This window comes from Martinezella multihospitum, assembly GCF_900094585.1.
In the GTDB taxonomy this organism is placed as follows: Bacteria; Pseudomonadota; Alphaproteobacteria; order Rhizobiales; family Rhizobiaceae; genus Rhizobium; species Rhizobium multihospitium.
In genome coordinates this window covers 57,672-114,606 of the sequence record NZ_FMAG01000013.1, presented here as the reverse complement: position 1 = coordinate 114,606, position 56,935 = coordinate 57,672, and the positions used below count along the sequence as shown (strand labels likewise).

Genomic DNA, 56,935 nt, shown 5'->3' with positions numbered 1-56,935 from the left:
AGTGCTGGTGCGGGCACTCCGCCGGGAAGCGGCCGTTGAACGCTTCAATGAACGCGTTATCGGTCGGCTTGCCTGGTCGTGAGAAGTCCATCGCCCAGACGTCGGTAGGTCCGGTGGCCATTTGCCGATCTTCTCGAAGCTTGGCTTTTACCCTTCGCTTCGATGTCTTGTTCCTCAACTGCAGGCCCAAGTCTCTATAACATCCTGCAACATCTCACGGTCCAACGTCAGGTCCGCGACGATCTTCTTCAGTCGCGCGTTCTCGTCCTCGAGTTGCTTCAGCTTCTTCATCTCCGGCGGCAACATGTCGGCGTATTTTTTCTTCCAGTTGAAATAGGTCGCCTGGCTAATTCCCGCCTTCCGGCAGATCTCCGCCACCGGCACACCTTCATCACCCTGCTTCAAAATGAACGCCTTCTGTGCGTCCGAAAACTGCGATGCCTTCATCTTCTTCCGTTCCTTACCCAGCCAAGAAAATGTACCGGAAAACTCTAACCAAAAATGGTCCAGTTTGAAGGGTTCAGATCAGGGCAGTTCAGTCGCCGAGCTAAAAATTGGCACGTCGCTAATCAATACCGTTGATTTATTGCGTGACTCGTGATGTTTAAGCGCAAGTTGTATAGGTTCAAAAAATGGACCTGAGCAGATTGAGACTAAGCTGCGAATGGAAAATTTTGATGTTGTCTCAATCGGTGAAAAATAGATACCGCTGAAAATAGACGAACGTAAAAGTTGAATCATGACTAATTTTTTCTCAAAAATTCGCGATCATTTTGTTCCGGCAAAAAATCTTAGGCAGCGCGTTGAAGAGGAGTATCCTGAAGTTTACAGGGCAATTTCCGATGAATTTGATACCACATTTTACTTGCGCGTTTACGGAGATGTTCGGAACGCTGGTATAGACCCTATTTGTCATTACATTATATATGGTTGGAAAGAGGGCAGGGATCCAACACCCGATTTTTCGGTGTCGATGTATCTGAAGCAAAATAGGGACGTGGAGGCAGCGGGAGTTGAACCTTTTTGGCATTACATAGTTGCCGGAAGAAGTGAGGGCCGGCCGCCTCGTTTTTCCGATATAGACCACGTATATCTAACTATTTCTACGGAGTTAGCGAGAGATTTTTATCTGGCCACCAATCCAGATCTAAAGGATCTAGATATTGATCCCGTAGAACACTACATCAGAGCGGGTTGGAAAGAGGGGCGCGATCCTACTCCAACTTTTTCGTCGTCATATTACGTCGATAGTAATCCAGATGTTCGAGAGGCTGGTGTCAATCCGTTTTATCATTTTTTAGTGGCAGGCTCCAAAGAAGGGAGAATTCCGACAGGCACAAACTCCGCCAAATTGGGAGCACTCGAAAGAGTACGTCCGCTCAACGAAGTGGCTAATGACTGGCGTCGCGCTGAGGCGGATCCTAGTTTAGGAACAGTGAAAGACTTCGTTGATTTCTTGTCGCAAAACTGTGCGGCAACTGATAAATTGATTTTTTCGATTAGTCATGACGATTTTCGTCGACATTCGGGCGGGGTGCAACTCTGTATTCAGATAGAGCAAGAAACTTTTAATCGAGAAGGTGGTGCCTATCTGCATATCTATCCTTGGCAACCTTTGCCCACGCTAGCCGAGGACGCAGATCCGCCTGTCTGCGTAAATCTCAACGGTGATGACGTTGGTGTATATCGTACCAGCGCGGTACTCCAGGCTTTTTCTGAATATAAAGCATTGACTAATCAACCTATCTGGCGCGTTATACATTCTCTTCTTGGCCACTCTCCTGAGCAGCTCGGCAAAATTCCCGAAGGATTATTTGAGAATAGCTTTATATGGGCTCATGATTATCTCTTATTATGTGAAGGATATACTCTTCTTCGCAATAATATTAGTTACTGCCATGGTCCTAGTGTGGATTCCTCAGCCTGTTCCATATGCGTCTTTGGTGAATCGCGTAAAACTCATATAGCGCGCTTAGATATGCTTATATCCTCTTGCGCTTTTACGCTCCTTTCTCCTTCAGTTATTGCGCAAGACATTCTATTTGAGCGTAGCAGTTTTAAATTTGAAAAGAGTTATCTTGCCCCTCATTGCAGATTGGAGAAAAATTCTCCAATCAGCCGAGCATCCACACAAGCGCCAACACGTGTGGCCTTCTGCGGTTGGCCTGTCTATCAGAAAGGTTGGTTTAGTTTCGATAACTTGGCAAGGCAACATGCGGGCTCCAATCGTTATAAATTCTACTATTTCGGAGGAGGTCAAAATATACCTAAGTACATAGAATCAAGGGAAATTTTTGTAACTCAAAACTCCCGAGACGCAATGACAAAGGCCTTAATTGAAAATGAAATTGACGTTGTTGTGCTTTGGGCGAACTGGCCAGAGACGTTTTCTTTCGCACTGCATGAAGCCTTGGCGGCAGATTGTCAGATTGTAACAACGTCGTCTTCTGGGAATATTGCCAAGGTGTTGGGAGAGCTCGATGTTGGCATTGTTCTCAGGACTGATGAAGAGCTTTACGCAACTTTTGAGGGATCGAGGATCGAGGAGATGGTCGATAGGAAAAAACGTGAGCCGCGACAGATCTCATCAATAAACTATAGTCGGATGACGATCGATTTTCTCAATATGGAGACGGCGTCGTGAGCGTGCATTGTTTTACTAGCTTTTCTTTCAGTTATCTCAATCGCGCACGCGTTCTTGTCCACACTGTTAAGAAGTTTCATCCAGATTGGATCTTTTGGGCGGTTATTACTGATGAGGCCCCCGAGGGGTTTACATTTAATCTATCAAACGAGGGCTTCGATAACGTGCTTTGGGGTCAGGATCTGAAGCTAAAGGATTTTGAGGCTTGGATTTTTAAGCATGACGTAGTTGAGGCATGCACGGCTGTAAAAGGGTATGCATTGGAGCATATCTTGCGTGATGGTGCGGAGAAGATAGTTTATTTGGACCCTGATATTGCGGTCTTTAATCCACTGGATCTTGTAGTCAAAGCGCTGGAGGATTATTCTATCCTGCTAACTCCTCATCAAGTGCGCCCCGAGAAATTGGAGATGGCTATCCGTGATAATGAAATTACTTCGTCACGTTTAGGCACCTACAATTTAGGGTTTTTGGCCATACGTAATGATTCGTCTGGCCATGAAATGGCAGAATGGTGGGCTGCTCGCCTCTCCAAGATGTGTTACGACACGCCGGAGGATGGCATTTTTGTTGACCAAAAATGGTGCGATCTAGTTCCCGCACTTTTTGACAACGTGGGAATACTTAGAAATCCGGGTCTAAATGTTGCAAGCTGGAATTTGAGCCATCGGAATGTGCGCATTTCTGCTTCCGGCGAAATTTTGGCGAATGAGGCTTTACTCAGATTTTTCCATTTCACAAAATTGGGGCCTCTTGGTGATACGATGACCAAGCGATACGCTACTCCGGATTCGGATGTATATGAATTATGGCTTTGGTATAAAAATGCTGTTCGTCAATTTACGGATGATGGCCTCCCTTCTCGTTGGTGGCGTTACGCTACTTACGACGACGGGAAGTTCATAGACAAAGCAGATAGAGTTCTCTATCGGCATAGACAGGATCTTCAAGATGCGTTCGCAAATCCATTTGCAAGCGGTGTTGGCAGTTTTCAAGAATGGCTTAAGCTTAACAAAGACGAATCGAATAAGCCGACTACCTAATTTTTAGATTGTGATAGAGAGCAATGGTTGACGCCTATTATACCAACAGAGATTTGGCTGAATGGCGGGAGGGTGCGGACAGCTTTCGACAAGTGACGGAAGCCGCGTCATATACTCGAAAGATTCCTGAGTTAATTGGTTTTGCCCCCGGAATAAATGGTGAGCAACATTGTCGTTACCTACTTCAGGTGATGGGTGAAGAGCGATGTGAAGTGATTCCGACAGATCTCCTCACTTACAACAATGGCTACGCTGCAGATTTGGCGATTATGTTTGATAGTCGCCAACAAACTATAAAATATAGTCAGGTCGATCATGTTGCTCATCCGACGTTTGATAAAATTGCCGGATTTTCTGATCAGCCCATACCGCTTATCGACAAGCAGTGCGGCTTCATATTTAAAGCTGGAAAGGATAACTACGGACACCTTTTGGTCGAGATGTTACCTCGCCTTGAGATTTTGCTCAGTGGGCAACTTTCAAAGCCGCTTGCTTTGCTTGTTCCTACGCTACCTGTAGCGTTACGGAATCTGCTTTCGGAAACGATCTATAATTTATACTCGGATTGTTTTGAGCTTGTTGATATGCGGCACTCTTTAGTGCAGGTGCGTGATCTTGTTACAACCTCGCCTATTTCCAAGCATAATGCGCAGAAGAGTCACGTCCTGCAACTCTTTGTCAGCAAACTCTTGTATGCTGCAAAAAGACATTCAAACCCGTCGTTAATACCTGCCAAGAAAATATTCATTTCGAGAGCCAATGCACCTAAGAGGCAAATGGCAAGAGCAATTGAGTTGGAGAATATTGCTCGCGCAGCCGGTTATTATGTAGTTCGACCAGAGGAGTTCAGTATATGGGACCAAATTAATATATTTTCTAAAGCTGAAGTTGTGGCAGGTTTTATGGGTGCGGGCTTGACGAACATTATATTTTGTCCGCCGCATACTAAAGTTAAGATGTTTGATCCTGGGCTGGCAGACTACTTTTTTTGTGATCTTGCCTCACTGTTTAATTTAGATTTCCAGTGGATTTTTACTCAACTGATTGAAGAGCCATCTCCGGATCGTTTATTTGCCGAGTTAGAGATTGATCTCAGGCTGTTTCAGGTGCATTTAAAAAACTAGCCTAATGCGCAATGAAGCGTGAAATTAAGTGAAACCGTTCATTTTGATTTTTTGGAACGCATCTTCTTCGCGGTATTAGGAATTGCAACCTTCCCGCTGCCTCTGGCGCAAAGCCTTTATATGATAAGATGATAGGTATTTGTTTTGGTACAAGCGTTTTCGAATTACTCCTGATGGGCTTTAACTATAGGATAGCTGTATGACACTTGACGAAATTGGTTTGGAGTTTGGAACCGACAAAGCGTCCAATCACCATGATTTTTTACGTTTCTATGAGCGTCGCTTGAGCCAACTTAAGGAACGAGCTCAGCTGCTAATATTGGAGATCGGAGTTTACAGAGGCGGATCAGTTCGTACATGGTCAAAGTATTTTCCCCAGGCAATAGTCGTTGGTCTGGATGTTACGCCGGATTGCAGAAAATACGAGTCTGGTAACGTATATGTGCGTATCGGGGATGCCACCGATTCGAGCTTTCTTTTTGACGTCATATCGGAGTTTGGACGACCAGATTTGATCATTGATGATGGTTCGCACCGTTGGGACCATCAGATAACATCCTTGCAAATGCTATTCCCACTATTGAAGCAAGATGGGTTTTATATTGTTGAAGATTTGGATACCAGTTTTGAGAAGCACCTCGAAAATGCGCCCTTCAATGGCTTTTCCGCAATTAGCGCATTCGATTATTTGGTGAAACTTTCGCGCATCGTTACGGGTGACGCCGCCCTTGGTTCAGAACGTCCTTACGATCTTTTCGCCTCGGAACATGGCAAATTTATTAGCAGCATTGAATTTGGCCGGAGGACAGCGGTAATTGCCAAGAAGTCCGATCCTCTTCTGGGATCAAGTTGATGATCGCATCATCGCGCCTCGCATCCGGAAGCCGATTCAGCCTATCGATGTCTAGAGACAACGAGTTGGGTTACTTTCTTCAATTATCTTGTCGCCGCTCCTAATGACCAAATTGACGCAAACCTTCGGTCGGACGTCAGTATGCAGCTTTGACTGGAGGATATTGTGCTGCGATTTGTCGCAGTACGGGCATGCCTGACGCGCTGCCCGCACTATCTGCCCAATCTAGGAAGGCGTGGATGCGGCGGGCGACCTTTTCGGGGTGGTGCTGGCTGATGTCGGCGATGCGGTGGTCCAGAAAGGGATTGAGGAAGCGGTCGAGTGTCGTTGCGACATAGGCCTTCGCCTCGTCGCCCATACTGTTTGCGGCAAAGCCGGGCAGTACTTCGCTTTCGTAGAGAGTATCGAGTCTGGCCCTTATGTCTTTGTCGGCCAGTATGGCGCGCACGGTCTCGTCCGCCGGCCGATTTTCGCGCTGCCAGATTTCGGCAAGGAAGGTGTGGCCGAGATTGAGGATATGCAGTTTCAGGCGCTCGTAAGGGGTGAGATCGTCGGTCAGCACGATGCTTGGGTGGTGGCAAGGCGCGCGGATACCGGGCGCGCGCTTGATCGCCCATAGGGCATAGGGTTCCGCAACGGCGCCGATCGGCTCGATCGGCTCGGAAACGATGCGATCGACCAGGGTTTCGGCGAAGGCGGCGTGGCCGTCGAGCCAGGTATAAAATTCAGCCGGCACATCGTTGAGCCGGGCGCAATCGATGACCGTCTGTTTCAGAACGCTGCCGTTGCCCGTCATCAGTTCGCAAGGAAGGATGACCAAGGAGCGACCGGAGGCCTGCCAGCGTCTGACGAGGAGCGCGGCAAGCTTGGCAGGGAAAGATCGGGGAACCTGGCCTGTTGCGCCAAAGCGATCCTCCTCCGGCCACGTCTTGTAGCCGGTTTCGCCGGTGTTGGAGATGACGAATTCGGCATCCTCGGCAAAGAGCCTTGACAGCTCCTCCCAGTGTTCGACTGCAGAGAGACCGCGATCGACGCTGGCGACCTGTACGGTGCGATCGATGGGTTGCCCATCCGACATGCCACGGATGACGACAGGATAGCCTGCTGGATTGCTAAAGGCAGCGACGCGTCCGCTGCGGCTGCTGTCGCCTGAAACCTGAACAACGGTAATGGGACCGACATCCTGGCCGGATTGCCGTGCCTCGTGCACGAAGAATGCCGCATGCGCCTGCAAGAACCGGCTGGTGCCGAACTGGATGATCCGCGAGCTCACGCCACTTTCCTCAGCTATTTGATATTGATGTGTAGGAGCGCCTGGTTGAGGCTGCATGCAGCCTCCAAGCAGTCCGCCTAGTCCCTGTTTTTTATCTATAGAAAACAGCGAAACCTTGGCCAGTCAAATGTTTTATGGAAGTAAATGCACGTTGGGATGCACACAAGTTCGATGGAGGGCATGGACTCGATTGCTCATTCCATGAGCCATCATGCTTTGCTGTCGGCGTCAGCTGTGGAGTCGCGGTGCCGCCGGATGATTTTCTGCAGCTATTGCAACGTCTATCCTCGCGTTCGAGACCGATCTCTTTGTAAAAAATCGAAGAAAATCTCACAAAAACTGTGATTTTGTCATCTTGTAGTGTTATGGGTGCGCCTGGGGATGCCATGTTGCTTCGATGTCGCGCCTGCCAAATATCGACGGCGCACATTCCGCATAACAAGGTAAGGCAAACGGCATCATCCACGCGATCCTAGCCGCCCATCATGACCCAGGGGAGAGTTGAATGGCACGTATCACCTTAAGACAATTACTCGATCACGCCGCTGAACACGGCTACGGCGTTCCTGCTTTCAATATCAACAATATGGAGCAGGCGCTTTCCATCATGGAAGCGGCCGATGCGGTCAACGCGCCCGTGATCATGCAGGCGTCGAGGGGTGCCAGGGCCTATGCCAACGATATCATGCTGAAACACATGATGGACGCCGTCGTGGAAATCTATCCGCATATTCCCGTCTGCGTGCATCTGGACCATGGCAATGATCCTTCGAGCTGCATGACGGCGATCCAGGCTGGCTTCACCTCGGTCATGATGGATGGTTCGCTGAAGGCGGATGCCAAGACGCCGGCCGATTGGGAGTACAATGTCGGCGTGACCAAGACGGTGACAGATATGGCGCATCTTGGCGGTATTTCCGTCGAGGGCGAGCTTGGCGTGCTCGGCTCGCTGGAAACCGGCATGGGCGAGGCGGAAGATGGGCATGGCGCCGAAGGCAAGCTGTCGCATGACCAACTGCTCACCAATCCCGACGAGGCGGTGAAATTCGTGCGCGAGACCAAGGTCGATGCCCTGGCGATCGCCATGGGCACCTCGCATGGCGCTTATAAGTTCACCCGCAAACCGGATGGCTCGGTGCTGGCGATGAGCGTGATCGAGGAGATCCATCGCAAACTGCCGAATATGCATCTTGTCATGCACGGCTCCTCTTCGGTGCCTGAGGAATTGCAGGAGATCATCAACAAATATGGCGGCCAGATGAAGCCGACCTGGGGTGTGCCGGTCGAAGAAATTCAGCGCGGCATCAAGAATGGTGTGCGCAAGATCAATATCGATACCGATGGCCGCATGGCGATGACGGGCCAGATCCGCCGCGTGTTGCAGGAGGATCCGAGCGAGTTCGATCCCCGCAAATATATGAAGCCTGCCATGGCTGCACTGACGAAGCTCTGCAAGGAGCGTTTCGAGCAATTCGGCACGGCCGGCCACGCTTCGCGTATCCAGCCGCTTTCCGTTGCCGAAATGGCCAAGCGTTACAAGTCCGGCTCGCTCGATCCCGTTTTCTCCTGAGTCCGATGATCAGCGTGCGGCTGGGCCTGCCGCCCGGCGCACGCTTTCTCCGCTCAGCGTCTGGCCGTGGAATTTCGATAGCGATGCGACGACATCGTCGATTTCCTTAGCCAGTCGCTGTGTGTCCCACTGCAGGGCTGCTGCGGCGATTGCACCGATTTCGCGCAAGCCCTGGATCGTCAGCAGGCCCTCGATTGCCATGGTCGTACGCCGGAAGACGATATCGGAGAGATGCACGATCATCTCCTGCCGCGCGATCCAATCGATCTCGAGCGTGCTGTGGCGCGGTGCGCCGCTGATGCGCTGGCCGTCCTTATAGTCCGAAGCGTGTGTGAGAATTGCCGCCGCAGTCGTGCCGTATCGGCTGAGCAACTCATCCGCTCGGCTGGCTTCGATGCCGGCCTTTGCCGCGACTGACTTGATCCAGCTCGCACGCTCATTGACGTTCATGGGGAAATCTCGGCCGCCGCCGATCGCAAGCCGCTCCGTGGACGTCTTGCGGCCGATTTGAAGGCGTATCAGCACGGTATCGGCAACTTCCTCGGCAAAGCCACGGAATGTGGTCCATTTGCCGCCGACCAGCGAGATGATCGGGAAGGGGCGCCCAGCCTGCGGCTCGAAAACCGGTGCGGAGTGATCGCGGCTGATCAGGCCCGGCGACGAGGCGTCCGAGGCGGGCAGGGGGCGGATGCCGCTATAGCTGTAGGTCACCTGGTCGCGGTCGAAGCGGAGGCTCGGCAGAAGCGAGCGTACGCTGTCGAGGAAATAGTCGATCTCGGGTTCCTCGCAGCGAACATTGTCGGGATCGCCGCAAGGAATATCGGTCGAACCGACGAGTGCCTGGCCGAGATAGCCGTAGACAAGGCAGATGCGGCCGTCATCGGCTTCGAAATAGATCATGTGGCCGTTGAGGCTGCGCACCAGTTCGGGATGATCGAGCAGGATATGCGATCCCTTGGTGCCGCCGATCAGATGAGCCGGGGCGCCAAGAGCTGCGTTGACATGATCGATCCAAGGGCCGGCGGCATTGACCACGAGCTTCGGCTTGACCGAAAAGGCATGACCGTTCGCACGCTGGAAGGTCAGCACGCCATCGGTTGCGGAAACAAGCCGCGTCGAGTTTGCCGCCAATGAAGCCTTGTTCGCCTCCAGTCCGTCATTGACCAGTTCATAGACCAGCCGTTCGGGCCGGCTGATCTTGGCATCGTAATAGATACCGCCGGCGACGATCTCAGGCGTGACATGCGGCATTTCCTTGAGTGCGCGGCGCTTCAAAAGGAACCGATGGCGCGGCATGACGCGGTTGCGCGAACCAAAGAAGTCATAGAGCGCAAGCCCGATCTTGATCAGCAAGGCGCCACGGCTGCGCGGGGCGGTGGTCGAGCCCGTCAGCGTGCGAAGGGCTGCCCAGATGCCTCGCGTCCAGGAAAAGATCGGCACGAAGGTCGGCAGCGCTTCGACGCAATGTGGCGCGTTCTTGAGCAGAAGGTTTCGTTCCAGCGCCGACTGCGCGACCAGGCCGAATTCACCTGTTTCCAGATATTTCAGGCCACCGTGGATCAGCCTGGATGGCGCTGCACTCGTTCCCGAGCCGAAATCCGATTTATCGACGATCAGGCAGTTGACACCCTGCAGCGACAGATCGCGAAACAGCCCGGCGCCATTGACGCCTGCTCCGAGGATGACAACATCGACATCTCCATCTTGAAGTTGTGAGAAGCGTTGTTTCAGATCGGCAGCCATATCGGTCATAGCATCATTGTCCTGGTGAATTGCCGCGACAGACCCTGCCCGCACGGCGCAATTTTCGGTTTAGGCCTGGGAGTGCTGGGTTGCGAGATTGCCGATCCGCGGCCAGAGCGGCGTCATTGCTTCGGCAATGTCGCGAAAGAGATCGTAGCGAATTCGGTAATCGGCGCTGCGGGCGGAATCCGGATGATAGGTTCTGGCGATCTTGCCGACATCGCGCGGATCGCTTTCCGGGCTGGCATAGACGCCGATCCCGGCACCGGCGCAAAGCGCGGCCCCCCAGGCAGCGGCTTCGTCGGTTTCGGTGACGGTGACCGGCATGCCGAGCACGTCGGCAAACATCTGCACGACGGTCGGATTGCGCGAGACACCGCCTGCCAGCCTTGCCTGATTGAAGGAAAAACCGTCGCTTAGGGCATCGACGTGAATCTTGTGGTTGAAGGCGATGCCTTCGAGGACGGCCCGCAGCATGTCGCCGCGATCATGCCAGCCGCCAAGCCCGAAAAAGCTGGCGCTCGCCCCAGCGCCATAGGGCGAGCCGAAGAGATAGGGATGGAATAGTGCGCTCGATGGCCGGTTGAACGCCGCCTCGATCTCGGGGCTGAGCAAGGCGTGAATGGACTGGCCCGCAGCCTCGGCTCCCGCAATGTCACTGGCGCAGAGCTTGTCGAGAAACCATTCGTAGTTCGCCGAGGATGCCGGCGAGATCGACATGTTGTTCCATTGGCCCGGCGCAATGGCATTGCGGCAGAACCAGCGGCCGTCGACGCGCGGCTCCGACGACAGCGTCTCGTTGATCGAATAGGTGCCGGCGATAACGGCGACGACACCGGACGCATAGCCGCCGGCGCCAAGGGCCGAGGCGGTCACATCGTGCAGGCCGGCAACGACGGGCGTGTCTTCGGCAAGGCCGGTTCGCTTCGCGACGGCCTCGGTTATGTATCCCACGATTTCGTCGGATCGCGACGCCGGCGGCAAAGCGTCCGTCACCTCGGCAATGCCGAAAAGTTCCAGCGCCTCCGGGGAGTAATCCTGGGTCGAAACATCGGTGAAGGAGGTGCTTGCCTCGGTACGGTCGGTACCGGCGACGCCAGTCAGGCAGAAGCGCAGCCAGTCCTTGCAGCTCAGAATATGGCCGATCTCAGCAAAGCGTTCGGGCTCGTTGGCCTTGATCCAGGCTAGGAGCGCCGACGGGGCCGAGACATGCGGCAATTGGCCGCTCAGCTTCAAAGACGCGTCGGCAACAGCGGTCTTCAACCATTGTTCGACGATCGATCCGGCGCGGCTGTCGAGCGACAAAATGGCGCGTCCGAGCGGCTTCTTTGCCTTGTCGAGCAGATAGATGCCGTCGCCGTGCGCCGTTGCGGCAATCGCCTGGATGTCGCTTGCCGGGCGGTTGCTGAGCTTGATCGCCTCGGCGATGGCGTCGGCCGTCTGGCTCCAGAGTTCGTCCATGTCTCGCTCGACATGGCGTGCCTTCGGCATGAACTGGGTCACCCGACGGCGCGCAACGGCAAGCGGTGTTCCGTCGATGTCGAAGATGACGGCTTTGGTGACGGTCAAACCGCTGTCAATTCCGAGCAGACTCGGCATTCCCATGACTCCTGATCATGAACGACGAGAGGCGGCCGTTGCCGAGCTCAGCCTCAGAATCGCTCCTTGTCGCCCTTGGCGACGACCACGTTGATATTCTTGTTGCGCATGCGCTCCAGATGGGCGGCGGGTGTCTTTTCGTCGACGATGACGACATCGAATTCGCTCAGATGCGCGAAACTATGCAGCGCCCGCCGTTCGAATTTCGTATGATCCATCAGCAAGATGCGCTTGGCCGCGCTTTCGAACATCGCACGCTTGATATCGACGATCTCGGGCGACTGATGGAACACGACGTCATCGATGATGGCCGACATCGAGATGAAGGTCACATCGGCGCGCAAACGGTTGATTTCGTTGATTGTCATCCGCCCCATGAAGGCGTTGCACCAATTATAATATTGCCCGCCGAGCGCCAGAAGCGTCACGTCATGCATGTCTTTCAGCGCATTCATCAGCGTCAGCGAATTGGTGATCGCCGTCAGCGGCACCTTGGCCGGCAGCAGTGTTGCCATCTGCAGGACGGTGGTGGAATCGTCGAGGAAGATTGCCTGGCCAAGCTCGATGAACTGCATGGCAGCTGTGGCGATCATCTTCTTTTCGCTCGCCTGCCGATTGGCGCGATAAACGTCGCTCGATTCGATCAGGCTGGTCGCTGCGGCCGATACGATGCCGCGCGTCTTGCGGAACAAGCCGCGGCTGACCAGCTCATCGACATCGCGATGTGCCGTCATCAGGCTGATGCCGAAGCGCTCGGTCAGATCCTCGATGCGCATGGAGCCTTCTGCCATCACGGCTTCGGCGATCATCTGGCGCCTGGCAATCTGCCGCGAATGCCGGCTGTCGCTCGGCAACTCGTCTTGCAGGAAAGATACGGGGCTTGTCTTGTCTGTCACTTTGGCCTCTGACGCTGAGCCTTGCGGAGATTAACTTGCTGCAGCGAACGTCACGCTATAGAAAAAGATATAAAGAACAGTTCGCTATCACGATTTCTGCAAGTTCCGTCTGATGTGCAGCCAGGGTGCCGCCCATTGCGGTCAAGGGATGGGGGCGCCGAGTTCCGGCGCCCCCGATGTCATCATTCGGACAGAACGAAGGGTGCCGTGTACTTGTCGACATTATCCTTGGTGATCAGGATGCAATCGAAAAGCTGCTTTTCGCTCTTGGCACCGGTCTTGCCGGTCTTGATGAAGCTATCGGCCTGCTTGACGGCTTCCGCCGAGAAGGTGGCGACCGGCTGCAGCACGGTATACTGCAGCTCACCGGCCTTGATGGCGGCAACAGCATCCGGAGAGCCGTCGAAGCCGCCGACCTTGACGTTGGCAAGCTTGCCGGCTTCCTTGAGAGCGGCAATCGCGCCGAGCGCCATTTCGTCATTGCCGGAGATCACGCCGATAATGTCCGGGTGAGCCTGCAGGATCGACTGCATCTTGTTGTGGCCCTGGGTGCGGTCCCAGTTGGCAACTTCCTTGGCGACCTTCTTCAGGTCTGGATACTGCGTCAGGACCGTTTCATATCCGTTCGACCGGGTGGCTGCGTTGTTGTCGGAGGGCGAGCCGAAGAGTTCGGCATAATTGCCCTTGTCGCCGACAGCTTCGACCCATTGCTGCGCGCCGATGGCCGCACCTTGGGCGTTGTTCGAGACGAGCTGAGCCTTGGCAAGGCCTTCCTGGTTGATTTCAGCGTTGACGAGGAAAACCGGGATGCCGGCTGCAACGGCCTTCTTGACCGCCCCGACAGAGCCATCAGCATTGGCCGGATCAAGGATGATGGCGACCGACTTGTTGGTGATCGCCGTATCGATCAGGTTGCTTTCGGTGTTGGTATCGCCCTTGTGCGCACCGACCGTGGCGGTATAGCCGAGCTTCTCGGCGGTTGCCTTGGCGATGTTGCCTTCCGTCAGCCAATAGGGGTTGGACGGATCGTTGACGATGATCGTCATCTGGCCGGCGGCCCATGCAGCTCCTGTCAGAAGCGGTGCCACAGCAACTGCTGCCATGACGATGCGCAAACCTTTTTTGAACATTAGTCTCTCTCCCTTTTGATGAGCTCTGGTGATGCCGGCGAACCGGCGGTCCTTTCTCCGGTCGGCATCTCGCCGACCGGGGACAAGTCTTGATGCAGTGTCAGCCGGATTTGGTCCGACGTCCGTACTGGATGCTGTTCATGAGCACGGCTAGCACGATGACCGCGCCGGTAAAAACCGTCTGCCAATAGGCCGAGACACCGATGATGACGAGGCCGTCCGCCAGGAAGCCTATGACGAAGGCGCCAAGCATGGTGCCGCGCACCGTACCGCGGCCGCCCGTCAATGCGGCGCCGCCGATGACGACAGCAGCGATCGCCGTCAGCTCATAGCTGGTGCCGGCATTCGGACCCGCCGAGGTCAACTGCGAGGACAGGACGAGGCCGGCAATGGCCGCGCAAATCCCCGACAGGACATAGACAGCGATCTTGACCTGCTTGACCGGAACACCGGAAAGATCGGCGGCGCGCTCGTTGCCGCCGGATGCGTAGAGCCAGCGGCCAAAGGCGGTGCGGCTGAGAACGAGTCCGCAGATGATCGCGAGCACGGCAAGGACGATGACGCCGATCGGGACGCCGGCAAGGCGGTTGAAGCCCAGCCAGTTGAAGCCTGTATTGCCGAGTTCGGGGCGGCCTCCGAGATTGTTGTAGGTAAGCCCGTTCGTCATCAGCAAGGCGATACCGCGGGCAACATAGAGGACGCCCAGCGAAGCGACGAAGGCCGGAACACGCAGGTAGGCGACGAGCACGCCGTTGACCGCACCGACGATGCCACCGAGGACGCAGGTCAGCACCACGACGGCCCAGACAGGCGGATAGAGGATGACGCCGAAACTCGGCAGCGTGACGCCCTGCATCAGGAAACCGGCAATGCAGCCGGCAAGGCCGAGCGTCGAGCCGACCGAGAGGTCGATACCGCCATTCAAGATGACCAGCAGCATGCCGATGGCGAGGATGCCGAAGATAGCGACATGCGAGGCCATGGTCAGGAAGTTGCTGAGTGAGAAGTAATAGGGCGACAGGAAGGAGAAGACCGCGATGATGACGATCAGCGCGAAGAAGGCGCGTCCTTCCAGGATCAGCCGCACGAGACTGACATTCCGCCGCTGTCCGTTGGAAACTGGTTTCTTATCTGTGATGTTCGTGACTGACATAATCAGTGCTCCATGAATGCGGCTAGTGCGCGACCACTGCTTCGCCCGAGGCGGCCATGATCTTTTCTTTTGTGACGTCCGGACCGAATTCGGCAGAAATCTTGCCGCGGTGCATGACGATGATGCGATGGGCGATGCTCAGGCATTCGGCGACTTCGGAGGTCGAATAGATCACCGCTAGACCCTCCTTGGCGCGCTCGGCGAGCAGCTTGAAGACTTCCGCCTTCGCGCCGATGTCGATACCGCGGCTCGGCTCGTCGAGCAGGATGACGCGAGGATCGGTTGCCAGCATCTTGCCGATGACGACCTTCTGCTGGTTGCCGCCAGACAGTGAGCCGATTGCCGCGTCACCGCCGTCGGTCTTGATATGAACCTTGCGGATGGAGTCGCTGACCAGCGTCCGCTCGCGACCGCTCGAGGTGAAAAGACCCTTGGTAAAGGCGCCGATGCTGGCAAGCGACAGGTTCGAGCCCACGGTCATCGTCTGGACGAGACCGTCGCGCTGCCGATCCTCCGGCACCAGCACGAGGCCCTGCGCGATGCGGCCGGCGATGCTGAGGCCGCCGACATCGGTATTGCCGAGAAGCACGCGGCCGCCGCTCGACCGCAGCCGGCCGGCGACACATTCGAGCAGCTCGGTACGGCCGGCGCCCATCAAACCGTAGATGCAGACGATCTCGCCGGCGCGAACCGCAAGGGACATACGGTCGACGGCGTTATAGGCAGCGCCCGACGGGCCTGGAACCGTGAGGTTATCGATCGTCAGCGCCACGTCGCCCATTCTATGGCCGGTCGGTGGGCTGCCAAGGTCGAAATTGTCGCCGACCATGTTGCGCACGATCCATTCGAGATCGATGTCCTTGCGTTCGGCATAGGCGGTCATGTTGCCGTCGCGCAGAACGACGGCGTGGTGGGTGATCTGCAGCGCCTCTTCCAGATGATGTGAGATATAGACGATTGAGACGCCGCGGCTCGTCAGGTCGCGAATGACCTTGAACAGCACTTCGACCTCGCTGGCGCTGAGTGCCGAAGTCGGCTCGTCCATGATCAGGATGCGCGAATTGACGGAGAGGGCACGAGCGATCTCGACGATCTGCTGCTGGCCGAGACGCAGATCCTCGACGGGGGTGAGCGGATCGATATTTTCTTCGAGCTCCTCCATCAATGCACGGGTCTGGCGCTCTTCCTCGGCAAAATCGACCACGCCACCCTTCATGATCTCGCGACCCATGAAGATGTTGTCGCGGACGCTGAGGTTCGGCGCCAGGCTCAATTCCTGGTGGATGATGGAAATGCCGCAGGCGCGCGCATGCGTGGAGGAGGCGAAAGAAATGGGCGCGCCATCGAGAATGATCTCGCCCGATGTCGGCTGGATGACGCCGGAGAGGATCTTCATCAGCGTCGACTTGCCGGCGCCGTTTTCGCCGAAGAGCGTGGTGACTTCGCCGCGGCGAATATCGAAATTGACGCCCTTCAGCGCATGGACGCTGCCATAGGATTTGGCAACGTTGCGGGCGGCGAGAACGACTTCGCCTGTGGTGGCGCCATTATGCTGAACCTGGCTCATTTCACATCGACCTTTACCGGGGTGACGAGCCAGTTCTTGGGATTGATGAGCTTGAAAACGCCGACGACCGTCGCCGTCTTGCCGGTCAGTTTCTCCGGGTCCAGGCCGCCAAGTGTCGCCTTCTTCATCTCGTTGTTGATGGCGGAGCCTGCGTCCTGATATTCGATCTGGTTGGTGAACTGGCCGAATTCGATCTTGCCTGTGGCGTCGCGAAGATCGGTACCGTTGATCGCGGGACCCGTTTGGACGCGAACGGTGATGCCGTCAGGCATGCCGTCGACCTTGAATTCGTTGAGGTTGGCCTTGCGCTCGCCAAACGTGCCAGTCAAAGAGACGGGGAGGACGGGGCCGGTTGTGGTGGCTACGCCATATTTCTCGCCGGCCGCCTTCTTGTCGCCGAGAACGGCGGTGGCGAGCGTCACCGCATCGACGGCGCGCTTTTCGACATCCGTCTGCACCTTCGGGAATTCCTCGGCGCCGTAGGCTTCCGGCTGAAAGCCCTGCTCGCGCACGTCGTGCGCCGAGCCGATCTTGATCACCTTGGTATCGGCAGCGATGGCGCCGATGACGATCACCACTGCGGCGATGCCGGCGACGATCTTGAGCTTGGAGCCCGTCGGCTTGGCAGTTGCGTATTCAGCTTGCGTATTCATGTTCAAACGACCTTGGGCATGTCAGCCGGATTGCCTGATGGAGAAAGGGAGAAAAGTGCCGTGATACGGCTTAACGGAAGCCCGGCTTGCGCGTTCGCACGGTTGAGCGCTCCGCTTGGCTCCGGACTGCGCCGTCACCGGAAAGGAAATTCAACATCAGGAGCCTCCTCAGCGTGCGGACGGCTGTCTCCTCCAGTCGCCCATCTTGGATTCACAATTGCCGCATCTATGCGACATTCGTGATATAAGTATGTTAATTTCTGCATTTCATATGTTATAAATCTTTGAGCGTGTCAACCGTGATCTAACAGGTCCTGCATTTGATCGGTCTCCGCGGATCTCAGCGCTTTCCGCTTTTTCACATCTGAAGCTTTCGCTCCGTGGGCCTTATTCCGAGGCTCGCCGATCGGCGTCATTTTGACCGACCTGATATCAGGATATCTTGATAACCAATTGATATATTTGAAAATCACAAAGAAGCTATCTGTGGTTTTTCGACGGTCTCCCCGATTCGATCTGGAAGGTCCCGGTTGTTGACCCATGTTCTTCCAAAGCTTTGCCGCAGCCCTTTAGCGCCACGGTCTGCCAGTCAACCACATCCATTCTATATGAAAAAAATTACAATGCCAGAAAAATATTACTGCAACAACGGTATGATTATGTTATAAAGCCGCGAGCTGATTGATGGGGCGCGGCTTATGCATCGGATCCATTGCGTGGCTGGTGTCGGGTGCGCGCTGGCGCTTCGTTCGCGATCCTTCCTTTGGAGTGGAGAGTGCGATGGCGACGATAAATGCGACCTGGCGTAGATTATGCTCTTGGCCGCGTGGGGAGGAATGAAAATGTTTGTGATGGTCGCCGATGCCCCTGCCGCAGGGTGCTGCATGGTGGAGCTGGCGTGCAATGTCTAAGGGCGACGGGATCATCATCGGGATCGATGCGGGTACCTCGATTTTGAAGGCGGTTGCCTTCGAGCTGTCTGGAAGGCAGATCGCTTCCGCCTCGGCGCGCAATCGTTATGAGACGGGGGAAGATGGGTCGGTCACCCAATCGCTCGGTCAGACGTGGTTAGATTGTCTCAGTGCCTTGCGGGGTCTTGGGGAGAAGGTCGACAACCTTGCCGCCCGAACGGCAGCGATCGCCGTTACCGGCCAAGGCGACGGCACCTGGCTTGTCGGCTCCGGCAATGCTCCGGTCGGTGATGCCTGGCTGTGGCTTGACGCCCGCGCCGCGTCGACGGTGACACGACTCAGCGCCACGGCCGGCAATCGTGCCCGGTTCGAGGCGACGGGCACAGGGCTCAACACCTGCCAGCAGGGCGCGCAGCTCGCCCACATGGACCGCTTCATGCCCGAGCTTCTCGATCGGGCAGAGACAGCGCTGCATTGCAAGGACTGGCTCTATCTGAACCTCACCGGCGTAAGAGCGACCGATCCATCGGAGGCGAGCTTCACCTTCGGCAATTTCCGCAATCGCCAATATGATCCGGTTGTCATCGATGCGCTCGGCCTTGCCCGCCGGCGCTCGCTTCTTCCCGAGATCGTCGACGGAACCGAGATCAGCCATCCCTTGACGGATGCCGCGGCCAAGGCCGCCGGCCTGCGTGCGGGAACACCGGTCTGCCTGGGTTACGTCGATATGGTCATGACTGCGCTCGGCGCTGGCGTCCGCACCGGCGGCCAGAATGCCGCCTGCTCGACGATCGGATCGACGGGCGTGCATATGCGCGCCAAGGCCGTGCCCGATGTCCAGCTCAATGAAGAGGGGACGGGATATGTCATCGCCTTGCCGATCCCCGGCATCGTCACGCAGGTCCAGACCAATATGGGCGCAACCATCAATATCGATTGGATTCTCAAGATTGCTGCGGATCTGATGTCTGCTGGTGGGAGCGAGGTTTCCTATTCTGACCTTATTCCCCGCATCGATGCGTGGGTTGCCGAAGCGCGGCCGACGAACCTCCTCTATCACCCCTATATTTCCGAAGCCGGCGAGCGCGGTCCCTTCGTCAATGCGCATGCGCGTGCCGGCTTTACCGGACTTTCGACACGGCACGGCTTTGCCGACATGCTGAGGGCCGTGGTCGAAGGCCTCGGTATGGCAACGCGAGATTGCTACGCGGCCATGGGCGACATGCCTTCGGAACTGCGTATCACCGGAGGAGCCGCCCGTTCGCGCGCTCTGCGAGGTTCGCTATCTGCCGCAGTCAAGGCGCCGGTGCGGATTTCGGATCGCGAAGAGGCGGGGGCCGCCGGTGTTGCGATGATGGCGGCCGTCGCGATCGGCGCCTATCAAGACATGGACAGCTGCATCGCGGACTGGGTGACGCCATTGCTCGGTGACGCCGAGGCGCCCGATCCGGCAAATGTCGAGCGCTATGATCGCCTGTTCGATGCCTACAAGGACGTGCGTCAGGCGATCGCGCCGGCCTGGGACAAGCTGGCCCAGCATTAGCCGATACGGAGCCGGCGAGCGCCGCTGCGGAAATTTGAATTGATGATGTTATAGGCATCCCTAGGAGCATGACATGACGGAACCGGAAATCTTTGATCTTTTCGTGATCGGCGGAGGCATCAATGGTGCCGGTATCGCTCGCGATGCGGCTGGGCGTGGCCTTTCGGTTGTCATGTGCGAGAAGGGCGATCTGGCAGAGGGAACCTCTTCGCGCTCCGGCAAGCTCGTGCATGGCGGCCTGCGCTATCTTGAATATTACGAATTCCGTCTGGTGCGCGAAGCGCTGATCGAACGCGAGGTGCTGCTGAACTCGGCGAGCCATATCATCTGGCCGATGCGCTTCGTGCTGCCGCACAGCCCGACGGATCGTCCGGCCTGGCTCGTTCGCCTCGGCCTGTTCCTCTATGATCATCTCGGTGGCCGCAAGAAGCTGCCGGGCACGCGCTCGCTCGATCTCCATCGCGATCCGGAAGGGGCGCCGATCCTCGACCAATATGCGAAGGGCTTCGAATATTCCGACTGTTGGGTTGATGATGCCCGGCTCGTCGTTCTCAACGTTCTCGACGCTTCCGCCAAGGGCGCGCAGATCCTGACGCGCACGGCCTGCGTCAGCGCGCGCCGCGATCAGGGGAGCTGGGTCGTTCAGATGCGCAACGAGCGTTCCGGTGATGTGCGGACCGTCCGCGCCCGCGTGCTGGTGAATGCCGCCGGACCCTGGGTCAACGACATTATCGGCCGTGTTGTCGGCTCGAACAGTCAGCGCAGCGTCCGGCTCGTCAAGGGCAGTCATATCATCGTTCCGAAATTCTGGGCCGGTCAGCAGGCCTATCTCGTCCAGAACCACGACAAGCGCGTGATCTTCATCAACCCCTATGAAGGCGATAAGGCACTGATCGGCACGACCGACATTCCCTATGAAGGCAAGCCGGAAGAGGTGAAGGTCGATGAGAAGGAAATCGATTACCTGATCACGGCCGTAAACCGTTACTTCAAGGAGAAGCTGCGCCGGTCCGACGTGCTCGAGAGCTTCTCCGGCGTCCGGCCGCTGTTCGACGACGGCAAGGGCAATCCCTCGGCCGTCACGCGCGACTATGTCTTCGATCTCGAAGAGACCGGCGGTGCGCCGCTCCTGAGCGTCTTCGGTGGCAAGATCACCACCTTTCGCAAGCTTTCGGAGCATGCCATGCAACGGCTTGCCAAGTTCTTCCCGAAGATGGGCGGCGACTGGACGCGGGGTGCCGTTCTGCCGGGCGGTGAGATCCCGAATGCCGATTATGTTGCCTTTTCCGATACGCTGCGCGCCGCCTATCCCTGGATGCCGCGGGCGCTCGTCAATCACTACGGCCATCTCTACGGCGCCCGCACCAGGCAGATCGTCGGCAATGCGGCTTCGCTGGCCGAACTCGGCCGCCATTTCGGCGGCAATCTCTACGAGGCCGAAGTCCGCTATCTCGTGGCTTCCGAATGGGCGCAGGCGGCCGAAGACGTGCTGATGCGCCGAACCAAGGAGGGTCTGCGCATGACGGCTGAAGAGAAGGCGGATTTCACGGCCTGGTTCGAAGCCGAGCTGGCGCTTGCCGCCTGAACCAACAGACCTTGCCGGGAGACCTGAAATGCCCCTGACGCTTTCACTCAACACCAACCCGCTTGTCAATCGCTTTGCCGAGCCGGCCGACCTGATCGAAACGGTCGCACGTGACCTGCGCATCCGCGATCTGCAGTTGACGCACGAATTCATCAATCCGAGCTGGCAGGCACCGGTCATTCGCCGCCTGACGCGCGACATGCAGGCAGCCCTGAAACGCACCGGCGTCCGCGTGACCTCCGGCATGACTGGTCCCTACGGCCGCCTCAACCATTTCGGCCATCCGGACAAGGATGTCCGCCGCTACTATGTCGACTGGTTCAAGACCTTTGCCGATATCACCGCCGATCTCGGCGGTCATTCCGTCGGCACGCAGTTCGCGATCTTCACCTATAGGGATTATGACGATCCGGCCCGGCGCGAGGAGTTGATCCAGATCGCCATCGATTGCTGGGGCGAGGTGGCCGAGCATGCCCGCGCTGCCGGTCTTGCCTATCTGTTCTGGGAGCCGATGAGCATCGGCCGCGAATTCGGCGAGACGATCGAGGCCTGCCTTTCCCTGCAGAACAGATTGACGAAGGCGCCGTTCGCGATCCCCATGTGGATGATGGCCGATATCGATCATGGCGATGTCACCTCATCCAATGCCGATGATTATGATCCCTATGCCTGGGCGCGTGCCGTCCCGAAGGTGTCTCCGATCATTCACATCAAGCAGAGCCTGATGGATAAGGGGGGACACCGTCCCTTCACGGCAGAGTTCAATGCCAAGGGCCGCATCCAGCCCGAACCTTTGCTCAAGGCTTTTGCCGAGGGTGGTGCCAAGGACAATGAAATCTGCCTGGAACTGTCGTTCAAGGAGCGCGAGCCCAACGATCGTCAGGTCATCGCGCAGATTGCCGAAAGTGTCGCCTTCTGGGCGCCTCATATCGACACGGGCGCTGGTGACTTGCATATCTAGCCGGTGGAGCGGCCGAGTCCCGATTCATCAGGCACCAAATCCTTTCGAGGATGTAGCCGGGTCGGAACACTGTGGCCGGAGAGAACAGGCGAGGAACTATGCGTAGCGAAATGAAAAGGAATGGTCGATGACGGATGCGGATGCTTCGCTCGCCGTGCGGGCGGCTTGGTTGCATTATGCCGGCGGACTGACGCAGTCCGAAGTGGCAAAGCGCCTCGGCGTTCCCTCGGTAAAGGCACATCGTCTGATCGCGCGCGCCGTCGCCGAAGGCGTCGTCAAGGTGACGATCGATGGTGATATCGTCGAATGCGTCGAGCTCGAGACGCAGCTTTCGGCGCGCTTCGGCCTGCAATATTGCGAGGTCGCGCCCGATCTCGGCGAGGAAGGCTTCGAGTTTCGCGCACTCGGGCAGGCGGGCGCCGGCTTCCTGCGGCGTGAGATCGAGGGCGGCAACAACAAGGTGATCGGCCTCGGCCACGGGCGAACGCTATCGTCTGCGGTGCATCATATGGCGCGCGTCAGCGCCAAGGATTTGCGTTTCGTCTCGCTGCTCGGCGGGCTTACCAGAAACTATGCGGCCAACCCCTATGACGTCATGCATCGCATTGCTGAAAAGACCGGCATGCAATCGCATGTGATGCCGGTACCGTTCTTCGCCAATACGCGCGAAGACCGCGATGTCCTGCTTGCCCAGCGTGGCGTGAAGGAAGTCTTCGATCTTGCAAATGGCGCCGATCTCAAGCTGGTCGGTCTCGGCACGGTCGATACCGACGCACAGCTCGTCCTGTCGGGGATGGTCGAGCCGAAGGAGATCAAGGAGATCACCGCGGCCGGTGGCGTCGGTGAAATTCTCGGCCATTTTTTCGATGCCGACGGCAATATCCTTGAGACCACGCTGACCTCTCGCACATTATCTGCCTCCTTGCCGCGCACCAAGGGCGAGCGGCTGGTGGCATTGTCAGGCGGATTGCCGAAGGTCGAGGCCATCCGCGCGGTCCTCAAGAGCCGCTGTCTCTATGGTCTGATCACGGACGAGAAAACAGCGCGGGCACTGCTGCAGGGTTAAGTGTGTTGTTGTCCGCAGAAACACGAGCTTGTCTCAATGTAACAATTTAAATGTTGAATTGTGAGATTTTAGTGTTATGTTTCTCCCAGTTCCATTTCGGGCCACTGGCCGGAGTGCAAGGTGAAACGGGAAGAGCGCCAGCAGTCGATCATCAATCTGCTCGTCGAGCATAAGACCGTCGATCTCGATGATCTGGCGGATCGGTTCGTCGTGTCCAGGATGACGATCCACCGCGATCTCGACGATCTCGAACAAGCGGGCGTGCTGCGCAAGGTTCGCGGTGGCGCGACCATCGATGCCGGCACCCAGTTCGAAAGCGATTTCCGTTTCCGCGAGCGCCAGGGCCATGACGAAAAGCTCGCCATGGCGCGCTCAGCGCTCGATCTGGTCGAGCCCGGCATGACCGTCATGATCAATGACGGGTCGATGGCGGCTGTTCTGGGCGAAATGCTCTTGCAGAAGCGGCCGCTGACGCTGATCACCAATAACGCCGCGATCATCGACCGGATGAAGAACGAAAGCGGCATCACGCTGATCGCGCTCGGTGGCGTCTATTCCGCAAAGTTCAATGCCTTTCTCGGTGTCGTCACTGAGGAAGCACTGTCACGGCTGCGGGCCGATATCGCCTTCCTGTCGACGCCGGCCGTTTCCGGCAGGCTCGCCTATCATATGGACGATAACGTCGTGCGCACGAAGCGGGCGATGATTGCGTCGGCGACCAGGAGCTGCCTGCTCGTCAGCCATCAGCGCATCGGGCATACGGCCCTGCATGTGATGGCCGATCTCACCGATTTCGATGCCGTGATTACCGATCACGCGCCCGATGCCGCCATTGTCGAGCAATTTCGCCGCGACGGCATCGTCCTTACCATCGCCTCGAACCAGGATATGACATGACAGAGAAGCCTCGCTATTGGATCGGCACGAGCTGGAAGATGAACAAGACGCTGGCGGAGGCGCGCGCTTTCGCCGAAGCCCTGCGTGCTGCCGATACCCTGCGCGATGACCGTATTCAGCGTTTCATCATTCCGCCGTTCACGGCCGTGCGCGAGGTCAAGTCGATCCTGTCGGGAAGCTCCGTCAAGGTTGGCGCCCAGAACATGCATTGGGCCGACCAGGGTGCCTGGACGGGGGAAATCTCCCCGCTGATGCTGAAGGATTGCAATCTCGACATCGTCGAACTCGGCCACTCCGAGCGTCGCGAGCATTTCGGCGAGACCAACGAGACCGTCGGATTGAAGACCGAGGCGGCAGTCCGCCACGGGCTGATCCCGCTCATCTGCATTGGCGAGACGCTGGAAGATCGCGAAAGCGGTCGTGCAACGGAGATCCTGAGCGAGCAGGTCGTCGGTGCCCTCTCCAAGCTTTCCGATGCGCAGAAACAGGCTGAAATCCTGCTCGCCTATGAGCCGGTCTGGGCGATCGGCGAAAAGGGGATCCCCGCCGAGCCTTCCTATGCCGATGCGCGCCAGGCCGAGATCATTGCGGTCGCCCAAAAGGCGCTCGGCCGTAAAATTCCATGCCTCTACGGCGGATCGGTCAATCCGCAAAACTGTGAAGAACTCATATCCTGCCCGAACGTAGACGGGCTTTTCATTGGCCGCTCGGCCTGGAACGTCGAAGGCTATCTCGACATTCTCGCCAAGTGCGCCGCCAAACTCTGAGGAGCATACAATGAAGCTTGCTATTGCTGGAGACAGCGCCGGCGAGGGCCTCGCCAAGGTTCTTGCTGATCATCTGAAAGACCGTTTCGAGGTGAGCGAAGTGTCGCGCACTGATGAAGGCCCCGATGCGTTTTATGCCAATCTCGCCGACCGTGTTGCTTCCGGTGTGATTGACGGCACCTATGACAAGGCGATCCTCGTCTGCGGCACCGGCATCGGCGTCTGCATCTCGGCCAACAAGGTGCCGGGCATCCGTGCGGCACTCACCCATGACACCTATTCGGCAGAGCGCGCGGCGCTTTCGAACAACGCCCAGATCATCACCATGGGCGCCCGCGTCATCGGCACCGAGCTTGCCAAGGCGATTGCGGACGCCTTCCTGGCACAGACCTTCGACGAGAACGGCCGCTCGGCCGGCAACGTCAAGGCCATGAACGAGGTCGATGCCAAGTACAACGCTCGCTGAGAGCGCTTTCTGAAGAAAGCGGGGGCGGCTTCCCGTGCGCTGCTCGGATGGTTGCCTTCTAGGCTAGATCGAGTCCAACATCAGGCGAAGGCACTCAGCGTGTCTTCGCCTGATTATTTTGGAATTCTGTCGAGGGAAACACGCGGCAGGCGAATTGCCTGGCGCCTCGAGCGGCATTGCCAACGCCAGCATGCCTTCCCGCCCGAGAGCTTCCGTCAAATAACGTGACACAGCCCGTCAGGCGGCGGGTGCCAATGGTTGCGTGGCCTGATTGCGCGCCCAGGCGATACCGTCTTCGAGCGAGGTGGCGCGGTAGGCGAGATCGGTACCACCGGAAAATGCCGCCATGAACCGACGTATCTTGCCGTAGCTATTATCAAGCACTGCATGCGGCCGTCCAAGCAGGATCGAGCAGATGTGGACATGCAGCCGGTCTGTGACGATCGCGCGGCCGCGGGAGATCTGGCGGATGCCGCGCCGCAGTCGGTTGTGCGCCGCCGCGTCGAGCTTGCGCAGCCGTATCTCTGCAGGTTTGAGGGCGAGCAAAGCCGTTGCCGCGCCAAACGCCTTGGAGATGCGTACACGCTTGGCGGATTCGGTCGTCCAATCCTCCTTCGGAATATCGGGATATGCCGAAAGGTTGGCGTCTCCGACCTTTTCGAGATCCGATCTCAACATGGCGAGGACGTCAAATTCCGGTTCATCCGGCTGGATCGTTCCGATGCTGAAGGCCATGTCCGGGCAAAGGCGCACTTCGCAGTCGAAGTGCTTCAGGGCAAACTCCTTCGATTCTTCGTCGCGCACAAGCAATACGAAGTTCTTGTGGCGTCCGATGACGCGAGCGCTTTCCTCTATGCGTGCCTGAGACTTGTAATGGATGGATTGCGGGAACTGGATCACCTGCCGATTGGGAAATCGCTCCAGAACCCGTTCGCGAAAATCCTGATGCGCATCCCAGATGTCGCCGAAATTGCCGCCGCCATGAATGAAAATCGGGCCGGTCGGCATGGTGCGCTCGAGTTGTTCGGGCGAGAAATCGTCGATCCGCGAGACATAGGTCGGCCGCTTGCCATATCGCCGATCGAGATAGGCCATTTCGCCCAGCCAAATGGCGGAGTCGCCGCAATTGCGGATGTCAGGAAAATCGAGGATCGCCAGAGGCTCATCTTTGCTGATGTAGTCCTTCAGGCAATCGTGGATCATGTTGTCCAGTTTCGCGATCAGCACTTGATTTGATTGTAACGTCATTTCCCCATTCCCCCGTTTAGATGACAGGTCAGTCTCCGGCCGACATCGGCCGCACGTTTTCAGGCAGGACGAAGTCTCGGCAGTACTTTGCCGAGTATGTTTCGTACCTCCGTTTCAGGGCCGGCCGGCCGCTTCATCAGCGTCCACAGCAGGAGCGTCGAACCGCAATAGAGCAGGCCGCCAAGCAGGATCAGGATTGCGAGGTGCGTCACGAGCACGAGCTTGTCGTCCGTATAGGCAAGATGGCTCGAGGCGAGCGAAACGCCTGCCGCCATGATGGCGACGCTTGCGAGCGCGCGAAGGTTCACCGACAATTGCCTGGCAACGCTGATGCCGGTGAAGCGCCGTACGAGCATCATGTTAACCGCGGTACTGAAGAGGCCGGTGAACACGCGGCCGGCAATGACGCCGGGAAGGCCATAGAGGATCAGGCCGCCGATCATGATCGGCACGCGCAGGCAGAACATCTGCGTGTCGCGAAGGAAGAGCACGCGCGTCTCGCCTTTAGCCATGCCGAGCGGCTGCACCAGCGAGCCGAGCGTCTGCAGCGCAAAGACGGAGGCCAGCGACTGGATGATGAAAATGACAGGCGCCCATTTGTCGCCGAGCGCGAGCCTCACCAACGGATCGGCGGTCACGGCAACGCCGATGCCGGCTGGAAGGGCGACGGCGGCAACCAGTGCCTGCACACGCTGATAGGCGGCAGCAAGCCTGCCGGGGTCGTTATGAATGCCGGCGAAAGCCGGATAGATCGTCTGGGTGAGGGGCGCCGTCGCCTCCCGCGTCGGCATCATGGCGAGGTTGCTGCCGACCGAATAGTAGCCGAGCTGGATGCCGCCAAGCATCTTGCCAACAAGCAGGTAATCGAAGCGCCAGTTGAGCGTGCTGACGATCTGGCCGGCGGTCAGCCAGGCGGAGAAGGAAAAGAACTCCCGCATATGCTGGAAGGTGATCCTGGGCCGGAACGGCAGCACGAGATAGGAGACGATGACATTCGTCGCCTGGCTGATGAGCGTGCCCACGACCAGCGCCCAATAGCTTTGATAGATGATCGCGATCGCAACCGAGGCGACAAAGCCCGCGAACTTCTGCGAAACCGCGAGCACGAACTCCTGCCAGAAGATCAGATCGCGTTGCAGCATGATGCGCCGCGGGTTTGTAAGCCCGCCCATCAGCATGCTGATGCCGAGAGCGAACATGACGCCTGTCAGTCTGGGCTCATTGAACAGGGAAGCCGCCGGATAGGCAAAGATCGCAAACAGGATGCAGATCGCCAGCCCGCGTGCGGCATTCAGCGTCCAGGCAGCACTGAAATGGGATTCATCCGGTGCGGCATGACGGATCAGTGCCTCGGAAAGGGAAAGTTCGGTGATGGTCGTGACGATCATGAGGATCGTCATGCCCAGAGCAACCACGCCGAAGTCGGCAGGCGCCAGATAACGGGCCAATACGAAGGTACTGAGTGTTGCAAGCCCGTTCACGATGGTTCGAGACAGGCTTAACCACATGCTTCCCTTGACGAGCCGTCCCGTGATGTTGCTCATACGATACTGAAGTCCCACTGCGCTGTGATGCGACCTCTTAACCGCACAGATATTCCGTGCCGTACCAACGTCTTACGGCTGGAACGGCTGCGCAGAATTATGCAGATTCATATGGTCGCTGTGGATGGGGCGGACCCCGGCGTCTCAGCGGGAACTAGTTCAGTGAATCCTTAAGTCAACATTTCCAATTCATTTTCGCGTCAGTTTTAGCTCATCTCCGCATCATTTTATTCGCGGGTGCAGCATTTGCCCCATGGGGGGACAATTTCGACCGGCTCCGCTTGCAGGAAGCACGTCCTTTCGCAGGAGAAATATGCTTCGATGCGGATAGCTGCCGCGCCAGGACGCAGAAGCCCGGACGATCGGAAGACCGCCCGGGCTTTTCTGTCTGGCCTTGAGCCGAAGAACCTGTCAGTTGCCGCTTCTGATAGCGAGCCACCGCTTGAATTCGACATTCGTGTCGGTCTGGATGGCACCGACGCCGGCGTCAACGAGTGCTCCCCAGACGCCTTCGGGGTCGCCGAGTGCGCGGCTGTCGTTGAAGTCGGAATTGTGGGAGACGTCGAGCGTATTGATCCAGAGCCGGATATTTTGACGCTCCAGCTCCTCACACCCGGCGGCTAGATCGGCAATGTCGGTAAACTTCACCTCGATCATCGGCGCCCTCAACACTTCGATCATCCTGAGGTCCTCGGTGAATTTTCCGGGCCGGACGGGAAACATCGGCATATGCGGGATCGAGCCGAACCAATCGGCATCCAGCACCGGGAAGCAGCCGCTTTGCGGCTCAACATCCGACTTGATGATGACGTGATCCTCGGCACCCAGCCGCCGCACTGCAGCAATGACCTGCGGCAGTTCGCGGGGGAATTTCGTGTCGATATTGACGAAGACGCGTCCGCGCGCTTCCTCCAGCGCTTCTTCGAGCGTGGGAATGCGTTCATCCGTCAGTGCGGATGTCTCTCCGCCGGCGCCTGCACGCAATCGCGCGTCACGGACCGTGGCGAAGCTGCTCGCTCCGACGACACCCCTGGCGGAGGTGGTGCGGTCCAGCGTCTTGTCGTGAATGACGACGAGATGGCCGTCGGCAGTCGCCTGCGTGTCGATTTCGACGAATTCCACGCCAAGCTCGGCTGCCGCACGGATTGCCGCCAATGAATTTTCGGGAGCTGCCGACCAAAGTCCACGATGGGCAATCGTCAGAATGTCCGGATTGGCCCGGGAGAGGAGATCATAGATATCGGCATTGCGAGATGAGGGCGAGGTTGCGGTCTGGCTATGCATGAGAAGAGCTTTCGTGAGCTGTCGGTTTTCAGGCGGAATGAGCTGATTTGAGGTTCGAAGTCGAATGTGGGCACCAATGGCTGTGGCCGAAGCGGTGCATTGGCGCCGATCGCTGCCATGGCTATTAATACACATAAAGTGTAATATTTATGACGAGCAGCCGCGAATATCTGGGGCTTGGATTGTGCGCGGACATGCGAGCGGCTAAGTCGGAATGACAGGATCAGGATTCAGTCATGGCAGCGCTTGAAAAATCCCCACTGGCAAGCGAGAACGAGCGCCTCATCCTCGATATCGTCCGCAATCACGAGCCAATCCCGCGTGCGACCATTACGGCCCACACCAATTTGACGCAGCAATCGGTGCATCGTCTGGTCGAGACGCTGATAGCTCGCGGCTTGCTCCGCGCCGGCGCGCCATTCAAGGGCGCGCGCGGGCAGCCGAGCCCTACGATCGAACTGGAGCGGCAGGCGGTTTATTCGGTCGGTATCTCCGTCAATACGGATGCCGTGACGCTATCGCTTGCCGATTTCGGCTGCGACATCGTCGATCAGGAGGTGCTGAAGGGCGTGCCGGTCGACCGCAAGGCAACGCTGGCAATCCTTGCCGAGAAACTGAGTTCGATCCTGGCGCGCCACGAAATATCGCGCGCAAATCTCATCGGGCTTGGCTTTGCCATGTCGGGCTTTTTCGTCGGCGATGATCGTCGCTTCAATGCTCCGGAGCCGCTGCGCGACTGGTCTCTGGTCGATCTGCAGCCGGAACTCGAGCATGTCTTCGCATTGCCGACCTGGTTGGAAAACAACGCAACGACAGGCGCAATCGGCGAGAGCCTGCGCGGTGTCGGGCGCTGGTGCAAGACCTTCGCATACCTGTCCTTCAATTATGGATTTGGCGGCGGTCTTGTTCTGGAGGGCAGGCCTTATCTGGGCTTCCATGGAAATGCCGGGGAGTTCAGCGTCATCTACAATCCGGACGAAGTGCAGCGCCGGCCGGCTTTGCAATATCTCATCGCCACATTGCGGGAGAGCGGCGTCGACATAGGCTCCATCGAGGAACTGAAACAGAATTTCGACCCTTCCTGGCCCGGCGTCGATAGCTGGCTCTCCGAGACCATGCCGATGCTCGACCGTCTGATCGCCACGCTTGCCGGGGTGCTCGATCCGCAAGCCATCGTCTTCGGCGGCCAACTGCCGCCCGAGCTTGGACGAATGATGATCGCGCGCGCCCGCCTGCCGTCGCAGCGTCCGCATCGCTATGGTGCCGCGCCGCCGGGGCCTCGGCTGGTTCTCAGCGAAACCAAAGGTGATGCCAGCGCGATCGGCGCGGCTCTGCTTCCGCTGAAATTCCGCTATTTCCTGTAAGCGTGCCGACCACCTGTCATGCAGGATTATCGGATGGTGCCGCTTGACCATCCGGTATCTGCCAGCTTTCCGGCAAGTCGGCAAAATAACCCCACGAGGCCCAAGGGAGATCGCCGCTGTTGCTTGGCCGCGTTGCCAGCCGCCATTCCGGTGGATCGGGAAAACCATGCCAAATCAGCCGCATCAAAAGCATGTCCTCGCCATCACACGTCGCATAAAATTCGGCATCAAGGCTGCGAAGGTCGCTTGCTTCGATGCCAAATAGCGAATGGCCAGCATCCAATATGGAGGCCCAGGTAATCGTCTTTGCCGCCCTATCCTGAAATCCGGCGAACTGCAGGTCCGCCACCTTGTCGGGAGCGTCCCACGGGTCGGCCTCCCACTCGTTCGACGTCGAGTTCATGCGATCCATTTGCTTCATAAACTGCCCATTCGATCCGCTTTTCGGCATTGAGAGGCGACAGTCTATGGCGACTTGGCGCGGTCTGCCAGCAAAGCCTCTTTCATTGTCGTGATCCTGTGGAGATGCTGCCAAATGCGCATATTTGGCAGGCGGATCAAATTTATCCGGACCCGCTGGAACGGTTGGTCGAGGGGATTTCAGTTCCGCATCATCTATGTTTCAGTGTGCTGTCAGAACGGCTTGCTAATGCACGGCCCGTATTTTCTGGACGACCGTATTGGCGCGCAAGACTGCAATCATTGTCGGCAATGGAAAGCTGGAACGCGATATCGCCGGTATCGTGGACGAGGCGCAATTCGTCATGCGTTTCAACGAGCCGATCCTTTCCGAAGGCATGAGTGGCGAGCGCACCGACATGATCATGCTGGCCGCATCGAGCAAGATCTTGTATCGGCGGCTTTTGGATCCGAGTTTCATGGATAACGCCGCGCTCAGGGCCGCAAAGGTCTTCATGCTGGCCTATCACCCCGATATCATTCGTAAATATCACCCCCGACCGAACATCTTCCAGCGTCTGCAGGGTCGACGGGCTGACTGGACCATGCAGGCAATCGAGTTGCTGGGCAGGGCCGGCAAGGAGATCCGCATCATGCCGCCGCAGACCTATATTGATGGTTGCGGCGAGCTCGGCATTTCCGGGCCTCGCATGCACAAGGTCTTTCCCAGCACAGGTTTTCTTGGCATCTGTTATGCGCTTGCAAGGTTCCCCGCGTCCGATTGGGACGTCAAGCTATGCGGCTTCGGTTGGGAAGGATGGAAGCGGCATGATTGGCAAAATGAACGAGCCTGGGTCGAAAACAAGATTGCCAATGATCGCGTCAGCCTGATCGCCTGATCAAACCGATGTTCCTCATTGATAAAGTTCTGCCGGCTTATTGGCTGTTGTCGCTGCCGAGCAGCCCACGAAGCTCCGGCAGTTTGTCGTTCACCAGCCAGCCATAATAATTTTCTTCCGGCAGTTTCTTGCCGCCCGAAGCGTCCGCCGCCTGCCGCAAGTCAGCCGCACGGCGGCGCGGCTGGCCGACATTGTAAAGTGTTGCGGTTAGGCCGGGATTGTCGGTGATGTCGAAGCCCTGGGCGCGATAGGCATCGATTGCATCGCGCACGATCGCTGCGATATAGATCACGCTGTGATCGGGGTCCATGATGTCGCGGTAGATCGCCTGCGGATCGTCGACGGAAAGTTTCGGCAGGCCGCTCGTCGCATGAACGAGATCGGTGACTTCAAGGGCCGTCAAAGGGCTGATCTGTCCAAGGCCGAAGGTCTGACCTGCAAAGAAGGGCTGGAAGAAGGCGCGCTGGAACGTCATGTTTTCGTAAGTGACGCCATCGATGACCTTGCCGCGAAAACTCTTGTCCCAGGTCTCGTCGCGGCATTCCCACAATTCGGCGCTGCCGGTGAAGGCGTTGCAATGGGCAAATTCCGGCTTCTTCAGGAAGGTCTGGACCGTTACATCCTTATAGGCGAACTTGAAATCGGACTGCGAATAGGCGAGCGCCTTGACGTAGTAGGACTTCACCCTGTTGACGATCGTGATGTTGTAGGTGTGTTCGCCGACAAGGGCGCCAACGATGTGGATGGGGTCGATCTGGTAGGCCTGCCCGGCCTTCCTGATCGAGGCCATCAAGTCCTTGTCGTCGCGAAGCACTCCGACGATCTTCTGGTATTTTTCGTCGTAAGTCGTGTTGAAGGCCTTGGCCCGCAGCGCCGAGGTATTGGGTACAGGCGGCTGGACGCTGTTACGATTACCCGGCGGCACACGTACGAGTTCACGCGCGGAACCGGCATTCGTCAATGCAAGAACAAGAAGGAGACCGAGTGCCAGGATTGTCGACAGGCGTGTTCGCATTCGCAAATGACTTTCCAAAATATTCCCCGGCGCGGGGACGATTTTCATACGCGATCACTGCGTGAAGGCAAGAGCGGATGCTTCTTCTGCCCCGCGAATCACAATAAACTTTAGCAAAAAGCAGCTTTTGGCTGCAGAGGCATATGGGACGCCGCTGTTGAAGGTTGCAAGTCCTTTGGCCTTTTTTTCGAAAGGGTGCCGGTGAAACATCTCGTGATCGCAGGAGGCGTCTTGCTTGCCGCCGCGCCGGGTGAAGCCTTGCCGACGATGGCGGATGTTCCGGCGCTGGCCAAGGCAGCGGTCGCGCGGCGCATAGAGGTGCCGCCCTCAGCCATCCATATTCTGGCAGCCAAGCCGAGCGAACGAATGCCGGGCTTCGTCGTTTGCGGTCGTGTCGATACGGGAACTGCGAGTGATGGCGCCGCTACGGAAGGGGGGGAACGCTTCTTCGTCGTCATCCCCGGAAATTTTGCTATTCTGGACCAGGACGGCAAAGGTCTGGTCGACAGCTATTGGGCCGCCAATCACTGCGAGTGAGAAGCCAGTGCCTTGCTGATCATGGCAAGCTCTTCGGGCGTGCGACCGGATTCCAGCCGAATCCAGTTGTTCGGATTGTCGGCCGTCTGGCGCTTGATGAAGGTGTAGCCCGTTCCGCTCCAGTTTTTGACCGTATCGGTGAGATTGTCGAGGATGAGATCGCCGTCGTTCGTGCGCGCCATGAGGACAAGATGTCCTTCGTTATGGGTGTCGAGGACGACCGTCAGCAGCAGGGCAGATCGTGGCCAGCCTGCTTCGACGAGCAATTTCTTCTTTAACAGAACATAGTCATTGCAGTTGCCGGCACCGTCATCGGGATAGGTCCACCAGTTGATGATGCCGAGCTTGTAGATGCCATAATGATCATTGTCGCCGACGCCCTCGATCTCGTGATTGACGAGGCTATTGATCTGCTGCAGCTGCTCCCGGCGATCATGATCGAGATTGGCGAACTCCGCGCTCTTTTGACCGGCCATGCATTCGGCTGGCTGCGCGTTGCAGAAGCTTGTCCAGCCGACGGGTACGCTCGCATCCGTCACCTCATGCGCAAACTGATGTGCGTGCGCCGCGGCGGTATTGGTCACGGGTTTTGCCGTTGTTGCTGTCGAAAACAACAGACCGGCGACGAAGAGAAAGCTTGCAGCGACTAGAAGTGAACGCATACTCGGCTCCATGAGTTGGGCTCATGAAATCCGACGCGGTCAAATTTATTCGGAAAAAGATTATTCGCATTTTATCGAACTGGCGCTTTTGGCCGACGGCGCAATCGGGGGCGGCCCTCCGTGCGCCGAATTTATGATTTCCGATCGGTTACGAAGCGTGTCCCGAAGGGGATACGACCTGATGTCGGCAAAAAAAGATATGTGATTTCATCCACATATCGCACCATCGGAAGAACATCTGGCGTGTTTATGATTTGTTTGTCTTAAATGCGAATCTCCATCGCGGATGGACGCTGGAACAGCCAGGGAATTGCTCGGGAGGCCTTATGATTGACGATATTCTCGACCGGATGACGCTTGAAGAGCAGGTTTCACTGCTGTCCGGCGCCGACTTCTGGACCACCGTGCCGGTCGAGCGCCTTGGTATTCCGAAGATCAAGGTCACGGATGGGCCGAACGGAGCCCGCGGTGCGGGCTCGCTGGTTGCCGGCGTCAATGCCGCCTGCTTTCCCGTCGCAATCGCGCTCGGCGCGACATGGAATCCGGCCCTTGTCGAACGCATGGGCGTGGCGCTTGCCGGCCAGGCCAAGAGCAAGGGCGCCTCGGTGCTGTTGGCGCCGACGGTCAATATTCACCGTTCCGGCCTCAATGGCCGCAATTTCGAATGCTATTCGGAAGATCCGATACTGACGGCCGCGCTTGCCGTTGCCTATATCCAGGGCGTGCAGGGCCAGGGCATAGCGGCCACGATCAAGCATTTTGCGGGGAATGAATCCGAGATCGAGCGCCAGACGATGTCGTCGGATATCGACGAGCGTGCTCTTCGTGAAATCTATCTGCCGCCCTTCGAGCAGGCTGTGAAGAAGGCCGGCGTCATGGCCGTCATGTCCTCCTACAACCGGCTGAACGGCACCTATACGAGCGAGCATCCCTGGCTGCTGACCAAAGTCCTGCGGGAGGAGTGGGGTTTCGACGGCATCGTCATGTCGGACTGGTTTGGTTCGCATTCGACGGCGGCGACCGTCAATGCCGGGCTCGATCTGGAAATGCCTGGTCCGACGCGCGACCGTGGCGAAAAGCTGGTGGCGGCGGTCCGCAACGGCGAGGTCGAGCCGGAGACGGTACGAGAAGCCGCCCGCCGCATTCTGACCTTGCTTGATCGTGTCGGGGCCTTCGAAGAGGCACCCGACTTAAGCGAGCATGCGCTCGATCTGCCGGAAGATCGCGCTTTGATCCGCAAGCTCGGAGCCGAGGGTGCCGTGCTCTTGAAGAACGACGGCATTCTGCCGCTGGAGAAGGCGGGGCTCGGGCATGTGGCGGTTACTGGGCCGAATGCTGCCGAGGCTCGTGTCATGGGCGGCGGCAGCGCCCAGATTGCCGCCCACTACAGGGTCAGCCCGCTGGAAGGCATCCGTCAGGCGCTATCGAATGCCAACAGCATCCACCATGCTGCCGGCTGCCGCAACAATCGCCTGATCAACGTCTTTTCCGGTGAGATGCGGGTGGAGTATTTTAAAGGGCGCGATCTTGCTGGTCCGGTGGTGGCCAGCGAAACGGCGAACAAGGGCGAGTTCTTCTGGTTCGATCTGCCGTCCGCCGAGCTTGACCCCAACGAATTCTCCGCTCGAATGACGGCCTCCTACGTGCCGACGGAGAGCGGCGAGCACATATTTGGCATGACGAATGCGGGTCTCGCCAGGCTCTATGTCGACGGCAAGCTCGTCGTGAATGGCTATGACGGTTGGGCTCGCGGCGACAATTATTTCGGCACGGCCAATGTTGAGCAGCGGCAGGGCATCCATCTGGAAGCTGGGCGGAGCTACAAGGTGGTGGTGGAGTATTGTTCTTCCGCCACGACCGAGGTGGGGATCAATCTGACGGCGGTGCGCTTCGGTGTGGAAAAGCCGCTCGGCGAAGAGGCCATGCTGGATGCCGTTGAAAAGGCAAGGGATGCGGATGTCGTTCTGCTCTTCGTCGGCCGCGACGGCGAGTGGGATACGGAGGGCCTCGATCTGCCCGATATGCGCCTACCGGGTCGGCAAGAGGAACTGATAGACCGTGTGGCGGCGGCAAACGCCAATACGATTGTCGTGCTGCAAACCGGCGGCCCTATCGAGATGCCGTGGCTCGACAAGGTTCGGGCCGTGTTGCAGATGTGGTATCCCGGCCAGGAACTGGGACATGCCGTTGCCGATGTGCTCTTCGGCGATGTCGAGCCCGGCGGACGCCTGCCGCAGACCTTCCCGAAGCGCCTGTCGGATAATTCCGCCATAATTGGTGACGCATCCGTCTATCCCGGCAAGGATGGACATGTGCGCTACGCCGAGGGCGTCTTTGTCGGATACCGCCATCACGACAAGCGCAGCATCGAGCCTCTGTTCCCCTTCGGTTTTGGTCTTGGCTATACGCGATTTTCCTGGGGTAAGGCTCAGGCGTCGGCGACAAAGATGGGCGCGGAGGGCGTCACTGTAACAGTCAACGTCACAAATACCGGCGACAGAACCGGTTCCGAACTCGTGCAGCTTTATGTGCTGCCCCCTGTTTCGGCGGTAGAGCGGCCGGACAAGGAGTTACGCGCCTTTGCCAAGCTTCGGCTTGCGCCCGGTGAACAGGGGACGGCTTCGCTTGTCGTGCGCCCGCGCGATCTGAGCTATTTCGACGAGCAGACGGGAACCTTTAAGGCCGTCGCCGGTCGCTACGAACTTCTGGCGGCGGCCAATGCTCTCGACACCCGCTCCGCCGTGACGATCGAGCTCGCAACGGAATGGATTGGCGAAGTGTCTGACCGTTCGATCTGATGTTGCGGGCCGCAGCGGCCGGTAAATTCGCGCGGGGATGCAGGGGCGCGCAAGTCGCGCCCCGGAATTGCCGTGGCTGTTGCGCCGACGCGTCCGGATCCTGCTAGCGACGGCGCATGCGCTGAGGCGGCAGGCGGCCGGAAAATGCGGAGGTTTCGTCTTCCTCGGCGGCTGTTTCCATTTGGAAGATTTGCCCGACGGGTTTTGGCCGACCGAGGAAAAAGCCTTGCGCCTCGTCGCAGCCCTCGACGCGGAGAATTTCGAGCTGATGATCGGTCTCGACGCCCTCGGCGAGAACAGGGATATCCAGGCTCTTGCCGAGCGTGAGCACGGCGCGGACGATCGCCTTTGCCTGAATGCTATGATCCACCTCGTTCATGAAGGAGCGATCGAGCTTGATTTTGTCGAAGGGGAAGGAGCGGAGCGTATCGAGCGACGAATATCCTGTTCCGAAGTCGTCGATGGCAACGGTCACGCCAAGAGCCCGGATTTGCCGCAGCACATGCAGCGTTCGGCTCTTGTCCGCAATGATAGTGGATTCGGTAATTTCCAGCTCCAATCTCGACGGTGACAGGCCGGTTTCGAGAAGGATCGTATGGACGAGTTTCGCAAGATCGGCATGAGCGAACTGTACGGGCGAAAGATTGACAGCGATCTTGTAGGGCTGCTCCCATGAGGCGGCCTCCCTGCAAGCCGTCCGCAACACCCATTCGCCGATGACAAGGATCGTGCCGCTTTCTTCGGCAATCGGGATGAATTCTGAAGGTGGTACGGCTCCGTGCTCGGGGTGATGCCAGCGGACGAGAACTTCATAGCCGCAGATCTGCCCGGTGCGAACGGAGGTCTGTACCTGATAGTGCAGGTCGAGCTGGTCCAGCTCGACAGCACGGCGCAGGTCCTGTGCGAGCGTATGGCGGGCGCGGGCGGCCTCATCCATCTTGGATTCATAAAAGCAGACGGCGCGGCCGATATCGGCCTTGGCGCGATACATTGCGAGGTCGGCATTGCTGACGAGGCGTTCCTGATCGCTACCATCGTCGGGATAGACCGCGACTCCGATGCTGGCACCCGTCACCGTCTCGAAATCGTCGATCCGGATGGGTTCAAACAGGACCTTCTCCAGCCGGGCCACGAAATCCAGCAGCTCGCTCTGCTCGCGAAAGCGCTTGGCGGCGGCGAACTCGTCACCACCAACGCGGGCGACGAACTCGCCGTCCCTGACGAGGCGCAGCAGGCGGCGTCCGATCGCCTTCAGCGCTTGGTCGCCGGCCTTGTGTCCTCGCAGGTCGTTGATTTCCTTGAAGCGATCTAGGTCGATGCCGATGACCGCGAGCTTTACGCCGTCTTCCTTGGCATGTCCCATCTCGCGTTGAAGATGGTCGGCAAAGCTGCTGCGATTGGGCAGACCCGTCAGCAGGTCGTTGAGCGCCATATGCTGAAGCTTTTCGATGGATTCGCGCGAGGCCCGTTCGTCGATCATATAGCTTGCAACGCCGGTGCCGATGATGAGCAATCCTCCACCGGCGACGGCGACGGCCATGGCCTTCAACGCATAGGCGTCGGCGATTGCAGCGTCGGTTGCAAGCGGCGTGACCGACACGGCGGTCATTGCTGTAAAGTGGAGCGAAACCACAGCGACGACGAAGAGTGCAAGGCTGGCGATTAAGGAAGCGCGCCAGGGCCGGCGGACCGCCTGATTGAGCGCAAGCACCGCAAAAATAACCGAAAGCACGACGGAGCCGATGACATAGCCCTGGTTCCACTCGACGATGCCATCGACGTGATAGGCCAGCATGCCCGTGTAATGCATGACGGTGATGGAAAGGCCGACGACGGCTCCTCCGAATTCCGGTGCGATGCGCGGCAAGCGTGACAAGGCAATTGCAAAGCCGCCGGCGCAGCCGATGGCAGCCAGCAGAAAGGAAGCCATCGTCAGGATCGGATCGAACGTGACCGGGGCGCCGACTTCATATGCCAGCATGCCGATGAAATGCGTGCACCAGATCGATGACCCGGCCGCCACGGCAGTTAAGAAGATCCAGCCGCCACGTTGAAGTTCGCGCGTCTTTTCGGCTCGCCTGAGCAGGTTGAGCGTGATCCAGCTGCCACTGACGCAGACAAACGCCGCGAGAAGAACGAGCCACAGATTGTGTTCCGTGAAGATGCAGGAAAGAACGCGCACGTAAAGATCCCAACTATAACCATCAGGGCGAAGACTGTTGCAACAACGGCTGCCGCACCTGAAATCGATGGCGATTGCTTTCGCGGGTAAACACTAAAAATCGGGTAAAGATACTTTGGCCAGATTTGCAATTTTTACGTTATTTTGCGCCGATCAATCTCGCGCATATCTTGCGTGGCATGCGCCTTTCCTCATGAAATGTGCGGTTTATGCCCGATTTGAGGTCGTCGGAGTGAGAGTACGGTATCGAATTGCATTCACTTCAACCACAGGATCGATGAATATATCATGGATTCTTGGTAAATTTCCTCTCAATATCCGCAGTATAAATGAGAAGTTTGCTCTTATGAGAATCTAAATATTTTTATCCGATAATATAAATAAGTATATTTGAAAGTTATAATACTTTCAATTCGCGAATGTCTTGAAAATACAACTTATACTACAGAGAGCTTGCTCGTGAAGAGATTCAGGATTTATCCACAGTCGTTTGTCGCATTGCGCAAGCTGTCAGGGATGTTTGCGGACCGGTCGGGGAATTTCGCAATCACGACGGCACTCATTGCCGTTCCGTTGATCGCGGTGGGTGGCCTGGCGCTCGATGTCACCAATGCGATGCTCATCAGAACGGAATTGCAAAATGCCGCCGACGCTGCTGCGGTGGGTGCAATTGCAGATTCATCTCCGGCGGTCGCCGCTGCCATGGCCATGACGAGCGACGGCACCGTCACCATCGGTCAAAGCGATGCCAACAAGCTCTTTCTTGGCCAGGCGTCGAGCGATCTGCAGAACATACCGGTCAGCATCAGTGCCGCGGTAACGCGCACGGGAAATATCGTCTCATCGACGGTCAAATTTTCGGCGAACGTGCCGACGACGCTGAGCCAGGTTATCGGAAAAACGTCCATTCCCGTGAGTGGCTCGGCATCTGCGCAGTACCAGACGGCGAACTTCATGGATTTCTACATGCTGCTGGACAACACGCCATCCATGGGGATCGGTGCTACCATGACCGATATTCAGACAATGGTGGCAAACACGTCAGACAAATGTGCCTTTGCGTGCCACGACAGCACTACGGACAACAATTACTACAATCTTGCAAAGAGCCTTGGCGTTAAGACCCGTATCGCTGTTGTCGGGCAGGCAACACAGTCGCTTACGGATACAGCTGTGACGAACCGCGTGACACCCGATCAATACAGAATGGCCGTCTATACATTCGGTGTTAGCGCTAAGGCAATCGGCTTGACCAACGTATCGCCGCTGTCATCCGATATGGCGCAGGTTAAGAGTGCCACCAGCGCGGTGGACCTGATGACTGTTCCGGGACAGAGCTACAACAACGATCAGGATACGAGCTTCGATACGATGCTGACGCAGCTCGGGCCGATCATCGGAACAGGCGGCAGCGGTACAACCAGTACCGATCGTCAGAAGGTGCTCTTTCTTGTTACCGACGGTGTTGGCGACAGTTACAAGCCCAACACCTGCACCAAGCCGACGACCGGTGGGCGCTGTCAGGAGCCACTCGCCACTGCCTTCTGTCAGCCGCTGAAAAACCAGAACATCAAGATCGCAATCCTCTATACGACCTATTTTCCGCTGCCGACAAATGGCTGGTACAACCAATGGATAGCACCGTTCCAATCGCAAATCGGCACTAATTTGCAGAATTGTGCTTCGCCCGGTCTGTATTTCGAGGTCAGCCCAACACAGGGGATCACGGATGCGATGAACGCCCTGTTCCTGAAGGTTATTCGCACGCCGCGCATCACAAGCTGACGGCGTGGGCAGGGAAAGGGCTATCTAGGCGAAGAAGACGGAAGCGGTTCGGCGTTCCACGGAGCTGTCAGACTGCTCTACCGCTTTGTTTCTTCTCCGGAATTGCCCTACGTCAAAGCCAGCGACTTGAGCAGGCCCACGATCTTCTGGCGGGTCCTTGCATCCTTGATCTTTGCAAAGGCCCGGTTGAGCTCGATCCCTTCTTCGGATGAAAGGAAGCCAACGAGGTCGTTGCGGATCGTTCGTGCCTCCTCGGTCGACACAGGATTGTCGAAAGCTGCGTTGTCGAAGAAGTGCGAGATCGGAACGCTGAGACAGTCGGCAACACGTTGCAGGCGACTTGCGCCGACGCGGTTGGCGCCTTTTTCGTATTTCTGAACCTGCTGAAAGGTCAGGCCCAGTTTTTCGGCGAGCGCCGATTGGCTCATGCCCAGCAGGCGCCGTTGCGCACGGATGCGTTTGCCGACTTCGATATCGATCGGGCTAGGCGGCTTTCTTTTCGAAATATCTTGCACGAGTTCCTCTTTCAGACCGGGAAGCTGCCGATCGAACCGGCAGGAAGTGAGGGCGAATGCCCCGGAACCCCTGCATGCCCTTATCGGCAAAGCTTTCCGACTATGACTGCCGAGCGCTGTGAGAGACGGCAATCGCGATTCATCTGGATCGCGATCCAGCGCTGCATTTCGTGCGTATTTGGTACAATGCCTGCGCGATTTGACCATTCGTTGGCATGTCGATACGAAACAAATGGCGCTTTTGCCCAGCCGACGGCCGACTCAACGGTTGATCTGTCGTATCGTGTCGATGAAGGCTCTGAGCTTCGGGGCCAGTTCGGCACGACGCGGAAAGTAGAGGAAAAGGCCCGCTTCCGTCACCGCATAGTCGCTTAAGAGTTGAACAAGCCTGCCGGATGCGATCTCCGCCTTCACCAGCGGTTCGAAGACATAGGCCAATCCCACGCCTGCAATGGCCAGCTCCATGGCCGAATGCGATTCGGTGACGATCGCCTGGCCATTCACCGTCACCGCGACATCCCGCCCATCCTCGGTAAATTCCCATTGATAGAGGCCCCCGGAGCGGATCAGGCGGTAGCCGATACAATTATGACTGGAGAGATCTGCAAGCGTGTTCGGACGCCCGAAACGCCCGATATATCCGGGCGAAGCGACGACGATGGATCGGAAAGGAGGGGTGAGGCGAACGGCGACCATATCCTGCGCGATCATTTCGCCGACGCGAATGCCTGCGTCGAAACCCTCGGAGACGATATCGGTCAGCCTTTCATCGGAGAAGATTTCCACTTCGACTTCGGGATAGCGTTCGGCCATGGCTGCGATCACGCGGGTGATTGCCAGCGGCAGGCTGATACGAGATGCGTTGATGCGCAACAAGCCGCTTGGTCTGCCCTTGACGGCCTTGATACGCTCGATGCGGTCGTGAATGTCCTGCAGCGCCGGGGTGATGGTGGCGATCAGGCTCTTGCCGGCCTCGGTCAGCGCCACACTGCGCGTTGTGCGGGCAAAGAGGGGCTGGCCGAGCCGTTCTTCCACGAGCCGAACGGCATGGCTAACGGCCGATGCGCTCATGCCCAGTTCGCTGGCGGCGGCGGCAAACCCTCCGCGGCGGGCCACGGCGGCGACGATGGGCAGATGTGTCAGCAGATCGCGATCCATTGCTGCACCATATCGCATAATGCATGCGAATTACATGATCTTATCGAATGGCTCGAAAACAGCGACTCTAGGCGCATCACACATTGCCGGGTCGGTCGTCGACACGCCCGGCTAGCCAAAGAGGAGCATAGCGATGAGCATGGAATTTTATACGCTGGGCAATAGCGGATTGAAGGTAACACGGCTCGCCCTTGGCACCATGACCTTCGGCACGGAGTGGGGTTGGGGCGCAGACAAGGAAGCGGCACGGGCGATCTTCAATGCCTATGTCGATGCCGGCGGCAATTTCTTCGACACCGCCGATGCCTATACGGGCGGTACGTCAGAGGCTTGGCTCGGTGAGTTCATCGCAGAACGCGGCTTGCGCGACGATGCTGTCATCGCAACCAAGTTCACCATGAATCTTACCGCACAAACGCCGAATGCCGCCGGCAATGGCCGCAAGAATATCCTGCGGTCTGTCGAGGGGTCACTAAAGCGGCTGAACACGGACTACATCGATCTCTATCTCATGCATTGCTGGGATCGCCTGACGCCGCCAGAGGAGGTGATGCGCACCTTCGATGACCTCGTCCGCTCCGGCAAGGTGCGGCATGTCGGCTTGTCCGATGTTCCGGCATGGTACGCCAGCCGTGCCCAGGCGGTCGCCGAACATCGCGGCTATGAGCCGATCTCGGCGCTTCAGCTCGAATATTCGCTGGCTGAACGCAACATCGAGAATGAATTCGTACCGTTCGGAACGCGTTACGGCGCCGGCATCATGGCCTGGAGCCCGCTTGCGAGCGGTCTGCTCAGTGGCAAATATCGCCCGAGCGGCGAGGGGCAGACCGCCGGCCGGCTGGAAACCGTGCGTGGTACGACCAATCCAGGTTTCCAGAAATTCAACGAGCGCAATTGGGCTGTTGTTGCCGAGCTGGAGAAGGTGGCGGTCGAGCTCGGCCGTAGCATGGCGCAGGTCGCGGTCAACTGGGCGATGACCCAGCCTGGTATTGCCTCTATCATCATCGGTGCCACGAAACTGGAACAGCTGAGGAACAATCTCGGCGCCCTTGAGTTCACGATACCGAACGAACTGCGACGACGCCTGGACGAGGTCAGTGCCCCGCAGCTGACTTTCCCCTATTCCTTCTTCGGATCGGAGATCCAGGGCAGCCTGACGGGCGGCCAAACGGTCGGCGGCAAGCCGGCGGGTTACTATCCCGATCTGAATATTTCAGGAAAGTTTGCGGGTGTCAGCTGACGGCCTCGCGAAAAACGCAACGCGTCGGCAGATGCCGGCGCGTTGCCATGAAATGTTGCGGGATGCCTTGTTTCCTCCCGGTTCTGCTGCTAGGGAGCCGATCATGGCTTCGAAGAGCCATGAAATCCGGTCGCAGCCCACCCGGTCAAAACAAGGGATCATACATTATGAAGACTATCGTCATCTGCTCCGGCGGATTGGACTCTGTTTCGCTCGCCCACAAGGTTGCAGCCGAACATCAACTTATCGGACTCGTCTCCTTCGACTACGGCCAGCGGCATCGCAAGGAACTGGAATTCGCCAGCGCCTGCGCCAGGCGCCTCGGCGTGCCGCATGAGATCATCGACATCACCGCCATCGGCAAGCATTTGACCGGATCGGCTCTGACAGATGATATCGAGGTGCCGGACGGGCACTATGCCGAGGAAACCATGAAGGCGACGGTCGTGCCGAACCGCAATGCGATCATGCTGGCGATTGCCTTCGGGCTTGCGGCTGCTCAAAAGGCAGACGCTGTTGCTGTCGCGGTTCACGGCGGCGATCATTTCATCTATCCCGACTGTCGCCCCGGTTTCATCGACGCCTTCCAACAGATGCAGAACCATGCGCTGGACGGCTATGCCAGCGTTTCGCTCTATGCGCCCTATGTGACGATTTCCAAGGCGGATATCGTTGCCGATGGTGCCCGGCATGAGACCCCCTTTGCCGAAACCTGGTCCTGCTACAAGGGCGGCGAGCGCCATTGCGGACGCTGTGGCACCTGCGTCGAGCGGCGCGAAGCCTTCCATCTAGCGGGCGCTGCAGATCCGACCGAATACGAGGATGCCGATTTCTGGGTTGCGGCGACATCGCGCTTTTCGGCCGAGGAGGTGAAGTGATGTACCGCATCACCAAGGAATTTCACTTCTCCGCCTCGCATCAACTCTCGCATCTGCCCGACGATCATCAGTGCGCGCGCATGCACGGGCACAATTACATCGTCGTCGTGGAGCTTTCGGCCACCGAGCTCGATCGGAACGGCTTCGTGCGGGACTATCATGAGCTACAGCCGTTAAAGCGCTACATCGACGAAACCTTCGATCATCGTCATCTGAACGATGTCTTCGGACACGATCGCGTCACATCGGAATATCTCGCCAAGCATTTCTACGACTGGTGCAAGGAGCGATTGCCGGAAGCATCCGCGGTGCGGGTCAGCGAGACGCCGAAGACCTGGGCGGAATACCGGCCATGAGCGGGGCGCTCATCCGCGTCAGCGAGATCTTCGGGCCGACGATCCAGGGCGAGGGGATCCTGATCGGCCTTCCGACGATTTTCGTTCGTACCGGCGGCTGTGATTATCGCTGTACCTGGTGCGATACGCTGCATGCGGTCGACAGCGATTATCGCGATCAATGGCGGCCGATGCCGGTTGATGAGATCTGGCAAGAGGTGACGAGGCTTTCCGGCGGCAAGCCGCTGACCATCTCGCTCTCCGGCGGCAATCCCGCTATCCAGCCGCTCGGCTCGCTGATTGTGCGCGGTCATGCGGAAGGCTATCGCTTCGCGCTGGAGACGCAAGGTAGTCTGGCCAAGGAGTGGTTCGCCGAACTCGATGTGCTGGTGCTCAGTCCGAAGCCGCCTTCGAGTGGCATGACGACGGACTGGACCGCCTTCGACGACTGTCTGCGCATGGCCGGCAACGGGCCGCAGATCGCTTTGAAGATCGTCATATTCGACGATCTCGACTATGAATATGCGCGGGAAGCGGCCGCTCGCTATCCCCAATTGCCTGTCTATCTGCAGCCCGGCAATCACACGCCGCCGCCAGCAGATGCGGAAGACGCGCTTGTCGATATCGACGGCATCGTCGAGCGGATGCGCTGGCTCGTGGAAAAGGTCGGCGATGACCGATGGTTCGACGCAAGAGTGCTGCCGCAATTGCATGTGATCATCTGGGGAAACAGGCGCGGCGTTTGAGCAATTGCGGTAGGGTCATATCGTGCCTGCGCCATCCATCGGCATCCGAAATTGCATTTGGTGGCCGAAACCAGCAAAGCCGCATCGACGCTATGTCATGATTTTTCGTCGTGATCGTCGTTATCGCCGGTGGTCGATCTCGCCGGCTTGAGTTCGGCATCGAAAATCCCGGCAAGTGTCTTCAAGATCTGCAGGACACCCGGATGATCGCAGGTATAATATCTGAACTGCGCCTGGCGGCGCACTTTCACGATACCGGAATGATGCAGGCGGGTCAGATGCTGGCTAAGCGCCGATTGCGATATGCCCAGCTTCTTGGCCAGGCTGTTCACATCTTCCTCATGGCCGGATAGATGAATACAGACCTCCAGGCGCTTGGGATTGGAGAGCTGGCTGAGAAGATCTGCATGATAGATGAGACGCTCGTCTTCTGTGGACTGATCTGAGTACATCGCGCGGCCAATCATTGGTGTTACACTATAGAGCCCCCAGCGTCGCGAGACTATAAACGCAAAAGTTGCAAAATTATGGTCTAAATTATTGCAAAAACGTTGCGCGTTCGCGGAGCAAACGGCCCTCCCACTTAAGACTGATCGCAATTGATCAGCCCTTCCTTAGCCGACAACTAGGGTCCTATTGTATTTTGGGAATATGTCCCTCCATTCGATTTGCGATTAATCTGTAACAAAATCGAACGAACTGCCTTGTTTTTGTCCGGCTTTTGACATCGCAGTGCTAATTAAGCGGTCTATCTTCTGCGTTAACGAACAGGAGGTAACCATGACCCAAAGGGACTTGACGATCGCCGAAGTTCTTAAAGATCCGCTGATCCGCCAGGTCATGCGCGCAGATCGCATATCCGTCACCCGGATGGCGGACCTGCTGCAGGATGCTGCGCGCAGGCAAGAACGCGCCTTGTCCGCCAATCTCGCGTCGATTGCGCATGTGGCAGTACGTTCCGTACCGCAAGCCGATCTGCGCTGATATCCGATCATCCGACAACGACAATCGCCAGACGATCCCGGCGGTTGTCGTTGCAGCATTTCCGTATGTGAGCCTCTCTGCGGGTGTCATACAGCCTAGGATCGCTGGCTTTTCCAGAGCCTCGATAAGGCTGCCATTGTTGCTGCGCCGCTCTACGGATCGTTTCGTAATGCGGTCGCAGCTTGGCGTTAAAGTGCACCGCTTCGGTTGAGCGAGATCGAATAGACGCTGGTCGTCGCCGTGATGAACAGCTTGTGTTTGCCGCGGCCACCGAAGCAGAGGTTGGAAACCGTTTCCGGCACCAGGATCTTGCCCATGAGATGGCCGTCGGGGGCGATGCAATGCACACCGTCAGCGGCCGACGACCAGAGATTGCCATCGCTGTCGAGGCGCATGCCGTCGGCGCAGCCCGGTGAAATCACATGAAATACTTCACCGCCGGACAGCCGCCAGTTTTCACCGACATTGAAGATGCGGATATGCTGCGGATCGTTGCCATGCATACGACCGGTATCGGCGACATAGAGCTTCTTCTCGTCAGGGCTGAAGGCGAGCCCGTTCGGGCAGTTGAAATCCGTCAGGGCGGCCTGCATGGAGCCGTCGGGATCGACGCGATAAACATTACAGGGCAGCTCCTGCTCACTCCTGTATCCTTCGTAGTCCGTCGCGATGCCGTAGTGCGGATCGGTGAACCAGATGGCGCCGTCAGAGGCGACGATCACGTCGTTGGGTGAATTCAGGCGTTTGCCCTGATAGCGATCCGCGACAACCGTGATCGAACCGTCATGTTCTGTCCGCGTGACGCGTCTGCCGCCGTGCTCGCAGCTCACAAGCCGGCCCTGCCGGTCACGCGTATGGCCGTTCGAGAAATTCGAGGGTTCGCGAAAGACGCTGGTGCCGAGCCCCGGTATCCAGCGCATGATGCGGTTATTGGGGATATCCGAGAAGAGCAGGCAGTTCAGATCTCCAAACCAGACAGGCCCTTCCACCCAGTCGAAACCAGTGGCGATCTGCTTGACGGGAGCATTGCCAAGAACAAATTTCCCGAAGGCCGGGTCCATGGTCTCGAAGAACGACATTGTAACAATACCTCCCATAAGGTTACATCGAGAGATCGATGTGTTATCGATAACATATTCAATAGAGTCCGCAAGTCGGGAGGATAGTGCATGAGCCATGTTCTGACGTCGAGTGTCTTGAGTGACGAAGGGGTGATGACGTTGTTGACCGCTGCGATCTCGGCTGCTTCGCAGATGGGGCAGCCGCAATGCATCGTCATCGTCGATCAATCCGGCGTGACGCTCGGTTCCTTTCGCATGCGCGGTTCGCGCTTTCAGTCGCTGAAGAGCGCCACCGCCAAGGCTCAGACGGCTGCTTCCATTGGCGGGCCGAGCCATTCGCTGCCGGAACATGCGCGAGTGCCGCTGGCAATCGCGACCCATGGCGGTATGACGGGTTTGCGCGGAGGCTTCCCAATCCGCGTCGGCGGCACGCTTATCGGCGGTATCGGTGTTGGTTCGGGGTCCGGCGAGCAAGACGAGCAGGTTGCCCGCTCGGCACTCAAAGCGATCGGCGCCGATCTCGACTAGATCGGATGTAAGCGCGAAATCCATTTTCGTTTTCAATCGATGGATTTCGCGCCGTTTCGGCTCAGGTGAAGGCGATCTGCGCCTTCATGGCCTGGCTTCGATCCGAAGCGATCTCGAAGGCGCTGATCGCGTCGGCAAGCGGTACCGTATGGGTGATGAGCGGCCGCACATCGATGAGACGCTTGCGCATCAGATCGACGCCGACGGCGAACTCCTCGTGAAAGCGGAAGGAACCCCGCAATTCCAGTTCCTTGGCCGTGATTGCGAGCATCGGCAAGCTCATGTCGCCGCCGATACCAAGCTGTACGATAATCCCTCGCGGTCTCAGTGCCGCAATACCGCCGGCAAGGGCCGCCGCCGCGCCCGAGCATTCATAGAGCACATCGAAAGTGCCCTTGTCCGCAGAGTAGGCGGCAAGCGCTTCGGGCTCGTTCTTCGTGTTGATGACCCTGTCGGCACCCGCTTGCCTGGCAAGAGACAAGGTGAAATCCGAAAGATCGGTTGCCACGATCTCGACGGCACCAGCGCGACGCGCGGCGAGGATCGACAGGACGCCGATCGGGCCGCAGCCGGTCACGAGAACGCGTTTGCCGAGCATCTCGCCCGCGCGTCGCGTGGCGTGCAAGGTCACGGCCAAGGGTTCCGCCATGGCCGCCTCGCCCGGCGTCAGGCCATCGGCCGGCACGCATTGGATAGCATCGGCAACCAGCGTCTCGCGGAACGCACCCTGAATGTGCGGGAAGGGCATGGCGCTGCCATAGAAACGCATGTTGAGGCATTGGTTGGGCAGTCCCTGCAGGCAGTAGCGGCAAGTCCGGCAAGGGCGGGAGGGCGAAACCGCGACGAGCTGACCGATCTCGAGCCCTTGCACGCCGGGGCCAAGCGCGGTGACGGTCGCGCTGACCTCGTGCCCAAGGATCATCGGCTCCTTCAGACGCACGGTGCCGAAGCCGCCGTGATGATAGTAATGCAGGTCGCTGCCGCAGACGCCGCCGGTTGCAAGCCTCAGCTTGACTTCCCCTGCACCCGGTTCTTCCTCCGGATAGTCCTCGATCCGCACATCCTTGGCGGCGTGGGCGATGATGGCCTTCATGTCTTTCTCCTCAAAGAACGGGTGTCGGCAGCGCCTGGCCGGCGAAATGTGCGGCGAGATTGTCGCGCACGAGCTTACCCATGGCCTTGCGCGTCTCGACCGTGCCGGACGCATGGTGAGGCTGCAGCAGCACATTGTTTAGCGCCAGGAAGCGCGGATTGAGTTTCGGCTCGCCTTCGAAGACGTCGAGTGCTGCCGATCCGAGCTTGCCGGTCTCCAGCGCGTCAAGCAATGCCTCTTCGTCTATATTGGACGCGCGGGAGATGTTGATCAACATCCCTTCCGGGCCGAGCGCCTCGATCACCTTATGACCGACAATATGCCGCGTCGCTGCTGAAGCGGCGAGCGTGACGAACAGGAAATCCGATTGTGTCGCGAGCTCGACGGGATCGGCCACGAAGGTCATGTCGGAGGCGTAGGATTTCGCCTCGACGTCCGAATAGGCAATCTGCATGTCGAAGCCCTTCAGGCGTTTGGCGACTTCGAAGCCGATGCGGCCAAGACCGAGCACGCCGGCCCGCCGTCCCCAGACGCGGCGCTTGAGGGGGTAAAGTCCCTTTTGCGCCCAGCTGCCATCACGCACCCATGTCTCCGCGCCGATCATGCCGCGTGACAGGCAGAGCATCATCGCAATCCCGAGGTCGGCGACATCATTGGTCAGGACGTCGGGGGTGTTGGTGACGCGAATGCCGCGCTCGCGGCAGGCCTGCAGGTCGACGGCGTCGAAGCCGACGCCATAAACAGAAATGACTTCCAGTTTGGGGCACGCCTCGATCATGGCGCGGTTGGCACCGAGTTCGCCGCGCGTCGCAATGCCCCTGATCGATGGTCCGACCTCGGCGAGCAACTTGCCCTTGTCGGCAGCCTCGAAATAGCGATGAACCTGAAACGCTGCGTCGAGCGGCTCTTGATCCCATTGCGGGTAGGGGCCAATCTGCAGGATCGGTGGCTTGTTCATCTTACGGGTCCTCCCTTGACATCGAATGTTATCGATAACATAAACAGGGGAGGCGACCATTGTCGAGATAAAAAACGGAGGAAACGATGTCTCTTGGTCTTTTCGATCTGAAAGGGCGGCGCGCCCTGGTGACGGGTTCTTCCCAGGGTATCGGGCTTGCGCTCGCCAAGGGCCTGGCGGCTGCCGGCGCCGAGCTGGTGCTCAACGGCCGCGACAAGGAAAAGCTTGCCAAGGCGGCCGAAGGCTTTGTGGGCAAGGTGCATGTGTTGCCATTCGATGCCACCGATCACGAGGCGGCGCGTCAGGCCGTCGATGCGTTCGAGGCCGAGATGGGGGCAATCCACATTCTCGTCAACAATGCCGGCATGCAGTTTCGCTCGCCGCTGGAGGATTTTCCCGCCGATGCCTTCGAGCGGCTTCTGCGGACGAACATCTCGAGCGTCTTCAATGTCGGCCAGGCGGTTGCCCGTCATATGATCAAGCGCGGCGCCGGCAAGATCATCAACATCGCAAGCGTGCAGACGGCATTGGCACGGCCCTCGATCGCGCCATACACGGCAACCAAGGGCGCCGTCGGCAATCTGACGAAGGGCATGGCGACGGATTGGGCCAAGCATGGGCTGCAATGCAACGCCATCGCGCCCGGTTATTTCGATACGCCGCTGAACGCAGCCCTCGTTGCGGATGCCGATTTCTCGGCATGGCTCGAAAAGCGTACGCCGGCCGGCCGCTGGGGCCGCGTCGAAGAATTGGTCGGCGCCTGCATTTTCCTTGCTTCCGATGCCTCCTCCTTCGTCAACGGTCATGTGCTCTATGTCGACGGCGGTATCACAGCTTCGCTTTGATGGCGCTGCGCTGCGCCGCTTCGTCATTATGGGCGTCAGCGGCTGCGGCAAGTCGTCGGTCGGCTCGGCGCTCGCAGCGCGCTTAGCCGGCATCTATGTCGATGGGGATGATCTTCATCCCGCGGCCAACGTCGCCAAGATGAGCGCCGGTATTCCTCTGACGGATGCCGATCGATGGCCCTGGCTTGACAAGATCGGTCAATGCCTGGCTTTGGCGGATGATACGGCATTGATCGGATGTTCGGCGCTGAAGCGCATCTATCGTGACCGGATCCGCGAGGTTGTCGGTGCACCGGTTTCGTTCATCCATCTCGCCGGCTCAAGGGAAACGATCCTGAAGCGCCTGCAGGCAAGGCGCGATCACTTCATGCCGCCGGCCTTGCTCGATAGTCAATTTGCCGCGCTCGAGCCGCCGGGCACCGACGAGCAGGCGATCGCCGTCGATATCGATCAGCCGCTGGATCAAGTCGTTGCGGCCATCTTAATTGCATTGGAGGAGACGCAATCATGAGCAGCAAGGTGGCGCTGATCGGCGCCGGTGCAATGGGCGGCGCGATCGGCGCCCGCCTGGCGGAAACCGGCAATCAGCTGACGGTTTTCGATCTCGACAAGGATAAGGTTGCGGCTCTGACCACAAAAGGTGCCACGGCTGCCGCGAGTGCGGCGACAGCTGCTGCCGTTTCCGATTTTGTCATCCTCAGCCTCAATTCGCCGAAGATCGTCCATGCCGCGATATTCGGGCCTGAAGGCGTTGCCGCGGGTGCAAGAGCGGGCACGCTGATCATCGACATGTCGTCGATCGACCCCGATGCAACCAAGGCTCTAGCCGCAGAAGCTGCGGAAAAGGGATTGCGCTGGGTGGATAGCCCGCTGTCCGGTGGAGCGCCGAAGGCCCTGATCGGGCAATTGACGCTGATGGCCGGCGGCAGCGAGCAGGATGTCGCGGACGCGCATCAAGTCCTGCGCCATGTGGCCTCGAACTATACGCATATGGGGCCTGTCGGCGCCGGTCAGACCACGAAGCTCATCAATCAGGTTCTTTGCGCCTTGAACTTCCTTGCGGTCGCGGAAGCGACGCAACTGGCGCTCGATGCCGGCGTCGATGCAGCGAAAATTCCGCAGGCGCTGAAAGGCGGCAGGGCCGATAGCGCCATCCTGCAGGAATACATGCCTCGCTACGTCGCCAAGGATTATCGCCGTACAGGTCGGATTGACAACATGGTCAAGGATCTGAACGGCGCTCAGGATCTGGCCCGCAGGACCAATACCGCCATGCCGCTGACGGCCGTCTGTGCCGAGATACACCGTATGCTGACGGCTTCCGGGCTTGGCGGCGAAGATCAGGCGGCACTGATGGAATTCTTCAAAGGGCCGAACAAGGAGATCGCCGGATGATTACCCGATACGCATTATTCGAAGGCAAGATCAGGGAAGGGGAGGCAGAGGCGTTTCGGACGGCCGTCATGGAAACCATCCTGCCGAAGTGGAAGCAGTTTCCAGGTGCCCTCGATGTGCGGGTTACCTTTGCCGAGGCGCGCGATGAAGGCGCTCCGGAGTTCCCGATGATTCTGGCTGTCAACTATCCGGACATGGCCGCCGTGGAGAAAGCCCTCGCAAGCCCGGTGCGCACCGAAGCACGTGCGGCGACGGAAGCGGTTCTCTCTCGCTTTTTCGAAGGACGCATCCATCATCATGTGACGCTTGCCCATGAATTCCAGCTATAGAACGCCATCGCAAGATGCTTTCCGGTTCGCAGCGCCGGTGGCGTCTTGCGCGCATGGCGGGATAGCTGAAAGCGCCTCTTGCCATTCTGCGAAGAGGCATATTACTCTGATGGTAACGATAACATAGGCCATTGATGAGTAACGATCGCAAAACGCCGACCATGGCAGACATAGCCCGCGTCATGGGAGTTTCTCCCATGACCGTGTCGCGTGCCTTCAAGGCCGATAGCCTGGTCAGTCCGGAGACGCGAGAGGCGATCCTGCGAACGGCGGAGGAGCTGGGCTATGTTTTCGACAGTACAGCGTCCAACCTGCGTTCGCAAAAGTCCGGCTTTGTCGCCGTCACCATTCCCTCCATCAACAATGCCAACTTCGCGGATACGGTCGGCGGCCTCTCGGACACCTTGTCCAAGCGGGACATGCAGATCCTGCTTGGCTACACGAACTACAATGTCGAGGAGGAGGAGCGGCTGATCGAGCAGCTGCTTCGCCGCAAGCCGCAAGCGATCGTCGTGACCGGCGGCACGCATACGGAGCGAGCGCGTAAACTTCTGCAGACCGTTGCGATCCCCGTGATCGAGACCTGGGATATCCCGACCGATCCGATCGGCCACTATGTCGGCTTTTCCAACAGGGCCGTGATGCGCGATATGGTCGATCATTTCGTCGCACTCGGCTGTCGCCGCATCGCCTTCATCGGTGGTGATGTCCAGCGGGATTCACGCGGCAGCGAACGCCGGCTTGGCTTCATCGCCGCCATGCAGGCGCATGGTCTCGATGCTTCCAGGCTGATTGCAGCCGGATCGCCGCCAATCTCGATGCGGGAAGGTGCCAATGCCATGGCGAAGCTGATCGAGCTCTATCCCGATACGGAAGCTGTCGTCTGCGTCTCGGATCTTGCGGCCTACGGTGCACTCACCGAATGTCGTCGGCTAGGAATTCCCGTGCCCGAACGCTTTTCCATCGGCGGTTTCGGTAATTATGAGATCGGCGAGGTCTGCGTGCCGACCTTGACGACGATCAACGCCTTTGCACGCGAAATCGGCGAGCGGACTGCGCAACTGATCCTGGATATTCTCGATGGCATGCAGCCGGTACCCGATGTCAAGATTATGCCGGAACTGATTGCGCGTGATAGCAGCCGGATACTTTGACGCATATTTCAGCGAGGTCGTGCTGCTCTGGTCTCTCCGTTTTGCGGATTGGATCGTGGCAAGACTGGTGCTATACGAGCTGCATGGACAAGCTTTGCAGCCACAACTTGCCGATTATTCGCACCATTCATTGAATGGTGGGTTTTGCGCATTCTTTGTTCAAACGATGCAACCCGCCCCGAGGCGGGTTTTTTGTTCCGTTTCTGGGGCCTTAACTGGAGACGGACATGTCAGATCATCAAGCAAAGACGGCGCGGCCGACGCTTCATATGCTCTGCGGAAAAATAGCAGCGGGAAAATCGACCTTGACGGCCGAACTTGGCCAAATGCCATCTACCATCATCCTCAGCGAGGATTGGTGGATGAGCCGCCTTTTCGGCACAGAACTGAACGATGTCGCAGACTATATCCGTTATTCCCGGCGGCTGCGCGATGCTATCGGTCCCGTCGTTTCGGATCTGCTGCGGATCGGCGTATCGGTCGTCCTGGATTTTCCTGCGAATACACCGGCTCTCCGGTCCTGGATGCGAACACTTTTTGAAATGGCAGGCGCTGATCACAGGCTGTATTTCCTCGATGTGCCGGATGAGCTTTGCAAGGCGCGCCTGCGTGCGCGTAATGCTGCTGGGACGCACGATTTTGCAGCTTCCGATGCACAATTCGATGAAATCACCAGGTATTTTGTGCCCCCTTCAGACGCGGAAGGATTCAACGCAATCCGACTAGCTGCGCCTTCAGTGAATGGGTTGCCGGACAGGTCTCTGTAGATTGTGGGCGCGATAACGGCACTTCTATGAGAGAACTGCCGCAAAACCCGGTTTCTGTGCCGGGTTTTGCTGCCGATGCCAGTAGGTAAAGCTAGGAGCCCTTCGAGAGGCTGGCCTCATTCAGGCGATGATCATTTTCCCCAGATCTTCTTATACTCGTCCTTGTAACCGTTGTCCGGATCGAAGGTGTTCTTCGGGCCGCCATCGGACTGGATATTATCTGCCGTCACGACGTGCAGCGGCGAGAGATAGCCGGACCATTTTTCACCAGCAAAGGCGCGATTGAGTTCATCGACCAATTGCCAGCCCTGGAGATTAAGGGGTTCGGCAACGGTGACCTTCTGATATTGGCCAGCGCGGATGCGCTCATAGGCCGATTGCGAGCCATCGCCGGCAGCGACGTTGATCGGTGCATCGGTGCCGCTCTTGCCAGCGGAGGCAAGCGATGGCCCCATGAAGTCGAAATAAAGGTCGTTGATGGCAAGCGAATGGGTCCAGCTGTCACCGTATTTTTGAAGGAGGGATGTCGTGAGCTGTGGCATGCGCTGCGACGTCTCTGCGATCGGAGTATCGACATATTCCAGCACTTTGCCGCCCAGCCGTTCGATCTCCTGCTTCATCTTGTCCGCCTTGGCGATGGCGATCGCATAGGTGGAGTCGGTGAAGATGATGACCCCGGGCTTGCCCTTGGCATCGACGAAGGCCCAGTCGGCGGCCGCCTTCGAGACTTCCATGGCGTCGGTGCTGACATTGGCGAAGAGACCGTTCTTGTCGTCCGGGCCGATGGTCGGGCCGGCATGCCAGGCGACCAGCGGGATCTTGGCGGCCTTTGCCTGTTCCAGTGCCGGAGCCTGTTCGACGGCATCGAAGCCATCGATGATGATACCGGCAGGCTGCAGCGCTATCGCCTGACCGAAGGCGGCCGTGCGGCCGCCGATGGAGCCCGCGCCATCGAGAACCTTCACTTGCCAGCCGATCGCCTTTGCTGCTTCCTCGACGCCATTGCTGACGCCGAGAATGCCGCCATTCTTCAGGTCGCCCGCCAAAACGACGATGGTCTTGCCGGCCTGAGCTTTCGGACCCGTGGTCGGGCCGTCCCATTTGGTGACCGGGGTCGCGTATTTGTCGACGACGGCCTTCGCATCCGCCAACGGATCGGCATCGGCCTGGCCGGCGCATAGCACCAGCACCGCTGTCGTGGCCTGCAGGAATTGTCTACGGTTCATGTCTTCTCCTCCCTTTGGACATTCGAACTTCAGATGATCTTCATTTTTCCGCCGGCTTGGCGGAAAGTTGCGGTGCCTGGGCCGGCGCCATGCGCCCTGCATGGCTGCGGCGGCGCTGCGCGTAGCCGGCAATGCCGATGGCAACGAGCAGGGTGACGCCGTTGAACAGAGGCTCGACATAGAAGGAGCCGCCGAACTGCTGGATGCCGGCAATGCCGACCGCCAGGATGATGACGCCGATCATCGTGCCCCAGACGTTGACGCGACCCGGCTTGATGGTGGTTGAGCCGAGGAATGCGCCGACCAATGCAGGCAGCAGATATTCAAGCCCGACGCTTGCCTGACCGATGCGCAGCTTCGACGCCAGGAGGACGCCGGCGATGGCGGCAAGGGTACCCGAGGTGACGAAGGCGCCGATGACGAAGCGGCGGACGGGAATGCCATTGAGGGCGGCAGCCTTTGGATTGGCGCCGATCGCATAGATGTAACGGCCGATCGGCAGATATTCGAGAACGATCCACATGACGAAGGCAAGGGCGAGAACATAGATGCCCGTGATCGG

52 protein-coding genes and 1 pseudogene (2 of these 53 only partly in view) are annotated in these 56,935 nt (G+C 58.1%); 29 read left to right on the top strand and 24 right to left on the bottom strand.

Annotated elements, in window-relative coordinates; translation table 11 throughout:
- Positions 1-447 (bottom strand): annotated as a pseudogene (locus tag GA0061103_RS32455) (transposase); it reaches 144 nt to the left of the window's first position.
- Between the two features lie 292 nt (positions 448-739).
- On the opposite strand from GA0061103_RS32455, the gene GA0061103_RS34880 reads away from it, so the two are divergent.
- The 4 genes from GA0061103_RS34880 to GA0061103_RS32430 all read left to right on the top strand — a co-directional run bounded on the left by GA0061103_RS34880 (position 740) and on the right by GA0061103_RS32430 (position 5,664).
- Positions 740-2,644, top strand: a complete 1,905-nt coding sequence (locus GA0061103_RS34880) for a glycosyltransferase family protein (protein ID WP_141694498.1) — start codon at positions 740-742, stop codon at positions 2,642-2,644.
- On the top strand, positions 2,641-3,687 hold the full coding sequence (locus GA0061103_RS32440) for a hypothetical protein (protein ID WP_092719633.1): 1,047 nt from the start codon (positions 2,641-2,643) through the stop codon (positions 3,685-3,687). Before GA0061103_RS34880 ends, GA0061103_RS32440 begins: the two co-directional genes overlap by 4 nt.
- Positions 3,688-3,710: 23 nt before the next feature.
- Positions 3,711-4,811, top strand: coding sequence for a glycosyltransferase family 61 protein (locus GA0061103_RS32435; protein ID WP_092719630.1), 1,101 nt, complete (start codon positions 3,711-3,713; stop codon positions 4,809-4,811).
- A 199-nt stretch (positions 4,812-5,010) separates the two neighbouring features.
- The gene (locus GA0061103_RS32430; RefSeq protein WP_092719627.1) at positions 5,011-5,664 is read left to right on the top strand and encodes a class I SAM-dependent methyltransferase; all 654 of its coding nucleotides are present in this window, start codon (positions 5,011-5,013) and stop codon (positions 5,662-5,664) included.
- Between the two features lie 136 nt (positions 5,665-5,800).
- On the opposite strand, the gene GA0061103_RS32425 is transcribed toward GA0061103_RS32430, so the two are convergent.
- Complete coding sequence (locus GA0061103_RS32425) at positions 5,801-6,937, bottom strand: mannitol dehydrogenase family protein (protein WP_092719623.1); 1,137 nt, start codon at positions 6,935-6,937, stop codon at positions 5,801-5,803.
- Between the two features lie 505 nt (positions 6,938-7,442).
- Between GA0061103_RS32425 and fba the strand changes: the two genes are divergently transcribed.
- Positions 7,443-8,507, top strand: a complete 1,065-nt coding sequence (gene fba / locus GA0061103_RS32420; protein ID WP_092719621.1) for a class II fructose-bisphosphate aldolase — start codon at positions 7,443-7,445, stop codon at positions 8,505-8,507.
- A gap of 9 nt (positions 8,508-8,516) precedes the next feature.
- On the opposite strand, the gene GA0061103_RS32415 is transcribed toward fba, so the two are convergent.
- From GA0061103_RS32415 to GA0061103_RS32385, 7 genes are all read right to left on the bottom strand, one after another.
- A complete protein-coding gene (locus tag GA0061103_RS32415) occupies positions 8,517-10,259 on the bottom strand; it encodes a glycerol-3-phosphate dehydrogenase/oxidase (protein WP_092719617.1) in 1,743 nt (580 codons plus the stop codon).
- 60 nt (positions 10,260-10,319) lie between these two features.
- Positions 10,320-11,849, bottom strand: coding sequence for an FGGY-family carbohydrate kinase (locus tag GA0061103_RS32410; RefSeq protein ID WP_092719613.1), 1,530 nt, complete (start codon positions 11,847-11,849; stop codon positions 10,320-10,322).
- A gap of 53 nt (positions 11,850-11,902) precedes the next feature.
- Entirely contained in the window at positions 11,903-12,658 is a 756-nt protein-coding gene (locus GA0061103_RS32405) for a DeoR/GlpR family DNA-binding transcription regulator (RefSeq protein ID WP_425349575.1), read from the bottom strand.
- 269 nt (positions 12,659-12,927) lie between these two features.
- Complete coding sequence (locus tag GA0061103_RS32400) at positions 12,928-13,875, bottom strand: D-ribose ABC transporter substrate-binding protein (RefSeq protein ID WP_162747702.1); 948 nt, start codon at positions 13,873-13,875, stop codon at positions 12,928-12,930.
- 100 nt (positions 13,876-13,975) lie between these two features.
- A complete protein-coding gene (locus tag GA0061103_RS32395; protein WP_092719606.1) occupies positions 13,976-15,028 on the bottom strand; it encodes an ABC transporter permease in 1,053 nt (350 codons plus the stop codon).
- Between the two features lie 22 nt (positions 15,029-15,050).
- Complete coding sequence (locus GA0061103_RS32390) at positions 15,051-16,595, bottom strand: sugar ABC transporter ATP-binding protein (RefSeq protein ID WP_092719602.1); 1,545 nt, start codon at positions 16,593-16,595, stop codon at positions 15,051-15,053.
- Positions 16,592-17,248 (bottom strand): DUF2291 domain-containing protein, encoded by a 657-nt coding sequence (locus GA0061103_RS32385; protein ID WP_092719599.1) that lies wholly within the window; start codon positions 17,246-17,248, stop codon positions 16,592-16,594. Before GA0061103_RS32385 ends, GA0061103_RS32390 begins: the two co-directional genes overlap by 4 nt.
- A 903-nt stretch (positions 17,249-18,151) precedes the next feature.
- Here GA0061103_RS32385 and GA0061103_RS32380 point away from each other — a divergent pair.
- The 7 genes from GA0061103_RS32380 to derI all read left to right on the top strand — a co-directional run bounded on the left by GA0061103_RS32380 (position 18,152) and on the right by derI (position 25,444).
- Positions 18,152-19,702, top strand: a complete 1,551-nt coding sequence (locus tag GA0061103_RS32380) for an FGGY-family carbohydrate kinase (RefSeq protein WP_092719596.1) — start codon at positions 18,152-18,154, stop codon at positions 19,700-19,702.
- A gap of 73 nt (positions 19,703-19,775) precedes the next feature.
- Positions 19,776-21,287 carry a glycerol-3-phosphate dehydrogenase gene (locus GA0061103_RS32375; protein WP_092719593.1) on the top strand — a complete coding sequence of 504 codons (1,512 nt, stop codon included), beginning with the start codon at positions 19,776-19,778 and terminating at the stop codon, positions 21,285-21,287.
- Between the two features lie 28 nt (positions 21,288-21,315).
- On the top strand, positions 21,316-22,248 hold the full coding sequence (locus GA0061103_RS32370; RefSeq protein ID WP_092719589.1) for a sugar phosphate isomerase/epimerase family protein: 933 nt from the start codon (positions 21,316-21,318) through the stop codon (positions 22,246-22,248).
- A 127-nt stretch (positions 22,249-22,375) separates the two neighbouring features.
- On the top strand, positions 22,376-23,314 hold the full coding sequence (locus GA0061103_RS32365; RefSeq protein WP_092719587.1) for a sugar-binding transcriptional regulator: 939 nt from the start codon (positions 22,376-22,378) through the stop codon (positions 23,312-23,314).
- A 120-nt stretch (positions 23,315-23,434) separates the two neighbouring features.
- Positions 23,435-24,211, top strand: coding sequence for a DeoR/GlpR family DNA-binding transcription regulator (locus tag GA0061103_RS32360; protein WP_092719584.1), 777 nt, complete (start codon positions 23,435-23,437; stop codon positions 24,209-24,211).
- On the top strand, positions 24,208-24,978 hold the full coding sequence (locus tag GA0061103_RS32355) for a triose-phosphate isomerase (protein WP_092719581.1): 771 nt from the start codon (positions 24,208-24,210) through the stop codon (positions 24,976-24,978). Before GA0061103_RS32360 ends, GA0061103_RS32355 begins: the two co-directional genes overlap by 4 nt.
- 10 nt (positions 24,979-24,988) lie before the next feature.
- Positions 24,989-25,444, top strand: a complete 456-nt coding sequence (derI, locus tag GA0061103_RS32350; RefSeq protein ID WP_092719578.1) for a D-erythrulose-4-phosphate isomerase — start codon at positions 24,989-24,991, stop codon at positions 25,442-25,444.
- A gap of 237 nt (positions 25,445-25,681) precedes the next feature.
- On the opposite strand, the gene GA0061103_RS32345 is transcribed toward derI, so the two are convergent.
- From GA0061103_RS32345 to GA0061103_RS32335, 3 genes are all read right to left on the bottom strand, one after another.
- Positions 25,682-26,692, bottom strand: a complete 1,011-nt coding sequence (locus GA0061103_RS32345; RefSeq protein ID WP_092719575.1) for a polysaccharide pyruvyl transferase family protein — start codon at positions 26,690-26,692, stop codon at positions 25,682-25,684.
- Between the two features lie 59 nt (positions 26,693-26,751).
- The gene (locus GA0061103_RS32340; protein WP_092719571.1) at positions 26,752-28,236 is read right to left on the bottom strand and encodes a lipopolysaccharide biosynthesis protein; all 1,485 of its coding nucleotides are present in this window, start codon (positions 28,234-28,236) and stop codon (positions 26,752-26,754) included.
- 411 nt (positions 28,237-28,647) lie between these two features.
- Positions 28,648-29,520, bottom strand: coding sequence for a glycerophosphodiester phosphodiesterase family protein (locus tag GA0061103_RS32335; protein ID WP_092719568.1), 873 nt, complete (start codon positions 29,518-29,520; stop codon positions 28,648-28,650).
- A gap of 236 nt (positions 29,521-29,756) precedes the next feature.
- Between GA0061103_RS32335 and GA0061103_RS32330 the strand changes: the two genes are divergently transcribed.
- On the top strand, positions 29,757-30,884 hold the full coding sequence (locus GA0061103_RS32330; RefSeq protein ID WP_092719565.1) for an ROK family transcriptional regulator: 1,128 nt from the start codon (positions 29,757-29,759) through the stop codon (positions 30,882-30,884).
- Positions 30,885-30,900: 16 nt separating this feature from the next.
- On the opposite strand, the gene GA0061103_RS32325 is transcribed toward GA0061103_RS32330, so the two are convergent.
- Complete coding sequence (locus GA0061103_RS32325) at positions 30,901-31,305, bottom strand: hypothetical protein (protein ID WP_141694497.1); 405 nt, start codon at positions 31,303-31,305, stop codon at positions 30,901-30,903.
- 259 nt (positions 31,306-31,564) lie between these two features.
- On the opposite strand from GA0061103_RS32325, the gene GA0061103_RS32320 reads away from it, so the two are divergent.
- Positions 31,565-32,182 (top strand): glycosyltransferase family 29 protein, encoded by a 618-nt coding sequence (locus tag GA0061103_RS32320; RefSeq protein ID WP_092719558.1) that lies wholly within the window; start codon positions 31,565-31,567, stop codon positions 32,180-32,182.
- Positions 32,183-32,219: 37 nt separating this feature from the next.
- On the opposite strand, the gene GA0061103_RS32315 is transcribed toward GA0061103_RS32320, so the two are convergent.
- Positions 32,220-33,197: a DUF1402 family protein gene (locus tag GA0061103_RS32315; RefSeq protein WP_167376682.1), complete on the bottom strand. Its 978-nt coding sequence runs from the start codon at positions 33,195-33,197 to the stop codon at positions 32,220-32,222.
- 201 nt (positions 33,198-33,398) lie between these two features.
- Here GA0061103_RS32315 and GA0061103_RS32310 point away from each other — a divergent pair, with 201 nt between their 5' ends.
- Positions 33,399-33,734 carry a hypothetical protein gene (locus GA0061103_RS32310; RefSeq protein WP_092719552.1) on the top strand — a complete coding sequence of 112 codons (336 nt, stop codon included), beginning with the start codon at positions 33,399-33,401 and terminating at the stop codon, positions 33,732-33,734.
- Here the strand turns inward: GA0061103_RS32310 and GA0061103_RS32305 are convergent.
- Positions 33,722-34,396, bottom strand: a complete 675-nt coding sequence (locus GA0061103_RS32305; RefSeq protein WP_092719549.1) for a transglutaminase-like cysteine peptidase — start codon at positions 34,394-34,396, stop codon at positions 33,722-33,724. The two genes, GA0061103_RS32310 and GA0061103_RS32305, sit on opposite strands and share 13 nt — an antisense overlap.
- Positions 34,397-34,722: 326 nt before the next feature.
- Here GA0061103_RS32305 and GA0061103_RS32300 point away from each other — a divergent pair, with 326 nt between their 5' ends.
- Positions 34,723-37,194, top strand: a complete 2,472-nt coding sequence (locus tag GA0061103_RS32300; RefSeq protein WP_092719546.1) for a glycoside hydrolase family 3 C-terminal domain-containing protein — start codon at positions 34,723-34,725, stop codon at positions 37,192-37,194.
- A 103-nt stretch (positions 37,195-37,297) separates the two neighbouring features.
- Here GA0061103_RS32300 and GA0061103_RS32295 read toward each other — a convergent pair whose 3' ends face one another.
- Complete coding sequence (locus GA0061103_RS32295) at positions 37,298-39,376, bottom strand: putative bifunctional diguanylate cyclase/phosphodiesterase (protein ID WP_092719543.1); 2,079 nt, start codon at positions 39,374-39,376, stop codon at positions 37,298-37,300.
- A 516-nt stretch (positions 39,377-39,892) separates the two neighbouring features.
- Here GA0061103_RS32295 and GA0061103_RS32290 point away from each other — a divergent pair.
- Positions 39,893-41,161, top strand: coding sequence for a TadE/TadG family type IV pilus assembly protein (locus GA0061103_RS32290; RefSeq protein WP_092719541.1), 1,269 nt, complete (start codon positions 39,893-39,895; stop codon positions 41,159-41,161).
- 107 nt (positions 41,162-41,268) lie between these two features.
- Here GA0061103_RS32290 and GA0061103_RS32285 read toward each other — a convergent pair whose 3' ends face one another.
- Together GA0061103_RS32285 and GA0061103_RS32280 are read right to left on the bottom strand one after the other, a co-directional pair.
- On the bottom strand, positions 41,269-41,676 hold the full coding sequence (locus GA0061103_RS32285; protein ID WP_092719538.1) for a helix-turn-helix domain-containing protein: 408 nt from the start codon (positions 41,674-41,676) through the stop codon (positions 41,269-41,271).
- A gap of 261 nt (positions 41,677-41,937) precedes the next feature.
- Complete coding sequence (locus GA0061103_RS32280) at positions 41,938-42,834, bottom strand: LysR family transcriptional regulator (protein ID WP_092719535.1); 897 nt, start codon at positions 42,832-42,834, stop codon at positions 41,938-41,940.
- Between the two features lie 133 nt (positions 42,835-42,967).
- Here GA0061103_RS32280 and GA0061103_RS32275 point away from each other — a divergent pair, with 133 nt between their 5' ends.
- From GA0061103_RS32275 to queE, 4 genes are all read left to right on the top strand, one after another.
- Entirely contained in the window at positions 42,968-44,074 is a 1,107-nt protein-coding gene (locus tag GA0061103_RS32275) for an aldo/keto reductase (protein WP_092719531.1), read from the top strand.
- Positions 44,075-44,241: 167 nt separating this feature from the next.
- Positions 44,242-44,952 carry a 7-cyano-7-deazaguanine synthase QueC gene (queC, locus tag GA0061103_RS32270; protein ID WP_092719528.1) on the top strand — a complete coding sequence of 237 codons (711 nt, stop codon included), beginning with the start codon at positions 44,242-44,244 and terminating at the stop codon, positions 44,950-44,952.
- The gene (gene queD, locus GA0061103_RS32265; RefSeq protein ID WP_092719524.1) at positions 44,952-45,308 is read left to right on the top strand and encodes a 6-carboxytetrahydropterin synthase QueD; all 357 of its coding nucleotides are present in this window, start codon (positions 44,952-44,954) and stop codon (positions 45,306-45,308) included. Before queC ends, queD begins: the two co-directional genes overlap by 1 nt.
- Positions 45,305-46,033 carry a 7-carboxy-7-deazaguanine synthase QueE gene (queE, locus tag GA0061103_RS32260; protein WP_092719521.1) on the top strand — a complete coding sequence of 243 codons (729 nt, stop codon included), beginning with the start codon at positions 45,305-45,307 and terminating at the stop codon, positions 46,031-46,033. Before queD ends, queE begins: the two co-directional genes overlap by 4 nt.
- A gap of 95 nt (positions 46,034-46,128) precedes the next feature.
- Here the strand turns inward: queE and nrcR are convergent, their stop codons facing one another.
- Complete coding sequence (gene nrcR / locus GA0061103_RS32255) at positions 46,129-46,485, bottom strand: transcriptional regulator NrcR (protein ID WP_092719518.1); 357 nt, start codon at positions 46,483-46,485, stop codon at positions 46,129-46,131.
- A 328-nt stretch (positions 46,486-46,813) separates the two neighbouring features.
- Between nrcR and GA0061103_RS32250 the strand changes: the two genes are divergently transcribed.
- A complete protein-coding gene (locus GA0061103_RS32250) occupies positions 46,814-47,017 on the top strand; it encodes a hypothetical protein (protein ID WP_092719513.1) in 204 nt (67 codons plus the stop codon).
- Between the two features lie 188 nt (positions 47,018-47,205).
- Here the strand turns inward: GA0061103_RS32250 and GA0061103_RS32245 are convergent, their stop codons facing one another.
- A complete protein-coding gene (locus tag GA0061103_RS32245) occupies positions 47,206-48,096 on the bottom strand; it encodes an SMP-30/gluconolactonase/LRE family protein (protein ID WP_092719510.1) in 891 nt (296 codons plus the stop codon).
- A 90-nt stretch (positions 48,097-48,186) separates the two neighbouring features.
- Between GA0061103_RS32245 and GA0061103_RS32240 the strand changes: the two genes are divergently transcribed.
- Positions 48,187-48,606, top strand: coding sequence for a GlcG/HbpS family heme-binding protein (locus tag GA0061103_RS32240; RefSeq protein WP_092719507.1), 420 nt, complete (start codon positions 48,187-48,189; stop codon positions 48,604-48,606).
- Between the two features lie 61 nt (positions 48,607-48,667).
- Here the strand turns inward: GA0061103_RS32240 and GA0061103_RS32235 are convergent, their stop codons facing one another.
- Both GA0061103_RS32235 and GA0061103_RS32230 read right to left on the bottom strand, forming a co-directional pair.
- Positions 48,668-49,699, bottom strand: a complete 1,032-nt coding sequence (locus GA0061103_RS32235; RefSeq protein WP_092719504.1) for an L-idonate 5-dehydrogenase — start codon at positions 49,697-49,699, stop codon at positions 48,668-48,670.
- A 10-nt stretch (positions 49,700-49,709) separates the two neighbouring features.
- Complete coding sequence (locus GA0061103_RS32230) at positions 49,710-50,657, bottom strand: 2-hydroxyacid dehydrogenase (protein ID WP_092719501.1); 948 nt, start codon at positions 50,655-50,657, stop codon at positions 49,710-49,712.
- An 86-nt stretch (positions 50,658-50,743) separates the two neighbouring features.
- Between GA0061103_RS32230 and GA0061103_RS32225 the strand changes: the two genes are divergently transcribed.
- The 6 genes from GA0061103_RS32225 (at position 50,744) to GA0061103_RS32200 (ending at position 55,147) form a co-directional block, all read left to right on the top strand.
- Complete coding sequence (locus tag GA0061103_RS32225) at positions 50,744-51,502, top strand: SDR family oxidoreductase (RefSeq protein WP_092719498.1); 759 nt, start codon at positions 50,744-50,746, stop codon at positions 51,500-51,502.
- Positions 51,471-52,013, top strand: a complete 543-nt coding sequence (locus tag GA0061103_RS32220; protein ID WP_092719495.1) for a gluconokinase — start codon at positions 51,471-51,473, stop codon at positions 52,011-52,013. Before GA0061103_RS32225 ends, GA0061103_RS32220 begins: the two co-directional genes overlap by 32 nt.
- Positions 52,010-52,897, top strand: coding sequence for an NAD(P)-dependent oxidoreductase (locus tag GA0061103_RS32215; protein WP_092719491.1), 888 nt, complete (start codon positions 52,010-52,012; stop codon positions 52,895-52,897). The genes GA0061103_RS32220 and GA0061103_RS32215 overlap by 4 nt, the downstream gene beginning before the upstream one ends.
- Positions 52,894-53,226 (top strand): hypothetical protein, encoded by a 333-nt coding sequence (locus GA0061103_RS32210; RefSeq protein ID WP_092719488.1) that lies wholly within the window; start codon positions 52,894-52,896, stop codon positions 53,224-53,226. Before GA0061103_RS32215 ends, GA0061103_RS32210 begins: the two co-directional genes overlap by 4 nt.
- 134 nt (positions 53,227-53,360) lie before the next feature.
- Positions 53,361-54,380 (top strand): LacI family DNA-binding transcriptional regulator, encoded by a 1,020-nt coding sequence (locus GA0061103_RS32205; protein ID WP_092719483.1) that lies wholly within the window; start codon positions 53,361-53,363, stop codon positions 54,378-54,380.
- 227 nt (positions 54,381-54,607) lie between these two features.
- Positions 54,608-55,147, top strand: coding sequence for a P-loop nucleotide/nucleoside kinase family protein (locus GA0061103_RS32200; RefSeq protein WP_092719480.1), 540 nt, complete (start codon positions 54,608-54,610; stop codon positions 55,145-55,147).
- Positions 55,148-55,278: 131 nt separating this feature from the next.
- On the opposite strand, the gene GA0061103_RS32195 is transcribed toward GA0061103_RS32200, so the two are convergent.
- On the bottom strand, positions 55,279-56,373 hold the full coding sequence (locus tag GA0061103_RS32195; protein ID WP_092719477.1) for an ABC transporter substrate-binding protein: 1,095 nt from the start codon (positions 56,371-56,373) through the stop codon (positions 55,279-55,281).
- 40 nt (positions 56,374-56,413) lie between these two features.
- Positions 56,414-56,935 carry the 3' portion of an ABC transporter permease gene (locus GA0061103_RS32190; RefSeq protein ID WP_075855867.1) on the bottom strand. It continues 549 nt past the right edge of the window, so 522 of the gene's 1,071 nt are visible here — the last part of the coding sequence; its start codon lies off the right edge, out of view; the stop codon is at positions 56,414-56,416.

Bases quoted from the DNA above. Each gene is read 5' to 3' on its own strand.
- GA0061103_RS34880 (WP_141694498.1), top strand. From the start codon at position 740: ATGACTAATTTTTTCTCAAAAATTCGCGATCATTTTGTTCCGGCAAAA.
- GA0061103_RS32435 (WP_092719630.1), top strand. From the start codon at position 3,711: ATGGTTGACGCCTATTATACCAACAGAGATTTGGCTGAATGGCGGGAG.
- GA0061103_RS32430 (WP_092719627.1), top strand. From the start codon at position 5,011: ATGACACTTGACGAAATTGGTTTGGAGTTTGGAACCGACAAAGCGTCC.
- fba (WP_092719621.1), top strand. From the start codon at position 7,443: ATGGCACGTATCACCTTAAGACAATTACTCGATCACGCCGCTGAACAC.
- GA0061103_RS32415 (WP_092719617.1), bottom strand. From the start codon at position 10,259: ATGACCGATATGGCTGCCGATCTGAAACAACGCTTCTCACAACTTCAA.
- GA0061103_RS32410 (WP_092719613.1), bottom strand. From the start codon at position 11,849: ATGCCGAGTCTGCTCGGAATTGACAGCGGTTTGACCGTCACCAAAGCC.
- GA0061103_RS32405 (WP_425349575.1), bottom strand. From the start codon at position 12,658: ATGATCGCCGAAGCCGTGATGGCAGAAGGCTCCATGCGCATCGAGGAT.
- GA0061103_RS32400 (WP_162747702.1), bottom strand. From the start codon at position 13,875: ATGTTCAAAAAAGGTTTGCGCATCGTCATGGCAGCAGTTGCTGTGGCA.
- GA0061103_RS32395 (WP_092719606.1), bottom strand. From the start codon at position 15,028: ATGTCAGTCACGAACATCACAGATAAGAAACCAGTTTCCAACGGACAG.
- GA0061103_RS32390 (WP_092719602.1), bottom strand. From the start codon at position 16,595: ATGAGCCAGGTTCAGCATAATGGCGCCACCACAGGCGAAGTCGTTCTC.
- GA0061103_RS32385 (WP_092719599.1), bottom strand. From the start codon at position 17,248: ATGAATACGCAAGCTGAATACGCAACTGCCAAGCCGACGGGCTCCAAG.
- GA0061103_RS32380 (WP_092719596.1), top strand. From the start codon at position 18,152: ATGTCTAAGGGCGACGGGATCATCATCGGGATCGATGCGGGTACCTCG.
- GA0061103_RS32375 (WP_092719593.1), top strand. From the start codon at position 19,776: ATGACGGAACCGGAAATCTTTGATCTTTTCGTGATCGGCGGAGGCATC.
- GA0061103_RS32370 (WP_092719589.1), top strand. From the start codon at position 21,316: ATGCCCCTGACGCTTTCACTCAACACCAACCCGCTTGTCAATCGCTTT.
- GA0061103_RS32365 (WP_092719587.1), top strand. From the start codon at position 22,376: ATGACGGATGCGGATGCTTCGCTCGCCGTGCGGGCGGCTTGGTTGCAT.
- GA0061103_RS32355 (WP_092719581.1), top strand. From the start codon at position 24,208: ATGACAGAGAAGCCTCGCTATTGGATCGGCACGAGCTGGAAGATGAAC.
- derI (WP_092719578.1), top strand. From the start codon at position 24,989: ATGAAGCTTGCTATTGCTGGAGACAGCGCCGGCGAGGGCCTCGCCAAG.
- GA0061103_RS32345 (WP_092719575.1), bottom strand. From the start codon at position 26,692: ATGACGTTACAATCAAATCAAGTGCTGATCGCGAAACTGGACAACATG.
- GA0061103_RS32340 (WP_092719571.1), bottom strand. From the start codon at position 28,236: ATGAGCAACATCACGGGACGGCTCGTCAAGGGAAGCATGTGGTTAAGC.
- GA0061103_RS32335 (WP_092719568.1), bottom strand. From the start codon at position 29,520: ATGCATAGCCAGACCGCAACCTCGCCCTCATCTCGCAATGCCGATATC.
- GA0061103_RS32330 (WP_092719565.1), top strand. From the start codon at position 29,757: ATGGCAGCGCTTGAAAAATCCCCACTGGCAAGCGAGAACGAGCGCCTC.
- GA0061103_RS32325 (WP_141694497.1), bottom strand. From the start codon at position 31,305: ATGAAGCAAATGGATCGCATGAACTCGACGTCGAACGAGTGGGAGGCC.
- GA0061103_RS32315 (WP_167376682.1), bottom strand. From the start codon at position 33,197: ATGCGAACACGCCTGTCGACAATCCTGGCACTCGGTCTCCTTCTTGTT.
- GA0061103_RS32305 (WP_092719549.1), bottom strand. From the start codon at position 34,396: ATGCGTTCACTTCTAGTCGCTGCAAGCTTTCTCTTCGTCGCCGGTCTG.
- GA0061103_RS32300 (WP_092719546.1), top strand. From the start codon at position 34,723: ATGATTGACGATATTCTCGACCGGATGACGCTTGAAGAGCAGGTTTCA.
- GA0061103_RS32290 (WP_092719541.1), top strand. From the start codon at position 39,893: ATGTTTGCGGACCGGTCGGGGAATTTCGCAATCACGACGGCACTCATT.
- GA0061103_RS32280 (WP_092719535.1), bottom strand. From the start codon at position 42,834: ATGGATCGCGATCTGCTGACACATCTGCCCATCGTCGCCGCCGTGGCC.
- GA0061103_RS32275 (WP_092719531.1), top strand. From the start codon at position 42,968: ATGAGCATGGAATTTTATACGCTGGGCAATAGCGGATTGAAGGTAACA.
- queC (WP_092719528.1), top strand. From the start codon at position 44,242: ATGAAGACTATCGTCATCTGCTCCGGCGGATTGGACTCTGTTTCGCTC.
- queD (WP_092719524.1), top strand. From the start codon at position 44,952: ATGTACCGCATCACCAAGGAATTTCACTTCTCCGCCTCGCATCAACTC.
- queE (WP_092719521.1), top strand. From the start codon at position 45,305: ATGAGCGGGGCGCTCATCCGCGTCAGCGAGATCTTCGGGCCGACGATC.
- nrcR (WP_092719518.1), bottom strand. From the start codon at position 46,485: ATGTACTCAGATCAGTCCACAGAAGACGAGCGTCTCATCTATCATGCA.
- GA0061103_RS32250 (WP_092719513.1), top strand. From the start codon at position 46,814: ATGACCCAAAGGGACTTGACGATCGCCGAAGTTCTTAAAGATCCGCTG.
- GA0061103_RS32245 (WP_092719510.1), bottom strand. From the start codon at position 48,096: ATGTCGTTCTTCGAGACCATGGACCCGGCCTTCGGGAAATTTGTTCTT.
- GA0061103_RS32240 (WP_092719507.1), top strand. From the start codon at position 48,187: ATGAGCCATGTTCTGACGTCGAGTGTCTTGAGTGACGAAGGGGTGATG.
- GA0061103_RS32235 (WP_092719504.1), bottom strand. From the start codon at position 49,699: ATGAAGGCCATCATCGCCCACGCCGCCAAGGATGTGCGGATCGAGGAC.
- GA0061103_RS32230 (WP_092719501.1), bottom strand. From the start codon at position 50,657: ATGAACAAGCCACCGATCCTGCAGATTGGCCCCTACCCGCAATGGGAT.
- GA0061103_RS32225 (WP_092719498.1), top strand. From the start codon at position 50,744: ATGTCTCTTGGTCTTTTCGATCTGAAAGGGCGGCGCGCCCTGGTGACG.
- GA0061103_RS32220 (WP_092719495.1), top strand. From the start codon at position 51,471: ATGTCGACGGCGGTATCACAGCTTCGCTTTGATGGCGCTGCGCTGCGC.
- GA0061103_RS32215 (WP_092719491.1), top strand. From the start codon at position 52,010: ATGAGCAGCAAGGTGGCGCTGATCGGCGCCGGTGCAATGGGCGGCGCG.
- GA0061103_RS32210 (WP_092719488.1), top strand. From the start codon at position 52,894: ATGATTACCCGATACGCATTATTCGAAGGCAAGATCAGGGAAGGGGAG.
- GA0061103_RS32205 (WP_092719483.1), top strand. From the start codon at position 53,361: ATGAGTAACGATCGCAAAACGCCGACCATGGCAGACATAGCCCGCGTC.
- GA0061103_RS32200 (WP_092719480.1), top strand. From the start codon at position 54,608: ATGTCAGATCATCAAGCAAAGACGGCGCGGCCGACGCTTCATATGCTC.
- GA0061103_RS32195 (WP_092719477.1), bottom strand. From the start codon at position 56,373: ATGAACCGTAGACAATTCCTGCAGGCCACGACAGCGGTGCTGGTGCTA.